The 57671-nt window shown below is 25.5% G+C and carries 48 protein-coding genes, 1 pseudogene and 1 riboswitch (2 of these 50 only partly in view); of the genes and pseudogenes, 5 read left to right on the forward strand and 44 right to left on the reverse strand.

What is annotated here, in order from left to right:
* The 6 genes from KQI36_RS10740 to KQI36_RS10765 form a co-directional block, all read right to left on the reverse strand.
* Positions 1-974 carry the 5' portion of an amidohydrolase family protein gene (locus KQI36_RS10740; RefSeq protein WP_216450862.1) on the reverse strand. The gene continues 238 nt to the left of window position 1, outside the view, so only the first 974 of its 1212 coding nucleotides appear in the window; the start codon lies at positions 972-974; the stop codon falls past the left edge of the window.
* Between the two features lie 284 nt (positions 975-1258).
* Positions 1259-2986 (reverse strand): tetratricopeptide repeat protein, encoded by a 1728-nt coding sequence (locus tag KQI36_RS10745; protein ID WP_216450863.1) that lies wholly within the window; start codon positions 2984-2986, stop codon positions 1259-1261.
* A 241-nt stretch (positions 2987-3227) separates the two neighbouring features.
* Complete coding sequence (locus KQI36_RS10750) at positions 3228-4142, reverse strand: hypothetical protein (protein ID WP_216450864.1); 915 nt, start codon at positions 4140-4142, stop codon at positions 3228-3230.
* Positions 4143-4223: 81 nt separating this feature from the next.
* Positions 4224-4835, reverse strand: a complete 612-nt coding sequence (locus KQI36_RS10755) for a DNA-3-methyladenine glycosylase (RefSeq protein ID WP_216450865.1) — start codon at positions 4833-4835, stop codon at positions 4224-4226.
* 54 nt (positions 4836-4889) lie between these two features.
* On the reverse strand, positions 4890-5762 hold the full coding sequence (locus tag KQI36_RS10760) for an SDR family oxidoreductase (protein ID WP_216450866.1): 873 nt from the start codon (positions 5760-5762) through the stop codon (positions 4890-4892).
* 88 nt (positions 5763-5850) lie between these two features.
* Positions 5851-6645, reverse strand: coding sequence for an SDR family NAD(P)-dependent oxidoreductase (locus KQI36_RS10765; RefSeq protein WP_216450867.1), 795 nt, complete (start codon positions 6643-6645; stop codon positions 5851-5853).
* 271 nt (positions 6646-6916) lie between these two features.
* Here KQI36_RS10765 and KQI36_RS10770 point away from each other — a divergent pair, with 271 nt between their 5' ends.
* A complete protein-coding gene (locus KQI36_RS10770; RefSeq protein WP_216450868.1) occupies positions 6917-8173 on the forward strand; it encodes a D-alanyl-D-alanine carboxypeptidase family protein in 1257 nt (418 codons plus the stop codon).
* 123 nt (positions 8174-8296) lie between these two features.
* Here the strand turns inward: KQI36_RS10770 and KQI36_RS10775 are convergent, their stop codons facing one another.
* The 15 genes from KQI36_RS10775 to KQI36_RS10845 form a co-directional block, all read right to left on the reverse strand.
* Positions 8297-9163 (reverse strand): hypothetical protein, encoded by an 867-nt coding sequence (locus KQI36_RS10775; protein WP_216450922.1) that lies wholly within the window; start codon positions 9161-9163, stop codon positions 8297-8299.
* Between the two features lie 340 nt (positions 9164-9503).
* Positions 9504-11366 carry a type IA DNA topoisomerase gene (locus KQI36_RS10780; RefSeq protein ID WP_216450869.1) on the reverse strand — a complete coding sequence of 621 codons (1863 nt, stop codon included), beginning with the start codon at positions 11364-11366 and terminating at the stop codon, positions 9504-9506.
* 371 nt (positions 11367-11737) lie between these two features.
* Positions 11738-12820: a hypothetical protein gene (locus tag KQI36_RS10785; RefSeq protein WP_216450870.1), complete on the reverse strand. Its 1083-nt coding sequence runs from the start codon at positions 12818-12820 to the stop codon at positions 11738-11740.
* Positions 12813-13592 (reverse strand): DUF1700 domain-containing protein, encoded by a 780-nt coding sequence (locus KQI36_RS10790; protein ID WP_216450871.1) that lies wholly within the window; start codon positions 13590-13592, stop codon positions 12813-12815. The genes KQI36_RS10785 and KQI36_RS10790 overlap by 8 nt, the downstream gene beginning before the upstream one ends.
* Positions 13585-13920 (reverse strand): PadR family transcriptional regulator, encoded by a 336-nt coding sequence (locus tag KQI36_RS10795; protein WP_216450872.1) that lies wholly within the window; start codon positions 13918-13920, stop codon positions 13585-13587. The genes KQI36_RS10790 and KQI36_RS10795 overlap by 8 nt, the downstream gene beginning before the upstream one ends.
* Positions 13921-14144: 224 nt before the next feature.
* Positions 14145-14792 carry an HAD family hydrolase gene (locus tag KQI36_RS10800; protein WP_010297006.1) on the reverse strand — a complete coding sequence of 216 codons (648 nt, stop codon included), beginning with the start codon at positions 14790-14792 and terminating at the stop codon, positions 14145-14147.
* Between the two features lie 260 nt (positions 14793-15052).
* Positions 15053-15964 (reverse strand): transposase, encoded by a 912-nt coding sequence (locus tag KQI36_RS10805; protein ID WP_216450873.1) that lies wholly within the window; start codon positions 15962-15964, stop codon positions 15053-15055.
* A gap of 273 nt (positions 15965-16237) precedes the next feature.
* Entirely contained in the window at positions 16238-16699 is a 462-nt protein-coding gene (ribH, locus tag KQI36_RS10810; protein ID WP_216450874.1) for a 6,7-dimethyl-8-ribityllumazine synthase, read from the reverse strand.
* A gap of 14 nt (positions 16700-16713) precedes the next feature.
* Positions 16714-17898, reverse strand: coding sequence for a bifunctional 3,4-dihydroxy-2-butanone-4-phosphate synthase/GTP cyclohydrolase II (locus KQI36_RS10815; protein ID WP_216450875.1), 1185 nt, complete (start codon positions 17896-17898; stop codon positions 16714-16716).
* Between the two features lie 12 nt (positions 17899-17910).
* Positions 17911-18570, reverse strand: a complete 660-nt coding sequence (locus tag KQI36_RS10820; RefSeq protein ID WP_216450876.1) for a riboflavin synthase — start codon at positions 18568-18570, stop codon at positions 17911-17913.
* A gap of 40 nt (positions 18571-18610) precedes the next feature.
* A complete protein-coding gene (ribD, locus tag KQI36_RS10825) occupies positions 18611-19687 on the reverse strand; it encodes a bifunctional diaminohydroxyphosphoribosylaminopyrimidine deaminase/5-amino-6-(5-phosphoribosylamino)uracil reductase RibD (protein ID WP_216450877.1) in 1077 nt (358 codons plus the stop codon).
* A gap of 219 nt (positions 19688-19906) precedes the next feature.
* Positions 19907-20022: riboswitch (FMN riboswitch) on the reverse strand.
* Between the two features lie 84 nt (positions 20023-20106).
* Entirely contained in the window at positions 20107-21042 is a 936-nt protein-coding gene (locus tag KQI36_RS10830) for a ribonuclease Z (RefSeq protein WP_216450878.1), read from the reverse strand.
* Between the two features lie 26 nt (positions 21043-21068).
* Positions 21069-21905: an alpha/beta hydrolase gene (locus KQI36_RS10835; protein WP_216450879.1), complete on the reverse strand. Its 837-nt coding sequence runs from the start codon at positions 21903-21905 to the stop codon at positions 21069-21071.
* A gap of 390 nt (positions 21906-22295) precedes the next feature.
* The gene (locus KQI36_RS10840; protein WP_216450880.1) at positions 22296-23000 is read right to left on the reverse strand and encodes a carbonic anhydrase; all 705 of its coding nucleotides are present in this window, start codon (positions 22998-23000) and stop codon (positions 22296-22298) included.
* Between the two features lie 363 nt (positions 23001-23363).
* A complete protein-coding gene (locus KQI36_RS10845) occupies positions 23364-24029 on the reverse strand; it encodes a DUF6483 family protein (RefSeq protein ID WP_010296967.1) in 666 nt (221 codons plus the stop codon).
* A 300-nt stretch (positions 24030-24329) separates the two neighbouring features.
* Here KQI36_RS10845 and KQI36_RS10850 point away from each other — a divergent pair, with 300 nt between their 5' ends.
* Entirely contained in the window at positions 24330-25088 is a 759-nt protein-coding gene (locus tag KQI36_RS10850; protein WP_216450923.1) for a MerR family transcriptional regulator, read from the forward strand.
* A 110-nt stretch (positions 25089-25198) separates the two neighbouring features.
* Here KQI36_RS10850 and KQI36_RS10855 read toward each other — a convergent pair whose 3' ends face one another.
* From KQI36_RS10855 to KQI36_RS10870, 4 genes are all read right to left on the reverse strand, one after another.
* Positions 25199-26899 (reverse strand): NADH-dependent [FeFe] hydrogenase, group A6, encoded by a 1701-nt coding sequence (locus KQI36_RS10855; RefSeq protein WP_216450881.1) that lies wholly within the window; start codon positions 26897-26899, stop codon positions 25199-25201.
* A gap of 12 nt (positions 26900-26911) precedes the next feature.
* Entirely contained in the window at positions 26912-28786 is a 1875-nt protein-coding gene (locus tag KQI36_RS10860) for an NADH-quinone oxidoreductase subunit NuoF (RefSeq protein ID WP_216450882.1), read from the reverse strand.
* A gap of 3 nt (positions 28787-28789) precedes the next feature.
* Complete coding sequence (gene nuoE, locus KQI36_RS10865) at positions 28790-29260, reverse strand: NADH-quinone oxidoreductase subunit NuoE (RefSeq protein ID WP_216450883.1); 471 nt, start codon at positions 29258-29260, stop codon at positions 28790-28792.
* 219 nt (positions 29261-29479) lie between these two features.
* Positions 29480-30952, reverse strand: a complete 1473-nt coding sequence (locus KQI36_RS10870; RefSeq protein ID WP_216450884.1) for a WD40/YVTN/BNR-like repeat-containing protein — start codon at positions 30950-30952, stop codon at positions 29480-29482.
* Between the two features lie 288 nt (positions 30953-31240).
* Between KQI36_RS10870 and KQI36_RS17990 the strand changes: the two are divergent.
* Positions 31241-31735 (forward strand): annotated as a pseudogene (locus tag KQI36_RS17990) (GNAT family N-acetyltransferase).
* A 125-nt stretch (positions 31736-31860) separates the two neighbouring features.
* On the opposite strand, the gene KQI36_RS10880 reads toward KQI36_RS17990, so the two are convergent.
* Genes KQI36_RS10880 through KQI36_RS10890 form a run of 3 tightly spaced genes read right to left on the reverse strand, consistent with a single transcriptional unit; the run spans position 31861 to position 34879 of the window.
* Positions 31861-32049: a hypothetical protein gene (locus tag KQI36_RS10880; protein ID WP_244991565.1), complete on the reverse strand. Its 189-nt coding sequence runs from the start codon at positions 32047-32049 to the stop codon at positions 31861-31863.
* A 17-nt stretch (positions 32050-32066) separates the two neighbouring features.
* A complete protein-coding gene (locus KQI36_RS10885; RefSeq protein ID WP_216450885.1) occupies positions 32067-34403 on the reverse strand; it encodes an ABC transporter permease in 2337 nt (778 codons plus the stop codon).
* Positions 34403-34879 carry an ABC transporter ATP-binding protein gene (locus KQI36_RS10890; protein ID WP_216450886.1) on the reverse strand — a complete coding sequence of 159 codons (477 nt, stop codon included), beginning with the start codon at positions 34877-34879 and terminating at the stop codon, positions 34403-34405. The genes KQI36_RS10885 and KQI36_RS10890 overlap by 1 nt, the downstream gene beginning before the upstream one ends.
* Before the next feature lie 412 nt (positions 34880-35291).
* Between KQI36_RS10890 and KQI36_RS10895 the strand changes: the two genes are divergently transcribed.
* Complete coding sequence (locus KQI36_RS10895) at positions 35292-35837, forward strand: NADH peroxidase (protein ID WP_216450887.1); 546 nt, start codon at positions 35292-35294, stop codon at positions 35835-35837.
* A gap of 71 nt (positions 35838-35908) precedes the next feature.
* Here KQI36_RS10895 and KQI36_RS10900 read toward each other — a convergent pair whose 3' ends face one another.
* From KQI36_RS10900 to KQI36_RS10925, 6 genes are all read right to left on the reverse strand, one after another.
* Positions 35909-37273 (reverse strand): sensor histidine kinase, encoded by a 1365-nt coding sequence (locus KQI36_RS10900; RefSeq protein WP_216450888.1) that lies wholly within the window; start codon positions 37271-37273, stop codon positions 35909-35911.
* Positions 37257-37946 carry a response regulator transcription factor gene (locus KQI36_RS10905; RefSeq protein WP_216450889.1) on the reverse strand — a complete coding sequence of 230 codons (690 nt, stop codon included), beginning with the start codon at positions 37944-37946 and terminating at the stop codon, positions 37257-37259. The genes KQI36_RS10900 and KQI36_RS10905 overlap by 17 nt, the downstream gene beginning before the upstream one ends.
* A gap of 81 nt (positions 37947-38027) precedes the next feature.
* Positions 38028-40367, reverse strand: coding sequence for an ABC transporter permease (locus KQI36_RS10910; RefSeq protein WP_216450890.1), 2340 nt, complete (start codon positions 40365-40367; stop codon positions 38028-38030).
* Entirely contained in the window at positions 40345-41022 is a 678-nt protein-coding gene (locus tag KQI36_RS10915) for an ABC transporter ATP-binding protein (protein ID WP_216450891.1), read from the reverse strand. The genes KQI36_RS10910 and KQI36_RS10915 overlap by 23 nt, the downstream gene beginning before the upstream one ends.
* Positions 41023-41291: 269 nt before the next feature.
* Positions 41292-43034, reverse strand: a complete 1743-nt coding sequence (locus KQI36_RS10920) for an ABC transporter ATP-binding protein (RefSeq protein WP_216450892.1) — start codon at positions 43032-43034, stop codon at positions 41292-41294.
* Positions 43035-43083: 49 nt separating this feature from the next.
* Entirely contained in the window at positions 43084-44592 is a 1509-nt protein-coding gene (locus tag KQI36_RS10925; protein WP_216450893.1) for a carboxypeptidase M32, read from the reverse strand.
* Positions 44593-44823: 231 nt separating this feature from the next.
* Here KQI36_RS10925 and KQI36_RS10930 point away from each other — a divergent pair, with 231 nt between their 5' ends.
* Complete coding sequence (locus KQI36_RS10930) at positions 44824-45369, forward strand: NADH peroxidase (protein ID WP_216450894.1); 546 nt, start codon at positions 44824-44826, stop codon at positions 45367-45369.
* A 48-nt stretch (positions 45370-45417) separates the two neighbouring features.
* On the opposite strand, the gene KQI36_RS10935 is transcribed toward KQI36_RS10930, so the two are convergent.
* From KQI36_RS10935 to KQI36_RS10980, 10 genes are all read right to left on the reverse strand, one after another.
* Complete coding sequence (locus KQI36_RS10935; RefSeq protein ID WP_216450895.1) at positions 45418-47310, reverse strand: FtsX-like permease family protein; 1893 nt, start codon at positions 47308-47310, stop codon at positions 45418-45420.
* Positions 47310-48062 carry an ABC transporter ATP-binding protein gene (locus KQI36_RS10940; RefSeq protein ID WP_216450896.1) on the reverse strand — a complete coding sequence of 251 codons (753 nt, stop codon included), beginning with the start codon at positions 48060-48062 and terminating at the stop codon, positions 47310-47312. The genes KQI36_RS10935 and KQI36_RS10940 overlap by 1 nt, the downstream gene beginning before the upstream one ends.
* 114 nt (positions 48063-48176) lie before the next feature.
* Positions 48177-49202 carry a sensor histidine kinase gene (locus KQI36_RS10945; RefSeq protein WP_216450897.1) on the reverse strand — a complete coding sequence of 342 codons (1026 nt, stop codon included), beginning with the start codon at positions 49200-49202 and terminating at the stop codon, positions 48177-48179.
* Complete coding sequence (locus tag KQI36_RS10950) at positions 49199-49873, reverse strand: response regulator transcription factor (RefSeq protein ID WP_216450925.1); 675 nt, start codon at positions 49871-49873, stop codon at positions 49199-49201. Before KQI36_RS10950 ends, KQI36_RS10945 begins: the two co-directional genes overlap by 4 nt.
* A 332-nt stretch (positions 49874-50205) precedes the next feature.
* Positions 50206-52614, reverse strand: coding sequence for a sensor histidine kinase (locus KQI36_RS10955; protein ID WP_216450898.1), 2409 nt, complete (start codon positions 52612-52614; stop codon positions 50206-50208).
* Positions 52615-53182: 568 nt separating this feature from the next.
* On the reverse strand, positions 53183-53701 hold the full coding sequence (locus tag KQI36_RS10960) for a putative ABC transporter permease (protein WP_216450899.1): 519 nt from the start codon (positions 53699-53701) through the stop codon (positions 53183-53185).
* A 153-nt stretch (positions 53702-53854) separates the two neighbouring features.
* On the reverse strand, positions 53855-54679 hold the full coding sequence (locus tag KQI36_RS10965; RefSeq protein WP_216450900.1) for an alpha/beta fold hydrolase: 825 nt from the start codon (positions 54677-54679) through the stop codon (positions 53855-53857).
* A 161-nt stretch (positions 54680-54840) separates the two neighbouring features.
* Complete coding sequence (locus KQI36_RS10970) at positions 54841-56040, reverse strand: alanyl-tRNA editing protein (RefSeq protein ID WP_216450901.1); 1200 nt, start codon at positions 56038-56040, stop codon at positions 54841-54843.
* Between the two features lie 640 nt (positions 56041-56680).
* A complete protein-coding gene (locus KQI36_RS10975; protein ID WP_216450902.1) occupies positions 56681-57490 on the reverse strand; it encodes an alpha/beta fold hydrolase in 810 nt (269 codons plus the stop codon).
* A 45-nt stretch (positions 57491-57535) separates the two neighbouring features.
* On the reverse strand, positions 57536-57671 hold the end of the coding sequence (locus KQI36_RS10980) for a hypothetical protein (protein WP_216450903.1). The gene runs 281 nt beyond the window's last position; the window shows 136 of its 417 coding nt (coding positions 282-417); its start codon lies beyond the right edge, outside the window; its stop codon occupies positions 57536-57538.

Genomic DNA, 57671 nt, shown 5'->3' on the forward strand with positions numbered 1-57671 from the left:
ATTTTATTTGCATATTCATAATTATTTTTTATAACTTTTACTAAATCATTTAATGTAAAACTATTAGAATTATTATATTTGCTTCTCATAGTATAAACTAGATTTGAAAAGTCTCTTGTAATGTTAGCACTTAATCCATCTGTTCCAATTATGCAAGGAATATTATATTTTTCAAACATAGAATAATTAAAAGATGCTAATCCTTTGTTCATATTAGATGTTGGAGTTACTGCTACATATATATTTTTTTCATTTAATAATTGAGCTTCTCTATCGCTAACATATACACAATGAGCAAGTAATGAATTATCTGTTAGTAAATCCCAATCATTTAATCGCTCAATTATTCTTTTTTCATATTTAGACATACAATCTGCTACATCATCTATAGTTTCAGCTATATGAATATGGATAGGTGTATGGTTTTTATAGCTCTCAATCTTTTTCAAAGTTTCATCACTTAGCTTCATAGATGAATTTAATCCAAACAATCCAGTATAGTTTTCACTAGAATTAGTTAAAAAATCTATATTTTCTTTTATACAGTTATCAATATTTAAATCTTCACTAGTACTAAAAGAGAATATACCTCTTAATGACAAACTATCACATATAGCTTTTTTTAATTCATTTAATGTTCCTAAACAATTATATTCCTCACTACTGTGATCTATAATTGTTGTAACACCATTTTTTATACACTCAATTCCAAACATTAATCCATTATAATAACAACCTTTATTTTTAAATTCATTCCATATGCTTAGTTCTTTTGAAATTTCTGGTAAAATATGTGTATGTCCATTTACCAATCCAGGCATTATTATAGAATTTTTACAATCTATAATTTCTATATCATCTCTATTAAAATTAGTCATATTCCCAACTTCAATTATTTTGTCATCAAAAATAACATATCCATTTTCTATAAAGTTATTAAAATCATATATTTTAGCATTAATAATTGCTTTCATTTCAATTCACCTCAATAAAAGTTTTACATATCCTATTTTAATTTTACATTTCTATTTATATGACTGAGTATTAATTAATATTTAATTAACTTTAAATTTAATAAGTAAAATTTAAACTTTTTCTTATATATAGCTATAAGTTAACTTTTTAAATTATCCATTTCAAAGTTTGGATGCCTAAAATAGTGAGACATGCTCCGAATCAATTAGAATTCAATACTGCATCTTGTATAAAATATTTTAAGGTTATTGAATAAATTTAAATTGGAGCTTGTTTCCCTATATTAATCATCATTATTTATTATATTAAATAAATTTATAGCTTTTTTAGTCATTTCATTTACTAATTGTTTATCATAAACATGTCTTTTTATATTAAGTATTTTAAAACTATTCAATATATGATTTATTACTTGTCTATATTCATCCTTAATATATGAATCTAAGGATATTTTTAAAAAATATATACTGTTTTCTCCTCTTATAATATATATTTCTCTTGTCTTTCCTATAGTATTTTCCTTTGTAAATGATAATGCATCGTTATCATTTATTTTAAATTTTTTTATATTATCTACTCCCATATCTTTCATATATTTTGCTAACTCTAATTTATTAGAGTATGGAAATTCAACAAAAGTAATCCATAATTTTATATCATTAATTTTATATTTATCATTTTTACCAATTATTCTTAAATCCTTTTTTTCATCGTCATTATATATAATATCAATATCCCATTCTATTGGTATTTCAATTTTATATTCATCTTTAACAATATAATTTTTATAAAATTTGGGTGTAAAAATTATGTTGTTACTTAACTTCTCTATTTTTCTTATATCTTTTAAATGATTTTCTGATAATTTACAGCCATTTTCAAAGCTATCAATAAAATAATTAGTTGCCATATTTAAATTTTTTTCTACACCTTTTCCATATTTATAGCACAATCCTAATTCATATTTAGCATCTTTGTCACCAGATTCAGCAGCCTTTAAAAACCACTTTACAGCTTCTTTGTCATTCTTCTCTACGCCTTTTCCATCTTGAAAATTACATGCCACATTAAATTGTGCTTCCATTTTTCCATCTTTTGCAGCACTAAGATAAAAATTAAATGCTTTTTCATAATCTTTTTTAACAGATAACCCTTTGCTATACATAACTCCTAAATTTAATTTTGCCTTTGGATTTCCAAGCGCTGCTGCTTTTTCATACCAATATCTAGATTTTTTATAATCTCTATCTATATTATCAAGCCCAACCCAGTATATAGAACCTAACATGTCATAAGCATCTTCATAACCTAATTCTGCTGCTTTATGAAAATATTCTACTGCTTTTTCATAATCTTTTGAAACGCCCAATCCATTTGCATACAATTGTCCCATTTCATAAAAGCTTTTACATTCACCTTTTTCTATTCCATTTTTTATAGATAATTTTTTGTTTTTTATGTCAATTATATTTCCATCTTCATCATACAAATTATATAAAAATTCATCTGCAAATTTATAACCATTTATACTAGCTTTTTTTAACCATTTTTCCGCTTCTATATAATCAACTTCTACACCTAATCCTTTATAATAAATTTGTCCTAGATTGCTTTGAGCCTTTACCTCACCACTTTGTGCAGATAATCTAAACCACTTTATTGCTTTTTCATAGTCTTTATATACATTTAAAAAAAGTGCACCTAAATTATTTTGTGCTGAACTATTACCTTTAATTGCAGAAATATAGAAATACTCTTTTGCCTTTTCATAATTAAAATATTCAAATCTATCATCTAAATGTATTAAACCTAAATAATATGATGCATCTAAAAACCCTAAATTTAAAGCAATTTCTAAAAATCTCTTTGCCTCTTTATAATCATTACTTTTATAATTTAAAATCCCTTTATTTAAAAATTCATTACCATCTTTTTTATTAATATTAATCTTTTTCATTAACATATCTATTTTTTTAAATATTAACTTTGTATTCTTAATATATCTTTTCAATTAAGCGACTCCTTTTATAGATTCCTATATACTATAGTTTAATTTTCAAATTAGTATTATATTACTTTTAATTATAATATTTTGTATTTTTTAGTTTACAATTTAAATTAAATACTTAATTTAAATTATGTAAACTTACTTAGTAAAAACTTTGTCAATTATTATTAAATAATAAAAAATAAGATTATATAAGATAAATGTAATTAAATCTTATATAATCTTATTTATGTTTTTTATAAATTTATTGATACATAGCTATCGGTATAATTTGTATACATGGACCATTTATCTTAGTAGCACATAATTTTTCATCTATTATTTCTGGTAAAACTATTCCTTGTTTTTCTAAAATTTCAAAATAAGGTTTCATATTTAATATAAGTTTTCTAAAAAAATCTCCATTACATGATTTTCTTAATAAATCTACATGTTGATTTTTATTGCAAACACATATTACTTTGCCCATAACTGTACAGTTACAATTACAAAAATCATAACTATGAGTGGTTTTAGATATAAAATTATCATTATGAGCATTTATTATAGCTTTACAACAACCTAAGTCCATTATCATATCAAAAGTATTGTTTAAAGTTAGATATTTTTTTATCATATTAAGTTGATTTATAATAGTATTATAATTTATTAAAGTATCTTTTGGTAAAAGTCCATTTAATAAAGCTATATCGTAACAACTTATTGTATCTATCATTTCATTTATATTTGAAAGAATAGACATACTACTTACCACCCCATAGAATTCTACATGATTTCCAGGTTTAACTTTGCCTAAAATTATATCTTTACTATTTATTACACTATACATATTATTATCATTCATAGATTCTCTAACTTGTCTGAAAAATGAAAATGTGGCATATGTTTTACTAATACTATATTCTTCACGATTAATTGCCCTACCATCCAATGTCCCTCTTGTTAACCCTTCGTTAGTACCATCAAGGCCTATTGGACTTTTATCTTTTTCTATTTTATTAGTATCTTTTAAGTACTTTTCAAGTCTTGCATTTCCCATGTCTTCTGTAATACATTTAAGTGTTTTAGTTTGTATATATCCATCAATTAAAAGCCCTGATAAATCTTGTATTAATCCCCCATTTAAATACAAAGGTACTGTAGTCAATAAATCATTCAATATTAATTCACCCTTTTGTCTTAATAATATATATATATGACTATTAATTACAGTAAATGATATAAAAAGCTTTAGTTAGATTCACTTTTTAGATATGTATTTATTATCTTTTATGTAATATCTCCATAAAAAGTCTACTGCTTCTTCTGCATAATCTATGCCTATTCTTTTAGTTTTTATTATTTCAAAATTATCTATTTTGCTATTTTCCACATAAATTTTATTACTCTTACTCATATCTTCATAATTATCATCTTTAGATATGTTCATAGCAATACATAGTTTTGCTGGACCATTAGTTAAAACCTTCATTTGATTTTTGTTAAGGTCAGAGTAATCTTTTCCAAACCTTAAGTTCGACATAATATTAATACCTTCTATAGGTTCTATGGCTCTTATAAGTACCCCTTCTGGAACATCTTTTTTATTGGTTATTATATTAAAACAATAATACATACCATATATAAAATATACATATGCAGTGCATGGCTCGCCATATAGTGGCTCAGTCCTTTTAGTTCTTTTTCTGCCATAAGCATGAGATGCTTTATCTATTTCACCTATATATGCTTCTGTTTCTACTATTTTTCCTTTTAAGATTTTACCATTATAATTGGAAACTAAAATTTTTCCTAAAAGCTCCTCTGCTACTACTCTAGCATCTCTATTAAAAAAATCTTTTCCTAATTTCATAAAATCCCCCCTAACTTAATTATAAATATAATCAATGTTATTTATTTTATATTTTTAGCTATTTACTATTTCACCACCATTTACATGTATTGTTTCTCCAGTTATATAGGAAGCACCTTTTGAAGCTAAAAATACATATGATTCTGCAAGTTCTACCGGTTGACCTGCCCTTTTCAATGCTGTTTGACTACCAAACTTAGAAACTTTTTGTTCATCAAAGGATGCTGGTATAAGTGGAGTCCAAATTGGTCCTGGTGCTACAGCGTTTACTCTTATTCCCTTTTTAGCTAAATTTAATGCCAAAGAACGAGTAAAAGATGTAAGTGCTCCTTTAGTGCAAGAATAATCTATTAAAGTTTCATGTCCATGATATGCAACAACTGATGTTGTATTTATTATAACTGAACCACTTTTCATATGTTTTACAGCTTCTTTAGTTAAATAAAATGCACCAAACATATTAGTTTTAAAAGTTCTTTCGAATTGTTCCTTTGTTATATCTTCTAAATTTTTACAAACATGTTGTTCAGCTGCATTATTGACTAGTATATCTATTTTTGAAAATTTATCCATAGTTTTTTTTACTACTTCATTAGAAAATTCTTCATCACCAATATCTCCATTTATAAGAAGACATTCACCATTATTTTCTGTAATAATTTTCTTTGTGAAATTTGCATCTTTTTCCTCATTTAAATAAACTATAACAACTTTAGCCCCTTCCATAGCATAAGCTATTGAAACAGCTCTACCAATTCCACTATCTCCTCCAGTTATTATTGCTACTTTATTTTTTAATCTATTTCCACAAAAACTATATTCATCTAGCTGAAATATTGGTAATGGAATCATCTCACACTCTTTACCTGGTTGAATTTTTTGATGTTGTGGTGGAAAGCACATGGAAAAATTTTTATCTAAACTCATAATAACACTTCCTTTTAAAATTATTAAAGCTTTTAAATTTTGCTATTATAAGTATTAACCATTTACTAGTTTTATATAGCCATAGTTGTTAATTATCTTTTTTATCTATATAATTTTTATAAGCCTTATACTGAATGTTTGCAACTACTTTGCTATTTACTATATTAGGAGACATTTTGGATAAAAACACTGCAATTTTATTCATTGCCCCAGGGATTACATTCCCTTTTCCTTTCATTAAACCTTTATATCCTTTATATGCTACATCATATGGATTCATTGCTATACTTAAATCTGATTTCCCTGCTCTTTTAGAAAAATTAGTCTTTGTAGCACCAGGACATAGAGCCGTAACTGTTATTTTATATGGTTTTAATTCTTCTTTTAGTGCATAAGAAAAAGATAATACATATGCTTTAGATGCATAATATGTAGCTATAAAGGATCCCGGCTGATATGCACCAGTAGAAGCTACATTTAAAATTTTACCTTCTCCTCTTATTTTCATATCTTTAATAATGAAGCTGGTTAATATAGTTAATCCTCTTATATTTACGTCTATAACTTGAAGATGTTTATCTATACTGATATCATTAAATTCTCCATTATATCCAAGACCAGCGTTATTTATCAAAATTTCTACTGTATAGTTATTTTTAATTATATAATTGTATAGATTTTCAATTTCTATTCTTTTGCTTAAATCTACAATTAAACCATCTACATTTATATTAAAATCTTTTATTAAACTCTTTTTTAAGTTTGAAAGCACTTTTTCATTCCTACCAACTAAAAATAGATTATATCCTTCTTTTGCAAAAATTTTAGCAAACTCCATCCCAATTCCACTAGTAGCTCCAGTAATCAGAACTATACTTTTCATAAAATCACCTTCTATAAATTTACTCTTTTTTAATCCTTTAATATTATTATTACAAAATCACAATGCTATTTTCAATATATTTCTATAAACATAAAATTATATTGAAAATAAATTAATATCTAAAATATAGCTTTAAAATTTAAAGTTATATTTAAATTTATAACAGAAATTGCCTTTAATAAAAGATAAAGTTTACTTATACAACTTGTTGAATATTAGTTTAAATGCTATACTTATGTAGAAATTTAAAATAGTGAAGGAGAAGAGAACGTTGAAGAAGCTTAAAAAAATCATTGCATCCACTTTGATATTTACTTCCATTTTTTCAACAACAGTTTTAGCAAAAGAAGCATCTGAAGAATTAAATTTAATAGGTACTTCTGCTATTTCTGTTGACTTAGAAACTAATGATATCATATACGCTAAAAATATAGATAATCAAATGTTTCCAGCTAGTGTAACTAAACTTATGACTGCATTATTATTAGCAGAGAATAAGCAGAAAAATGATTTACTTACTTATCCTAAAGAGGCATTAAATGAAGCACCTTTTTCATACGGATTAAATGTTCATCCAGTTACTCCTGGAGATACTTTTACCGCTGCTAATGCAATGGATATTTTACTTTTATATTCTGGAAATGACATAGCTTATATGATTGCTAAAAACATTGGTGGGACTGTAGATAATTTCGTTAAGATGATGAATGATAAAGCTAAAGAGTTGAAAATGACAAATACTCATTTTGTAACACCTAATGGATTAGATGATAACATAAATGATCATTTAACAACATCTTATGATTTATCAATACTTTTAAAAGCTGTTATGGACAACGAATGGACAAGTTCCATATTAGGTAAAAAAGAATCTGAAGTAAAATCTACAAATGGACCAACTGCTAAAGTTGAAAATAGAAATAAAATTCTTGGTGAAAATGGAAATATAGGTGGTAAAACTGGATATACTGAAAAAGCTGGTAGATGCTTAGCTGCAGTATATGAAAGAGATGGTCGTAAAATTGCAACAGTAGTTCTTAACTCTGAATATAATCTTCCAGAAGATAGCAAAGTCTTCGAAGATGTTGCCAAATTAGCTGATTATAGCTATAATGCAGAGAAAAAGTCACTACTAGCAAAGGATACTGAACTTGAGAGTAAAACTTTAAAGTATAAGGTTTTTCCTTTATTAGGGCCGGAGAGAACTATAAGAGTTCCAGTTACAGTAAAAGAAGATGTATTAGCTTATGAAACATCATTAGAACCTGAAATTAAATATGAACTTAATGATGGTAGCGCTTGGAAATTAAATAAAAATAAGCCTATAGGTAAAGTTACTGTAAAAATTAAAGATACTACAAATCAATATGATTTATATCCAACAATATCAAAGATGGATTTAGTTAAACAAAACATACTAATATACATAGTGGTACTTGCTATAATAACAGCTCTAATTGTTATTATATTAAAATTTATAAATAAAAGAAAAGATCGTAAAAGAAGATCTGTTAGATTTTATAGATAAAAATAGTATATTATATTTGAATAGCACTGATTAAAAATCAGTGCTGTTTTCAATAAAGCAAACTATATATAAAAAAGTGATACAGTACAACTATATCACTTTTTTTATATGTATATTTATTAATTATTTTTTACTTGCAGCTATAGATACACATCTTTGATGTTCTTCATCTACGCCTTCTGTGATTGATCCATCACTATGTCTCATACTATTTAAAAAGTGTAAATCACATACACCATCCATTCCATTATTTTTAACTACATCTAAATTCTGACCAGTTCCGTATCCTCCTGATAAATCCGGTGCTTCAGCTAAAGCTGGATAAGCATCATTTCCTGCATGAGGCATCGCTGCCATAGATGCTGCTATTCTTTTACCACTTACAGAAACTATAACCGGTCTTCTTTCCCAAGAGTAATTTCCACCCCATACATTTTTTATAACATCACTATCTTCTTTTGTCAATGCTTCAACATCTGCATGATTTGTTCCAAAAGTACGTTTTAATTTAAATGTTTTACCAGTATAAACATCTTCAACTTCAGCAATGGCACCTATTGGATAAACATATTGAGCCTTACTAAACCAATCTAAATTTTCAATCTGTGGCTTAGCTGATTTAACAATTTCCTTTTGGGAGCTTACTGCAACCCCTCTAACTATATCACTATTATCATCTAAAGATTTTTCTTTAGAAATTGCTTTTTCATCTATATCTCCACCTCTAGAAAGCTTAGAGTCATCTTTTTCTAAGTCATTTAAGGCTATATTTATTTCATCATTATTTTTTACAGTTTTAAGATTTTCTTTATTGTTAAATCCTGATAAACTCAAAGTTTTAGTATCATTTTTAGCTACCACTGTATCTTTCTGAAGGCTATTCCTAGAATCAGACATGCAAATTATTGTTAATAACCCTAAAGCTATACTAGCTAAAATTTTCCTATTTCTTTTATTTCTTATCTTTTTTCCCTTAGAACCAAAAATCATTCTCGACACATCAAAAACTCCTTTTAATCTAAATTTAATAGTTTTTATCAAATTAATCTTTTTCATAAATTATTTTGTATAAAAAGTTCTAATTTATTCATTAATTTATAAATTTCTGTAATTATTTTTTATAAATTATGGATATAAATTAATACTTTTAACTTATACCTTTTTTGAATAAATAGCAACAGCATAAATTATAATATATTTTTTAAATAAAAACAAGTTATAAAATCAAAGAGCTTATTTTTTACTCCTCTTATTTTTAAAAAAAATTAAATTTATCCAAATAAAAAATCTATCTCAAAGTAGATTTTAACACCACTTTGAGACAGATTCTTTATTTCAATTTTCTAGTATCACATATAAGCTCAGCTCTATGACGTTTTATTTTTATTACTCCTTCTTTAGTGAATTTATATATATAATTTAAAAAAGTATCCTTATTAAACTTACCTTTTTCCATATCTGCAAGAGCCTTCTCCATTCTTCCAGTATAATCAGTATCTAAAAGCTCTTTTATTGGGAAAGTTTCTATAAGTTTTTTACCTTTTTCAGTTATAAGAAGAGATTTACCTTTGGTTGTTATATACCCTGTATATTTTAACTTACTTATAGTCTCTGCTCTTGTAGCTGCAGTTCCTATAGAGTATCCAGCTAAAACCAAGGATGTATCCTTATCTTCATTTTCCTCACTATTATTATTGTTACTTTTACCACAGGTTTCCATAGCTTTAAGTAATGTTTTTTCAGTATGATGCGCCGGTGGTTTTGTTTTCTTTTCTTCAACCTTTATATCTACCATTTGTACAATTTCATCTTTTTCAATTTTAGGTAGTAACTCATCTTTTCCATTATATTTCTCAATTTTTAAATAGCCTTCTTTTCGTAAAATTTTACCTTTAGATATAAATAATCTATCATAATTTTCTCCTTTTACAGAGGTTATTATTTCAGTATGTTCAAATTCAGCACTTTCCATAAATTGAGCTATAAATCTATTTTTTATAGATTCATATACTTCCTTTTCTTCTTTATTTAAATCCTTAGGTTTTAAATAAGTTGGTATTATAGCACTATGGCTTTCAACCTTACTATTATTAAAAACTTTTTTGGTAACTACAAATTTAATTTCATCTTCAAAAGGTAATCCTTTTTTTAAAGTATCTAAAACTTTTTTTGCTTTATCTTTTAGACTTTCTTCTAAAGCAGTACTTGATGTTCTAGGATAAGTTATATATTTTTTTTCATATAAACTCTGACATACCTTTAAAACTTTATCAGCAGTATATCCTTTGTACTTACTAGTTACATATCCTTGAAGGTTAGTTAAATTGAATAATGGTCCTTGATTTTCTTTTTTTATTTCTATTTTTTTCTCTATGACCTTTCCTTCTTTACCTTCAATCTCCTTTTTAAGTTTTTCCATCATTTCTTTATTTTTAAACTTTTCTAATTTATTATGAAAAAACTTTCCTTTATAACTACCATTATCATTTTCAAACTCACAATAAAGCTCATAAAATTTTTCAGAGTTAAACTTTTCTATTTTCATTTCTCGATCATAAATCATCTTCAATGTAGGCATTAATACTCTTCCTATATTCAAAAGATTCCCTTTACCCCTACAATATTTCATTGTTGCAACAGAAGTAAAATTTATACCAATTACCCAATCAGTTAATTGTCTACTCAAGCCAGCGCTTTGAAGGCTTTCCATCTCTTCGTTAGTTTTTAAATTAGATAGACCTCTTTTAACTTCATCCTCTGTCCATTCATTTATGAGAATTCTATATATAGGTTTCTTAGCTTTAATATAATCAAAAATTAGTAAACCTATAAGTTCACCTTCCCTATCATAGTCTGTTGCACATATTATTTTTTCTACATCTTCTCTTTCAACTAAAGATTTTATTATAGAAAGTTGTTTTTTTGCACCGCTATCCTCTTTACCTCTATTCTTATCATCTGGTTTAACTTTATATTTAAACTTTTCTGGTATATATGGAAAGTTCTCAAAGCTCCATAATGCTAATGCCTTGTCATAATCTTTGCAATCATATAACGTTAGCAAATGACCAAAGGCCCAAGTTATTATATAGTTTTCTCCTTCTATATATCCGTCTTTCCTACTTTTACACTTTAATGCCTCAGCTATATTTCTAGCAACTGAAGGTTTTTCCGCTAATATAACACTTTTCATTTTATCACCACTTGCAATTTTTTTATAATACATAAAAAATAATAGTTACAATAAGATATATTTTGTAAAAATATGATTCACAAAATATACATTTTCCTCATTGTTTCTTTATTATTTCTATAATAACCATTTTAATTTTAACTTACTAAAAAATAAGCTATTTTAAAATTATATCATATATTGTAGATTTTATCCTGTTTTCATAAAATTAAAACGAACCTGCAAATTATAAAAAGCTATATTAAATTAGAACTAAAATTCCAAATTAATATAGCTTTAGAAAATAAGCTAAAATTAAATTTATAAATTAATTTTTAACACTTATTATAGTTTTAAATTTATCTTTGTCACAGGATTTGTAGACTTATACATTATCTATTTAACATCAATTTAGATTCTAAGCTTTCTTTTTGCTCATTTTTAAACTCACCATTTCCATTTGAAAACACATTTAATTTAATATTGCCTCTTTCTCCATTTGAAAATTCACCTTCTATAATATTATTTTTAATATTCAATTTAGATTTATCTATATTTTCTAATACTTCTATTTCATCTATATTATAATCTCCCAATTGAATTTTACCACTTACGTTATATTCATTCAAATCCATTGCTATACTAAAATAATTATTAGCATTAATTTTAATATCTTGTGCAATTGGAATATAAGATTCAATGGAAACACTATTTGCTTTTAAATCTATATTTTTAGGAAGTGTGCCTACTTTTTCATAATCACTAAATAATCCATTACTAGAAATATCAACATGTGAGCCTAAAATTTCAACACTATCAGCATTTATAAACTCTCTCACATCCATTGTTATATTTCCATTTGCTCTTATCTTTATTTGCTTTAAATTATTAAATTTAGGTAAAGAACAATAACCATAATAGCTATCAAAATTTATTGAATCAGAAAGCACCGAAGCTTTTTCAACATTTAAAGAAATACTTTCATCAGATTTTAAATTAATATTTACTCCTTTTGGAACTTCTATAATTATTTTTGATCCTGTGTAATCTCCTGACAATGAATATAACAATCCATTATACATTCTTTCAAATACATTTCCATCACCTTGTGGAATTGCCATAGATTCTATTATTTCACTATTTATTTTTAAAGTTTTACTATCCGTATCATAGCTTGGATTTACTTCTAATTTTTCCATTGGAAAATTGTAAGTTTTTATTTTAACTAGATTATCTTTACTTTGATTTATTTCAACGGAAGCTTTTCCATTTCCACTAGAGCTTATGTCAAGGTTCAAGACTTCATCTTCAGTTGAATATATTTCTTTAGCTATAGATTGCTTATTGTTATTTTTTACATCCTGCACATCAGCTACAAACTGAGGCACTGCCACAACGCCTGTTCCTATAGCACCAATAGTTCCTATTCCAACTAAAATAGCAGCAGTTATAAGTGCAATTTTTCCTTTATTCATTGTAGCTATCCTCCTTATCTTCATCATCTATTTCATGTTCAACTTCTTCATTTTCACTTAAACTTAAAGTATTATTGTTATAATTTTCATTGTAAGCATTGTTTTCTTTGACCCTTATATACATTTTTCTTGTTTTAACCCAGGATATATATCTGAAAATTATATCTTTAAAAAATTTAACAATGTATATATATATTGTCCAAAGAGCTAACATAACTCCAGTACCTGCTAACGCCATAAAAAATATAAATAAACCCATATACATATTAGCAGTCATCATAGGAAATGAAATTATATATCCTCCTATATCCATTATTGTAAATCCTATAAGAGTTAGTGTTGCTGAAATTATTCCTGTTATGATAAATATTGTTGGCATTATCAAAAGCAATGTTAAAATTATAAGGATTGCTTTAACTCCCCATATAGGAATTTTCTCATTTAAAATATCATTAGAGTTTAAAAATTCTTTACTTCTTTCAATACCTCTTTTTCCTAATCTTTTAGTTTTCCCCCAAATTTTTTTAGCTTCTCTTCCATAATCTTTTTTCTGTTTAGAACTTACATCACTTTTTTTCATTTCTCTTTTTAAATCATTTGCTATAGTTTTAGGGGAACCTAAAGAACTTATTATGGCATCATCACTTTTTCCTTCTAACTCTCCATTTAAGAAAAATTCTTCATAATCTCTTATTATATCTGAAACTTCATTTTCACTAAAACAGTCACTTAAATAATCTCTTAATATTTCTAAAAATTCTTTTCTATTCAAATTTAATACTCTCCTTTCGATATCTTTCAAGAATAAAATTTACATCTTCAACAAACCTATCCCACTCATTAACCATATCTTTAAGATTACTTTTTCCGTAATCTGTTATTTTATAATATTTTCTATCTGGTCCACCTTCTGATTTTTGAATATATGTCTCAAAATTACCTTCTGATGTCAATCTCCTCAATAACGGATAAATTGTGCTTTCTTTTACATCCATAACTTTAGATATGCTTTCTACAATTTCATATCCATACATATCTTTACTATTTATTAAAGTCAAAACACATATTTCAAGCACACCCTTTCTTAACTGGGTACTCATACTTTAACCTCCTATTCTATATAGCATACTATGTAATACATAGTAGATAGATTAAAAAATATGAAATCGTAATCTACAATTTCACTAATCATAATATTTTCAAAGCATACTATGTATTGCGCAGTACCTACTTTTTTAAATACGTACTATGTAGTACACAGTACGTATAATTTTATATTATCATACTACTGTGTATTACACAATACCCTTTTTAATTTCTATTGTTAACCTTCAACAATAGAAATTAAATCACTAAACTTATCTATTATATATTCAGGATTAGAACCCTTAATTTCTTCTAAAGTGTTATTTCCATAAGTTACAGCACAACTTTCACAACCTGCATTTTGCCCCATTCCAACATCATATATAGTATCTCCGATAACCAGTGCCTTATCCTTATTAACATTAATTTTTTCAAGCACTAAATTAACAACATCTGGAGCAGGCTTATGCTTAGTTACATCATCACAACATGCAACAAAAGAAAATAAATGTTCAATTTCTAATTCTTTTAGAAATAAAAGTAGCGTGTCTTTGCCCCTACTTGTTGCTATAGTAAGTTTCACACCCTTTTTATGTAAATTTTCCAAAGTTTCCTTTACACCTTCAAACATAGTAACAGTATTTTTACATATATTTTTATATCTTACACTATACTCTTTCACTGCTGATTCTATATTTTCCTCTTGAAACCCTTTAATACTTTTAAACATTTCAAATAGAGGAAGTCCTATTAACCTCTTAATATCTTCATCCTCAATATCCTCATTCTTAAAATATTTTAAAGTATCTTGCATAGTTAAAATTATACTTTCACTAGTATCTGCAATAGTCCCATCAAAATCTAATACCAATGCTTCAAACTTCATAAATTACCTCCAAACCATATTTTAACTCTTATTATAACATATATAGTGACACTTATTTATTTTTTTCATTATTTTTTAGTTATTTTTAAGTGATATTTTTAAACATTTATCTTAAATAAAATTTACTTTCAAAATCAATATATTAATATTTTTTGTAAGTTTTATAAAGCTTGTCCATTTATTTACTATTTTTCTATATTTCAATTTTAATTTACAATTTCCTTATAAATTTTAATTATTTTTTTATTTAATTTTTAATGCTAAGCTATAAACTTCTCAAACATCTTTTTGTAATGTTTATTTTTTAAAATTAAAGTTATTGCTTTATTACCTAATTGAGATATCCTACTGACACTTAAGTTTCCAAAGTTTATAGCTATATCCTTACACTTTTCACCACAAAAAGCCGTAGAAAGTATTGTTACCATTGCTCTAGCATTTTGATTATAACTTCTGTTTTTTATAAATATTTCATTAGAATGTATGTTTTCTTTTTCTGCTACAAAATTAATTACATCTTTTATAGTATAATTGGATTTTAATATACCTTTTTCATTAATAAATTTTTCTTCTTTAAATTCTATTTTGAAATCCATTTTTTTGAAATCTTCTATATGATTTTCCATAGTATATTCAAATAAATTTGCATATTCTTTTCTTGCTTCCCTCTTATTTTTATTTAAGAATTCTAATATTCTATCTATGTCTAAAACTCCAAATAGGTCTTTTTCCCCTAAATAAACAGACATGCTTGAAAATAAATAATCTTGTGGACATTCTCTAAATCCTGGCAAATCTTTTGCGTTTCTATGAATATATAAAGACACTGCTAATAAATATCTATCATTATTTATAATTTCACTTTTAAATCTACCTTTACATAAACGTGAATCTAATTCATACTTTTTATTATAAAATTTAACATATCTTAAGTTTAAACTTTTCATTACTACAGAAATATCTTGTTCCTGAGAATCTATAAGTAAATGAGCATGATTGTCCATTAGGCAATATGCATATAGTTTAAAGGGATATTTTATCTGACTTTCCTTTAATTTAGTCATAAAAGTTGCCTTATCCACATCTGATTTAAATAGCAACCTATCTTTAACACTTTTTATCATGATATGATATATTGCATGTTTCTCTTTTTTTCTTGGTTGAGTTGGCATTTCAATACACTCCTTAACTTTTATGCTTTATTTTAATCATTGACATTTTGTATTTTTATATTCAAAAAATTTAATACTAAGTTCATTTTTAAATATTTTACAAAATTAATAAATTTAAATATTGATATATATAATAAATAACTGTCACTTTTTATGCTTTTTATATATTTAATAACTGTCACTAAATATCACTAAATATCAAAATGAAAAAAGCTATTGGAAAACCAAATCTCTTAATTTAGTTTTCCAATAGCCTTATATATTAAAATTTAATTATATAACCTTCATAAGATTTGCCATTTCTATTGCTGTTACTGCAGCATCAAATCCCTTGTTTCCACTTTTGGTTCCAGCTCTTTCAATAGCTTCTTCTATAGAATTTGTTGTTAATACTCCAAATATTACTGGTTTTGATGTTTCTAACGATACTGTAGCAACTCCTTTGGATACTTCACTACAAACATAATCAAAATGTGGTGTCGATCCTTTTATAACTGCTCCTAAACATAGTACCCCATCATATTTTTCATTATTTGCTAGTTTTTTAGCTATTAATGGTATTTCAAACGCTCCTGGAACCCATGCAATATCTATGTCTTCTTCATTAACTCCATGTCTTTTTAATCCATCCACTGCTCCTGAAAGCAATTTAGAACCTATAAATTCATTAAATCTTCCAACTATAATTGCAAATTTTAGTCCTTGTCCTATTAAATCACCTTGTAAAATATTCACTTCTATCACTCCTTTTATAAAATATGTTGCATTTTCTCTTTTTTAGTTTTTAAGTAAAAATAATTTTCTTCATTATGATTCATCTTTATTGGAACTCTTTCTACAATTTCTATATCATGTCCACTTAATCCAGAAACCTTTTTAGGATTATTAGTCATAAGTCTTATTTTTTTTATGCCTAAATCACTTAGTATTTGTGCTCCTATTCCATAGTCCCTAAGATCAGCTTCAAATCCTAATGCAATATTTGCCTCCACTGTATCTAAACCTTCATCTTGAAGTTTGTAAGCCTTTAATTTATTTAAAAGACCTATCCCTCTACCTTCCTGTCTCATATATAATAAAACTCCAACACCTTCTTTATTTATTTTTTCCATAGCCATTGATAATTGCTCTCCACAATCACATCTTTTAGAACCAAAAGCATCACCTGTTAAACACTCTGAGTGGACTCTAACTAATACTGGTTCATCTTTTTTAATCTCACCTTTAACTAATGCAACATGATGCTCACCATTTAACTTATTAACATATCCTATGGCTCTAAAATCTCCATATTTAGTTGGCATTTTAGTTTCCACAACTGACTTTACTAATTTTTCTCTTTTCTTTCTGTAAGCTATTAAACTTTCTATTGTTATCATTTTCAAATCATGTTTCTTACTAAACTCTATTAATTGTTTTCCTTTTGCCATAGTTCCATCATCACTTATTATTTCACAAATAACACCAACTGGTTTAAATCCCGCTAAAGTAGCTAAATCTACAGCAGCTTCTGTATGTCCAGCTCTTTTTAAAACTCCACCTTTTTTAGCTTTTAGTGGAAATACGTGACCTGGCCTTCTAAAATCTTCTGGTTTTGAATTACAATCTAAAAGCTTTTTTATTGTTATTGCCCTCTCAAAAGCAGATATGCCTGTTGTTACATCATTACTATCTATTGATACAGTAAATGCTGTTTCGTGATTATCTGTATTTATCTCAACCATTTGGCCTATTTGAAGATTTTCAAGTATTTCTTCATTAATTGGTGTACAAATAAGACCTTTTCCATATGTAGCCATAAAATTTATGCTCTCACCAGTAACTTTTTCTGCTGCCATTAATAAGTCACCTTCATTTTCTCTATCCTCATCATCTAAAACAATTACCATTTTTCCTCTTTTTATATCCTCTATTGCCTCTTCAATTGTATTCATTTTAATCTCCTCCTATATAAACCCATTTTCTTTTAATAAATTTAAAGTTAGATTACTTTTATTACTTTCATTACTTTTATATGCACTAAAATCCATAAGTCTTTTTATATATTTTAAAAGCATATCACATTCTATATTTATAGCTTGTCCAATACTTTTTTTAAAAATAATACTTTCATCTTTGGTATGTGGTATTATAGAAACTTCAAAGTAATTTTCTTTTAAACTTGAAATAGTTAAGCTTGTCCCATCTAATGTAATTGACCCTTTACATACCATATATTGCAATAATTCACTGCTACATCCAACTTTTATTACAGTGCTATTTCCATGGTTTTCAGCACCTATTATTGTTCCCATACCGTCTATATGACCACTAACTATATGACCATTAAGTCTACCATTAACAGATAATGCTCTTTCTAAATTCACAATATCTCCTTCTTTTAGTTGAGATATATTAGAACGCTTTAAAGATTCCATCATAACATCTGCAATAAAATAATCTTTACCTAATTTTGTTGCAGTTAGACATACACCATTTGTACAAATACTATCCCCTATTTTTATATCTTCTATAACTTTATTACACTTTATTCTAATAACCCTAGATTTATCAACATCTTTAACTGATAAAACCAATCCTATTTCTTCTACTATTCCTGTAAACAACCTATCACCTTTTTCTAAATATTTTGAATTATTTTAATATTCAAACTTCTCCTACTATCAAAATATCATTATCAATTTTTCTTATATTCCATTTTTTGATTTCAAAACATTCTGATATTTTTTCCTTTCCAATACCTTCTACAGCAGTAACACTCTCCCTTCCTCCTATAATTTTAGGACATATAAAAGCATATATCTTATTTGCTATTTTTTCTTCTAATATGCTATAAATTAAGTTTCCACCACCTTCTACTAAAATACTATCAATTCCTCTTTTATATAAATTTAAGGTTAAATCAATTAAGTCCACTTTATTTTTATTTTCTTTTGTAACTATAACTTCCACTCCAAGTTCCTTTAATTTTAAAATCTTTTCTTTATCCTTGCATATAGTAGCTATTATAGTTTTACTTTCTTTTGTTTTAACTAAATTACACTCTAATGGAATTTTTAAATTACTATCTACAATTATCTTTATTGGGTTAACCCCACCATCTAATCTACATGTAAGCATAGGATTGTCTTTCAAAACAGTATTTATTCCCACCATCACAGCTGTAAATCTATTTCTTAACTTATGAGCATAAATTCTTGATTTTTTTGAACTTATCCATTTTGAATCATAATTTTTAGTAGCAATTTTTCCATCCAAGGTCATTGCCCATTTTATTGCAACAAAAGATTTATTTTTTATCATGTTATAATTAAAAATTTCATTTATCTCTTTACATTTTTCTTCTAAAACTCCCACTAATACTTCAATCCCATTTTCTCTAAGTTTTTTTACTCCCTTCCCTGAAACTAATGGATTAGGATCTAATGTTCCCACAACCACTCTCTTAAATTTATTCTCTATAATTTTATCTACACAAGGCGGAGTTTTACCATAATGACAACATGGCTCTAATGTCACATATATGGTAGCATCTTTTAGGCTTTCTCTTGATGACTCTATAGCATTAATTTCAGCATGAGGTTGTCCAAATTTCTCATGATAACCTTGTGATATTATTCTATTTTCTTTTACAATTATGGCTCCAACAAGTGGATTCGGATTTACTTTTCCTTCTCCAATTTTAGCAAGTCTTATTGCCTTCTCCATAAAGAATTCATCCATTTTATCACTCCTTATAAATCAATTTATTTAAAATATAAATAAGAAATGCCCCAGGCAAACTTTACCCAGGGCATATATTAATTGTACAAATTAGAATTAGCATTCCAAATAATTTATTTTCAAACAAAATTATTTAAATTATATTTAAAATTTAAAGCTCCAAGCCATTGGCTCAGAGCATTGAAATTCAAAAAATATAAAATCTAATCAATTCTAATATTCTCTCTTCTTTCATCCAGACTTTACTGTCGGCCTTGGAATTTCACCAAATCATGCTAAAATAGCTCGCGGGCTTTACCGCCGGTAAGGAATTTCACCTTGCCCTGAAGATAATTTATTCAACTTTTGAAATTATTATAACATTTAGATATAAGCTTGTCAATAAAATCCTATACTTTTTCTATAGACTTCCAAAATTATTATTTAAAAGTTAAGTTTTCTTCCATTCTATCTGATCCTAATATAGTATTTTTAAAAACTTCTTTTCCATTTTCAATATATTCATTTGGTTCTATAAGTGACGGTGAAAAATGAGTTAATATAAGTTTTTTAACTTTACCCTCCTTAGCTAATGATGCTGCTTCTCTAAAAGTCATATGTTTATTTTTTATAGCTTTTTCTATATCATCATCACTGCCATAAGTGCCTTCACAAATAAATAAGTCGCTACCTTTTATAAATTCTTTTATTGAATCTATTGGACGGCTGTCTGTTATATAACTTAATTTCAAGCCCTTTCTTTCATCTCCTAAAACCATATCACTAAAATATAATTTCCCTTCAAATTCATAACTATTGTACTTTTGAAGTTTGCTCCAAAGTATTTTAGGTACATTATTATTAATCGCTTTATCCACATCAAATTTTCTTTTTCTATTTATGTAAAAACCATAGCCTAAACAAGGTGATGAATGTTCTAAATCTATCATGCTTATTTCTACATCAGAATAATCATTAGTAAGTTCAAATTTATCTTTTAATTCAAACTTTAAATTTTTCTTAGGTGCCTCTATCACTTTGATTTCATAAGGCAAATATGGACAAATAACACTTAATCCTTCAATTGTATCCTTTATTCCTTCTGGTCCTATTATAATAAGTTCTTCTTCTCTACCACTATTACCAATAGTGGATAAAAGCCCTGGTAATCCTACTATATGATCTCCATGTATATGTGTTATGCATATAATATCAATGGATTTAAATCCAGATTTAGCAAGTCTCATTGATACCTGTGTGCCTTCACCACAATCTATTAGTATTTTTCTTCCTTTATAATTTATCAGTAATGAAGCTAAATTTCTAAAGGGCATTGGCATTCCACCTCCACAACCTAATAAAGTAACATTTATCATATATATTCTCCTTCAACATATGGTTTTTAATTTTTATTATCACATTCTTTTAATAAGTCAAAAAATATATTTGTATCTTCCTCTCCATGTCCAATCCATAAATTTAATATATTAGAATGATATTTTTCTTTTATAAGGGTAATATCTGCATTTCCACCAAACCCACGTACTCTCTCTACAAAATTATATGCACATTCCTTAGGAACTAGCTCATCTAAATCACCATGAAGACAGAACACTGGAAACTCAGGTTTTTCAGTAACTAAATTTAATGGATTAACTTTACCTTCATATTTAGTTCCACCTAAATATCCATTCAAATATTTTTGAGCTCGTTTAGATGTAAACTTAGAAAAGTCCAACACACCACTTATTGCAAAAAATGCCTTAAATATAGATGGATCTATTTCATATCTTTCTTGAAGTTTTTTGTTGAAAACTAAATTTGCTCCAAGTTCTGAACCTGCGGAAAAACCTATAACTATAACATCATCACAATCTGACATATGCCAATATTTTTCTAAAAAATCTTGAAAACCTAAAAATACGTCTTCTATTTGGCAGGGATATTTATATTTAGGTGCTAATCTATATGCTGGAAGTACTACTGTATATCCCTTTTTAGCAAAAAACTTCGCTATAGCTTTAAAGGAAAATGGATTTCCAGACATCCATCCTCCACCATGTATAAAATATATTAAAGTACGTTTTTTAGGCTTATGTCCTTCTAATATTAAGGTATATTTTCTATGATTATGACCATACTTCACTTTATGAATTTCATATTCATTATCTTTATATTTATTCCATATCATCATTCTTACTCCTAAAGCAAGAACTGTTAATTTCTCATCAAAAGTCATCTCAAATTACACCCCTTATTTAGGTCTTAGTCAACTAAAAATAAATTTTCTATAATTATAATACTACTTTAATCGACAGTTTTATATAGTTTTTTCATTTTTAGAAAGTATATTGTTTACTAATTATTAAGCCTATGCATTTTAAAGAAATTTAGTTACTAATTTTCAAAAAATTAATACATCTATGTGTTTTTTAAACAGTTCTATATATTAATATTATTTTAGTTTCTATTAAAGTTATATTTTATATACCATTTATTAATTTATTCATTATCTAAAGTAAAAAATTGAATTTTTTTATATTTAAATCATATTACAATATATATTATTATAACGCTTAATAATAAAAGGTGTCTAAGTCATATGCTTTTAGACACCTTTTTATATATTTTATTCAAAAAAATTCACTTTTCCATCTAAAGAGTAATAGCCCTTAACTATTTTTACACTGCCATTAGCTAACTTTTCATTAATTATAGAATCTTTTTTTACTATTGAAGCTGAATTTTCTATATTTAGCTTAATAGCTTCTTCAATAGAATTACTATTCTTTATACTAGATTCTATCTTTTTTAAAAGTCCTGTTAAATTATGAGAATATACAGTTCTATTATTTAACATATCATAAGCTGATATAACAGCTCCACAATCTTCATGGCCCATTACAACAATAAGAGGTGTTTCAAGATACTTTACTGCATATTCAATAGATGCTAAGGCATCTTCATTCACTACATTACCTGCCAATCTTACCTCAAAAATTTCTCCAAGTCCTACATTAAAAATTAATGATGGGCTTATTCTAGAATCAGAACAAGTTAATATTACTGCATATGGGTGTTGTCCGTTTTTCAATTCATCTCGTCGTTTTTTATGTACATTATTTAAATTAGATATATCATTAACAAATCTTTCATTTCCTTCTTTAAGCATTTTTATGGCTTTTTCTGGTGTATTAACATCTACTATTGAATCTGTCGTCTGGCTAACATCTGTCATAACATCTTTTGCTCCTTCTCTTATGTAAAATAATATAAATGTTGTACTTAGAAATACTATTAGACTTATTAATACTATATCAAATCTTTTCTTCATTGGATATAATCTCCTTATAATATTTTTTTAATTTTATTTGAATTTTATTTGAATTTTTTATGTATTTTTTTTATTTAATTATATTTTATGCTGTTAACTTTAAACTATTCAATATTGAGCCTTATCTTATATAGTTATATATGCTACGAATCACTTGAAATTTAATGCTATATTTTTATGAAAACATTTTAAAGCTATTAAATAAATTTAAATTGTAGCGGGTCTCCCTATATATTTAACAGCTTCATATATATTAATAATTTTCAATGTGTAAATTATTTTTTAAATACAAAAGAATCATCTAAACAAGTAATATTAAATACTTTTTAGATGATTCTTTTAATAAAATGTTTTTATTTACATTTAGTTTTTCTTCTTCAGCTGATTTAAATCTTCCAACCCAAAATCCACTTCTTCTAAAGAAAAATTTCCAAGTTCTAGCTCTTCACTACTTTTTTTCTTTAATGTATCATAAAACTCATAACCTAGACTAAATATTTCTTCACTTTTTTCCTTTTTAATCATTGAAAATAATAAATCTTCACCATTTGAATATTTACCTTTTTTCAAATAATACTTTAAAACCATTTTTTCTGTTTCTATGGGAAGCTCATATTGAGAAAGTTTTGAAACTATAACATCTACTTTTTCATTTCCATTGAAAATATTCATTTCACAATCATTATTCACTAAATATAAGTATAAGTTCAAGCTTTTAACAAAACAATCATATCCTTCATTGCCATTATTACCACTTAAATAAATATATCCTTTTACACTTAAAAGTTCTGCAACTACCTCACATCTAATATCAAAAGTAGATTTATTTAATAGTAATAATTCTATAATACTGTCATAAGACATTCTTTCTACCTTATCAAGATCAAATCCAAATATTTCTTTACATGCCTTATTTATTTCATCTATTGCCTCTTCGCTTTTATTTTCTTTTTTTAAAAATTCTACCTTTTTTATAAGTTCTGTCATTCTTTCAACTACTTTTAATATATAATCATTTTTTAAGGCCATAAAAATTCTCCTCTCATATTTTTAAATATATATTATTAAACCTTAAATATATTTATATTTTACTCCTTTCATACAGAGATTTACAAGCTTTAAAGCTAATCTATATTAAATATTACTTGAATATTAGGTAATTGAATACGCTAAAATATAAATTAGAACTAATATATTTGTAGATTTATTTCACTATATTAATTTTAAAACTTATTTTTATAAAATACTTGACTCTAACACTATGTTATAGCTTAACATTAGTTTTGTAATGAAAATATATTTTCTATAAAAAATTTAAAAGGAATGATTATTTTGTACAAAGTAAAAGAAGTTCAATCAATCACTGGTGTTACCATACGTATGCTTCATCACTATGATAAGATAAATCTTTTAAATCCTAATAGTAAAAGCGACGCTGGATATAGACTTTACAATGATAATGATCTTGAAAAATTACAACAAATAATGTTTTTTAGAGAACTTGATTTTTCTCTTGAAGAAATAAAAGAAATACTTTCAAGCCCTAAATTTAATAAAAATACAGCTCTTGAAAATCATAAAAAAATTCTTGCAGAAAGAAAAACAAGATTAGAAAATTTAATAAAAATAATTGATAACACATTAGAAAAAGGAGTAGATAATATGAGTAATAACGAAAACTTTAAAGCTTTTGATACAACTGAAATAGAAAATTATAAAAATAAATATAAAAAAGAGGTGGAAGCTAAATACAGCACTACTGATGCTTATAAAGAATATAAGAAAAAAGCTTCAAAATATGAAAAAAATGATTGGCAAAATATAATGGAAAAAGGTGATATAATCTTTAAAAATCTTGCTAGTCTTATGGATAAATCTCCTAGTGATATAGAAGTTCAAACTGAAATTCAAAACTGGAGAAATCATATAACAAATAGCTTTTATAATTGTACTATAGAAATCTTTCAATCTTTAGGTGAAATGTATGTAAATGATACTCGATTTACTGAAAATATAGATAAACACAAAAGCGGCCTATCAAATTTTATAAATGAAGCAATAAAAATTTACTGTAAAAATAATAAGTAACTAAAATTTAAATCTTTTTCCTATGATTAAGACTATATAAGAAATAGCTATTGCAAAACTAGTTAAATATTAGTAAAGCAATAGCTCTTTTACATGAATTTATACTATTATTAATTATATGTTACATGTAATAGCTGTTTTATATTATCTTCATTTAAAAACTCCTTATAAAGTTCTTTTATAATTGGATTTTCATGAGATTTCCTTATCTTACTTTCCTTATCTTTTTCATATATTATTTTCATACGTTCTTCTAATTTTTCTTTACAAGATTTAATATATGGCTGTCCACCACCATCAATACATCCTCCTGGGCATGCCATAATCTCTATAAAGTCATATTTACATATACCATTTTTTACTTCTTCCATAATTTTTTTAGCATTTTTTAATGAACTAACCACTGCTACCTCTATTTTATTATTACCTAACTCTATAGTAGCTTCTTTAATTCCATCAAGTCCTCTTATATCTTTAAAGTCCAATTCATTTAATGTTTTATTACAACTCCATTCATAGGCAGTTCTCAAAGCGGCTTCCATAACCCCTCCACTTGTCCCAAATAACATACCTGCTCCAGTTGATACACCTAATGGATTATCAAATTCTTCTTCTTTAATGTTTATTATGTCAATAGAGCTTTCTCTAATTAACTTTGCTAATTCTCTTGTGGTAATTACAATATCCACATCATCTTTTAGTTCTTTTCTTTTTGCTTCATATTTTTTTGCTATACATGGCATTATAGATACTACTACCATATTCTCTTTTTTTATTTTATATTTATCTACTAAATAATTTTTTGCAATAGCACCAAACATTTGTTGTGGAGATTTACATGATGATATATACTTTAACTCATCTTTATAATTCATTTCTGCAAATCTAATCCACGCTGGACAACAACTTGTTATTAATGGTAGTTTGTTTTTTTCTTTAAATCTATTTATAAATTCTTTAGCTTCTTCCATTATTGTTAAGTCAGCAGAAAAATTTGTATCAAAAACTTTGTTAAAATTCAACATTTTAAGTGCAGCAACTATTTTTCCTGTTGTTATAATATCACTGCTAACTCCAAATTCTTCACATAATGCTACTCTTACCGCAGGTGCTATTTGTGCTACAACAAATTTTTCCTTATCTTCTGCAACTCTAGGTATTTTTTCATAATCCATAACCTCAGTTAAAGCACCTGTTGGACATACTGCTACACATTGACCACAATAAGTACACTTTGTTTCATTTATGGGATTATCAAAAAATGTTCCTATTTTTGTGTTAAAACCTCTATTTATAGGTGTTAATATATTAATATTTTGCACTTTATCACAAGCTGTAACACACCTTCTACACAAGACACATTTATTCATATCTCTTATTAATGCTGGAGAACTACAATCTTTTTTATATTCACTTTTTTTGCCTTTATATAGATTTTTACTTATTCCTAATTCCCCAGCTAATTTTCTTAATTCACAATTCTCATTCCTATTACAAACCAAACATTCATTAGGATGATTTGATAATAATAACTCTACTATTGTTTTTCTCACTTTTAAGACTTTTGTACTATTAGTTGCAATATCCATTCCATCTCTTGCTAATTCTGAACATGCAGGTACTAATTTGCCTTTTTCTTTTAATTCAACCATACACACCCTACATGTGCCCTTACAATTTTGTGATGTATTATCAATCATTTTCATGTTACACAAAGTTGGAACTTTAATATTTGCTTTTTGACAAGCATCTAAAATTGTCTTACCATTTTCTATACTTACATCTATATTGTTTATTTTTAAATTAATCATAAACTCACTCCCCTAACCCTTTATAATGGCCTTAATAGGACAAATATCTATACAAGTTCCACACTTAATGCATTTTGTTGTATCTATTTCATGTTTAACTTTTGGTTTACCACTAATACAGGATTGAGGACATACTCTTGAACATTTTGTGCATCCAATACACTTATCTGTAATCTTGTAATCAATTAGATTCTTACACTGTCCGCTTCTACATTTTTTATCATATATATGCTCCTTATATTCCTCTTCAAAAAAATTCAAGGTGCTTAATACTGGGTTTGGTGCTGACTCACCAAGACCACATAAAGATGCAGATTTTATAACATCACATAAATTTTTTAAGTTGTCAATATCTTCTTCTTCACCTTTTCCTTCAATTATTTTATTAAGAAGTTCTAACAACCTTCTATTTCCTATTCTACAAGGGGTACATTTACCACAAGACTCCTCTACAGTGAATTCTAAATAAAATTTAGCTATATCAACCATACAATTATCTTCATCCATTACAATAAATCCACCGGAACCCATCATTGAACCAATTTCTGTTAAAGTATCATATTCAATAGGTAAATCTAAATACTTAGCTGGTATACATCCTCCAGAAGGACCTCCAGTTTGAACTCCTTTAAACTTTTTATTATCTTTAATTCCTCCTCCAATATCATAAATTAATTCCCTTATAGTTAATCCCATAGGAACTTCAACCAATCCAACATTTTTAATTTTTCCTGCTAATGCAAAAACCTTAGTTCCTGTACTTTTTAATGTGCCAATTGATGAATACCACTTAGAACCATTAATTATTATTTTATTTATATTAGCAAAGGTTTCTACATTATTTACACAAGTAGGCTTTTGCCATAACCCACTTTCAGAAGTTCTAGGTGGTTTCATTGTTGGCTCGCCTCTAGTACCTTCTATAGAATGAATTAACGCAGTTGCTTCTCCACAAACGAAAGCACCAGCACCATATCTTATTTCTATATCAAAATCAAATCCAGTTCCTAAAATATTTTTTCCTAAAAGACCATATTCTTTTGCTTGACCAATGGCTATTTGCAACCTATTTATTGCTAGGGGATATTCTGCTCTAATATAGATATATCCCTTTGAAGCTCCTATAGCATACCCACATATAGACATAGCTTCTAAAATACAATGAGGATCACCTTCTAATATAGACCTGTCCATAAAAGCTCCTGGATCACCTTCATCTGCATTACAAATTACATATTTTATGTTATTTTTAGATTTTCTAGTAGCCTCCCACTTTTTCCCTGTAGGAAAGCCACCACCACCTCTACCTCTTAATCCTGATTTTGTGACCATATCAATAACTTGATCTTCAGTCATTTCTGTAAGTACTTTTCCTAAAGCTAAGTACTCATTAGCAGCTATAGCTTCTAATATATTTTCTGGATCTATAGTTCCACAATTTTTTAGAGCTATTCTCCTTTGTTTTTTGTAAAATGGTATATCCTCCATTTTAGCTATCTTTTGTTTAGTTGATGGATTTTCATATAATAACCTTTCTACAATAATTCCATCTATAATATGACTTTTTATAATATCTTTAGCATCCTCCTCTGATACCTTAATATAAAAAATATTTTGGGGAGTTATTTTAATAATAGGTCCTTGTGCACAAAATCCAAAACATCCTGTTTTTATAACTTTAACTTTATCATTTAAATTATTATATCCTATTTCTTTTTCTAAATTTTCAATTATTTTATCTGAATTTGATGCCTTACACCCAGTTCCACCACATACTAATATCTCAATTTTGTCACTTAAATTTTTATCTGCGTTCCTAAATTTAATTAAATTATTATACTGATTATTTAACTGTATCAATTCTTTATAATTTTTTATTTTCTTCATAGTCTACTCCCTATATTCTTTCAATATATTTTTTACATCTTCAGGCTTTACTTTTCCATAAATTTTATTATTTATTGTAACTACAGGAGCTAAACCACATGCTCCAATGCATCTTAATGTATCCAATGTAAATAAATTATCTTTAGTAGTTTCTCCCTCATGAATATTTAATTCTTTTTTAAACTGATTTAATACATCTCCTGCGCCTCTTACAAAACAAGCTGTTCCTGTACATACATTTATTATGTTTTTACCTTTAGGCTCTGTTGTAAAATAAGAATAAAAACTTACAACTCCATATACTTTAGACTCAGGTATTTCTAATTTTTCTGCAATAAATCTTTGCACATCCCTATTTATATATCCAAACTGATTTTGTGCATAGTGCAATACTGAAATTAATGCACTTTCTTTATCATTTTGTTTTAATATAAAATCCTCTAGGTTGCTTAACTTGTTTTTACATCCTTCCATCCTATACAACTCCTATTAGCATATTTGCTTTATGTTGATTTTAAGTAATATTTTGTAAATTGAATTTAATAATATTATTTTATTGCTTATTCTATAAAAAGAAAACAATTTTTATAATACTTTTTTCTACAATAAATTCTTTTTACTTTTAATTTGACAAAAATAAAAATGCTTATTTTAAACTATAAGCATTTTTTTAATAACTATCATTTTTAACTCTTATTTGTGTAGTTCTTTTACAAACTTCCAAGTTGCACCATTATCTTTAGATTGATACAATGCCTGACTATCACCATTATAATCTCCATCTTGACCTTGTCCAACCAACATATTTAAAATATCATTTTCCTCATAAGGAACAGTTGGAAAGTCAAAAGGATTTATAATTATATTATTATCTAATTTTACTTCTTTTATTGGGAATTCTACTTTTCTATAAGATAGCCCTCCATCTTCTGTACGATATAATTCTCCATTTGATCCACCACTATGGGATAAACATAAAAACCCAAGTTTATCATTTATAAAAATTATTCCTGATGCAACACCGGTTTTTCCCAAGAAAGGATCTTCATTTATCACTTTCCATGTTTGTCCACAATCAACAGTATTCTTTAATGAATAAAATCTGCTTCCTGCTGCAGCATCTTCAATATTTAAACGATATCCAATTTCTTTTGTTAAATAAAATTCTTCATTATCATTGTTCGAATTTTGCAAACTATTTTTCTTATCATCTTTTTTAGGAGGAATTGTTGATTGGCTCCATGCTTCTTCACATTTTAAGTTATACCTAATAGGAGTATATTTATCTTCCTTTTCAGGTACAAACACTGATACAGTATATCCTATTATTTCAGAGCTAATATCTATATATGATTTATTACCTTTTTCATCAATATTAACTATTCCCTCTGTATTAAATCCCCAATTTCTTTTTCCATAATAAACTATTCCATAATCACTTTCATTCCAATTACTTACTGTATCTTCTATTGAAATAGCTTTAATTGTACTTATTAATGGTTTTAATAGTTTATCATCATTATAATCAGCATTCGTATTGTTATTTGAAATTACTGTAATTTTATCTGACTTCTTATTATCATAATAAATTAGATAAGTTTTCTCTTTTTCTTTTGAATCTTTTCCATAAACAAAAGTTTCAAAAGATGTAATCTTTCCTTCTTTATTAAAATTAAGTTTAAAACTATCTAATATATATAATTTATCTGGCAAATCGTATTTTTTACCAATATCATTAAAAATACCTTCAACTCCATTTACATATATATTATCGCTTTCGAATTTTATTGACCTTTTATTTTTTAAATCGTATATAACTAATGAAAGTTTATCACCATAATTTACAGCACTATTATAAATTCTCAATCCATAAACTGATGTTATTCCAACAAACATAACAATAGAAACACATATCCATATATTCATATAAGATGATTTTTTACTCTTTATTTCTTCTTTTTCTACCTTTTTTATAGTTATAATTGTAGTAAATATGATTATAACTATAAATAATAGAACACAAATTGATAAAATTAATATATTATGATTCATCCTTCCGAACTTACACAATAAAGCTAATTCATAAAAAAATGTCCAATATATAATTATAAGTATTGGATTTGTCACTAATGCTATACTTAATTTTTTTATAATTTCTTTCCCCATTACATCACCATACCTTTTTGTTAATTTTATTAACTTAATAATATACTTTATAAGAAATATTCTTTTATATCTAAATTCTCATCATTTACCTTTTCCTATATTGTATCAATAATAAATTTATAATAACAGTCTTATACACTTTGCTTATCCATTTCATGTTATAATTTTAATATAAAATTATATATTAAAACTTTATTCATAATAAATATAATTTAAATTTCAAGTTTTTAATTACTAAAGTAAGGATTTTAACCTTATTATTATATCAATATGTAAGGATGTTGAAATATGAATGATAATATTTATTTTAAAAAATATCTTTTTCAAAAAGACTTTTTAGATTATTGGAAGTTAGTTTCAAACGAAAAAGCAATGGTAATGAACTATGGTAGAGTGTTTACACTTAGAGAAGCAAAACAATTATTTGATTGTATATTAGGAATGAACCTCAAAAGTCAATATTTAGGATATTTTAAGGTTTTTGAGTCAAATTCAAATACTTTTATTGGAATAGCTGGAATAAGTGCAAATGATAGCTCTAATGAATTAGAAATTGAATATATGTTGCTTCCTTAGTATTGGGGTAAAGGATATGGTACTAAAATTGTAGGTAGATTAATAGATATGGCTAGGCAAAGAAAAAACATTAAGCGGGTCATAGCAATAACAGATCCTAATAATGTAATATCTAAAAAACTCTTAGTAAAGTATGGATTCAACTCACTAAAAATATATAAAATAAACGATGGTTCTTTGGCAGAAATGTTTGTAAAACAATTATAACTCTTTGTATATGTTTAAAAATAAATATTATTTATTTTTAAGAATTATGAAATAAGTATTTTTCTAAATAAGTTATATATGTTAAATTGAAAAAGACAGGCTTTTAAAACCTGTCTTTTAAAATATTATTCTATACTTTTTATTGAGTCTACTATGCTTTCTTTAAATAAATTTCTTGCTGGTATCAATGATGCAACTATACATATAATAATTGTAGATACTAGAACTATAAGAATATTAATTAAAGGAAAACTCCAATATATTTGGTACCCTATATTTGATTTTGTTAATAAATATATAAAAAAACTTATCATTGTACCTAAAGCACATCCTAATCCCCCAGAAAAAATCCCATAGAAAAAATCCCATAGAAAAACCCTTCTGAAAGTATCATATTTCTGACTTGTTTATTACTAAATCCAATTGCCCTTAACATACTTATATCCTTTTTCCTTAAAAGAATACTCATATTCATAACGTTTATAAGGTTAATTATACTAACTAAAGAAATAATGCCTATAAAGCCATATAAATTTATAATTAAATTCTTACTCATCTTTTTATTTAGTTCTAATTCACTTTTATAATCTTTTAATACTATATCTTTATAATCCTTTATTACTAATTTTATATCATTCTTTATTTTTTCATAATCCGCATTATTATCAATCTTTATGCAGACCTTTGAATAATTAGGTATATTTAAAAACTTTTCAAAACACTTATTACTCATTATAGGGACTATATCTTTATTTCCCTCTTTGTTACTTAAAAATTTACCTTTTACTGTAGCTACTACTTCAAAAGTTTTACTATCTTCCCCTATTAATTCACCATTATTATTATATTTAGCTATGTTTAAATCTACTAGATCTCCTTCTTCAATTATTGTATATTTATTCCCATTTACATTTTGAGCTATAACAATTGAAGGATTTTCTTTCATATCCTTTATATCTATTTTTTTACTTTCTATTATTGAAGTAAGATTTTCTAATTCTTTATCATCATATGATATTGGATATGTTGGAAAACTGTAATTGCCTTCTTCTAATTTTTTTAATTCTAATTCATTATTATTACACTGGGATTTTAAATATTTAAATCCTTTAGTAGTAACAGCATCTTTGGACACTTTTAAGTGTGAAGATATATCTTTACTTTTATTAATTTCTTTTATACCTTCAATTTCAGAAAGACTATTTATTATATTATCATCTATTCCATTTGTAGGTTTTTCTATTTCAAATGAACTTAAAACAAAGTCGTATTTAAAATTTCTTTTAAATAGAGTAATAGGATTCATAGTATCTATTAAGAAATTGGCTGAAAATAACATTATAATTATAATGTTCAAAGAAATAACTGTAGTTATAAATCTTTTTTTATTTCTTATAATATTTAAATACGCCATATTCATTTCAAATGAGAAATTTTTTCTTATAGATTTATCCTTTTCAGATTGAAGAGAAGCTTTTAACTTATGTCCTTTAAGACTTAAGTTATTATTAGATGAAATTGCTTCCATTGGAGATATTTTTGCTGCCTTTCTTGCTGGGAAATATGCACCTAATATTATTGTTAAAAATCTAATTATTAAATCTACTTTTATACCTTTAAGTGGAATGTACAATATATTTTTTATACTATATATTTCATTTATAAAAATCTTAGAAAAAGTAGATCCTATAATCATTCCTATAGGTATAAATATAATTCCTATAAATATACTTTCCAAAACTACTAAGGATTTAATTTGCTGTGGAGAAGATCCTAAGGCTCTAAAAATGCCAAATTCTTTTGTTCTTTCTGTAACCATTATATTAAAAATGTTATAAATAACTATACCTGCTACTATTGCTATAAATATAAACAATATATTAAAAATTTTATTCAATAAACTTATAGTTTTTATCATATCCACTTTACTATAATTAGGTTCATACATAATATCTTTATATGATGTTGTTAATCCTAAGATAATTAGCGCATCATCTATAGTATATTTATCTTTTAAACTTACATATGATACCTTTTGTAAATCATATCTTTTTAAATTTTTCAAAAAATATTCTTCATTAACATAAGCTTTACCTATTTTGCTTGTGTCTTTTCCTAATATATCAAAACTAAATATACCTGATAAAATAAATTCTTTTTCAATTTTTTCAATTTTTAATGTTCTACCATTTACATAATTAACTTCATATTCAAATTTAATTTTATCCCCTACGTTATATTTTTTAGGAAGCTTTTCTAAAATCCAATCTTCAAGTGCTACTTCATTCTCATTTTTAGGATATTCACCCTTTATAAGATTAAAGTTTAAAATATCCTTTGAATTATCATCATAAGCTTTTATATCTATTTTATATTTAGAATTAGGGATATTATATATTCCTACATCACTTACTATTGTGACCTTATTAAATAAATCATCACTTCTAGTTTGCTTAATATTAGAGTAATCATTACTATACAGTCTTATATCATAATTTCCGCCACCATCTTTTATAGCATTCTTAAAATTATTTTTAATCATCCCATCGCTTACTAAACTTAAAGAAGTTATAAGTGCAATAGCTAAAACAATACTCACTCCCATAAGAAAAGTTCTCTTTTTATATTTAAGTATATTACGTGGAATAAGCCCCCAAAAACTTTTCATTAATGAGTCCTCCTATCTCCACTTATTTCACCATCAGATATAGTTATTATTCTATCTGCTCTTTCTGCGATTTTAGGATCATGAGTTATCATAACTAAAGTTTGATTATATTTCTTAATTGACATTGTAAGTAGATCCATTACTTCTTTACTATTTTTACTATCTAAATTTCCAGTAGGTTCATCGGCAAATATTATTGAAGGTTTTGTAATTAATGCTCGTGCTATTGATGCTCTTTGTTGTTGCCTTCCTGATACTTCCCCAGGGAGGTGTCTTTTTCTATCGGTAAGTCCTAAGGTTTTCATTATTTCCTTAAAATAATCTTCATTAACTTTTTTTCCATCCATTAAAATTGGTAATTTAATATTTTCTTCTATAGAAAGTATAGGAATACAATTCATAGGTTTTAAGGCTTTAACTTCCGTTTCTTTAAATCCATAACTTTTAGTTAAATATTCAGTTTTTAAAAGCTCCAAAAACTCATCCCCTCAAAGTATATTTTTCCTATAATATACTTATATTGTAAATTAAAAATAATGTTTATTCAACTTAGATCCTTAGTATTATCTAAGATTTATATATTAATCCTCAAAATATAATTAATAATAATTATTTGTTGACAATTAATATTTAATGTTTTATAATAAACACATAAGATAAATGAAATTAAAATTATATAGAACAAGCTCAATAAATTTAAACTGTTTTTATACAAAATTTAATATTAAATTTTAAATATATTCGAGCATGTTTCACTATTTTGAGTATCCAAATTTCAAATCCAATAACTTTTAGATATAAATTGGAAACTCTATAATAAAACTGTTATATATTATGTAAATATTGATTATACTATTTTGTATGGTAATTTTAAGGAGGATGTTATTTATGAAAAAATTTGTTTGTACAGTATGTGGATATATTCATGAGGGAGATAGCGCACCAGAAGTTTGTCCTGTTTGCGGAGTAGGTGCTGATAAGTTTGTAGAAAAAAGCGATAGCTTATCTTTCGCTGATGAGCATAGAATTGGAATTGCTAAAGATATAGATCCTGAAGTTATAGAAGGTTTAAGAGCTAACTTTATAGGTGAATGTACTGAAGTTGGAATGTATATTGCTATGAGTCGTCAAGCTGATAGAGAAGGTTACCCTGAAGTTGCTGAAGCTTACAGACGAATCGCTTTTGAAGAAGCTGAACATGCTGCTAAATTTGCAGAAATTCTAGGTGAAGTTGTTGTAGCTGATACTAAAGCTAACTTACAAGCTAGAGTTGACGCTGAACAAGGTGCTTGCCAAGGCAAAAAAGATTTAGCTACTCTTGCTAAAAAATTAAACTTAGATGCAATACATGATACTGTTCATGAGATGTGTAAAGATGAAGCTAGACACGGAGCCGCTTTTAATGGCTTATTAAATAGATACTTCAATAAATAATAAATTTCTCACCTAAAAATGGTATCATGATTGTGATACCATTTTTTACATTTAAATATTTTAACTATACATTACTCATATACTGTTAGTCCTATAATAAATTTTATTCTTCCTTCAACTAATTTAACTTCTATAAATCCATTATGTGATTTTATTATCTCTTGTGTTATCACTAAACCCAGTCCACTACCTTCTTCATTTCTTGATTTATCTACTTTATATAACCTCTTAAATAAATTATCAACTACCTCTTCTGAAATATTATTGTTAGGAATGTTTTCTATTGAAAATACACCATAGTTAATTCCATTTATATTTTCTTCTTTTAAACAAGTAGTTACTACTGTATCATTTTTTGAATATTTTAATGCATTATTAATTAAGTTACCTAAAGCTCTTGCTATAAATATAGAATCGCCATAAGTATATATTGATTTATTTAGTAATAAAACATCTAATTTAAGATCATTTTTTTTAAAGTTAATCTCTTCACCATCTAATAATTGCATAACAAGTTCATTAAGATTTATTGTAACCTTTTCAAGCTCCATATCGCTTGAAGAAAGCTTTGCATAGTGAAAAAAGTCATCCATCATAGTATTTAAGTAATTACATTTTTTAGTTATTATTGATATATATCTTTCTAAATCCTCTTCATTTGAATATACCTTTTGCTCTATCATTTTAGAGTAACCTAAAATTGTTGTTAGTGGTGTTCTTAAATCATGAGATATATTTGTTATAAATTCTTTTTGATTTAATTCCTTATGCTGAATTTCTTGTGCCATGTAATTAATATCTTCTGCTAAACCAGTTAATTCATTTTTATATTTTAATTTTACTCTATTAGAAAGATTTCCTATAGTTATTGTCCTTACATCCTTAGCCATATCGCTTATATATTTAACCCTTCCGCTAATTAAAATTAAGAAAATAATCATTATAGCAATAAATGAAACTTCAAATATTATCATGTCATTATATATATAATTTTCATTTAAATACACTATGTAACTTTGCTCGTTTAACTTAATAATATTAGTTGCAATAAACTCATTATCATTAACAATTAATGTAACACCCTCACCTTTACTCAAATCAAACTGTTTTATTCCTATTTCTCCTATTGATAGTTTTACATATCCATTATTATCCACAACAAATACTCTATTTATATAAGAGGGTTTTAAAATATTCTCTATTCTTTTTATATTTGCATATACAATAGACTCATTCTTGAGATCTATTTTTAACTGTTTTTTAATCATTTCAATTTCTTTATTATTTCTTTCATTAGCTAAAGCCTTTAGTTTGTCATCATTTAGAGTTATTTGTCTATATATACTACTAACAATAAATGCAATAATTATCCCTGAAATTGCAGAAATACATACAGCTAAAATTAATTCTCCTTTTAACTTAACTATCTTTTTCAACTTTATATCCAACTCCCCATATTGTTTTGATATAATTAGGGTTCTTAACAGTATCCTCTAGTTTTTCTCTTAAATTTCTAATATGAGTTATTACAGAATTATCATTTTTAAAATACTGTTCTTTCCAAATTTTGTTATAAATAATTTCTGAAGTATATACTTTTCCTTTATTGCTCACTAATAATGCTAAAATTTCAAATTCTTTTTTTGTTAGTTTTATTTCTTTTTCTGATTTTATTACGCTGTACTCTTCTTTATTTATAATCAAATCTTTATACTGAATTATTGAATTATCATTACTTTTTTTTGTAATTCTCCTTCTTAAAATAGCCATTATTCTTAAACTTAGCTCTAACAAATCAAAAGGCTTGACCATATAATCGTCACAACCCTTTTTAAAACCAATAACCTTATCCATTTGATGACCTTTTGCAGTTAACATAATAACTGGAACATTTGATATACTCCTAATTTTTTCTAAAGTTGTATATCCATCTATTCCTGGCATCATCACATCTAACATAATAAGTTCAATACTATTTTCTTTAAAAGACTTAAATCCGTCTTCACCATCATTGGAAACAAATACATTATATCCTTCCTTACTTAAATACTCCTTAACCATTAATGCTATATCCATATCATCTTCAATTATTAAAAGATTACCTTTCATAACTTCACCATCCCATATAAAAATAGGCATATTCAAGGTTTACTGTACCTACTATGAATATACCTAAATTTTATTATAATCTTAAATGCCTTCTCTTAGCAAATTTAACGCCTCTTTTTTTAATATTTTTCTCAATGGGATAGCAAAACTTATTATTGATATAATTATTGATATTACAAGGTTTATAACTATTGCTCTTATTAATAATTCACTACTACTATTAAGCATTACCTTAAAAAATAACTTAACTATTAAAGTATAAATTTCTAATGATAATATTGAACTTAAAAGTATTAAAAATATCATTTTTACTATTTGTACCTTTATTACAAACACTTTTCCAAGCCCTAATGCCATTAATATTTCTTCATCCTTTTCATCCTTGATACAATTCATATAAACTATATTAATATTAAATAATACAGTTCCCAAAATACATATTATAGAAAGCATTTTAAATACTTTTAAAAAGCTATCTATATTTGCTGCAATTCCATCACCAATATCTTCAATACTTCCAACAGCACTGTTATTTAACTTATCTATAAACTTATCACTATTAGATTTAACTAAATAACTCACTTCATCTCCTAATTGAACATTTTCCTTTAAAATTGATCCTGAATTTATTCCTCCACACTGATAAATACCTTTTATTTTGCTTTCGATTATACCTTTCTTTGTTTCAATCTCTAATGTATCTCCAATATTTAATCTATTTCTTTCCCTCATTTCATCTGATATAATAAATCCCTCTTCTCCTTGAAAAAGATCTTTTCCCTGTATTATCTTATAGTTTAATCCATAATCCTCTTTATTTACCTCGCTTATAACTGTATACTTATATATGCTTTTAAAATTTTCATTTATTATCTTTCCCTCTATATACGAAAATTTAATATAACCTTCTATATCTTTATCATTTTTCAATACACTTTCTAATGATTCATAATCATTACCTTCTACATAATAATTATAAGGTAATATTTTTTCTAATGATGCTGCAAAGTTAGTTTTAATAGCTGTTTTTAAATTAAAACCAATTAATATAAACCATAGGGTAAGAGTTAAACTTAGTAATACAAGTACAAATGAAAAAAATCTCTTATTTATAGATTTTATACTGTACATTATAAGTGTGCTTTTAATCTTAACAAATGACAATATTTTTACTATCAATGTTACTAAACATAAGAAGATTCCTATAAAAAGTATCACTAAAAAACTGCTTCCTAAATTTTCTATACTACCTGTATATAATGCATAAATTACTAAAAATAGAGGTATTAAAAATATAGTTGAACAGACTACTTTTTTACTTTGCTTTTTTATGTATTTTTCATCTTCTCTTATTACTCCCATTGCATTAATTCCCTGTACAATAATTAGTGCTATATTTATCAATATAAAAAATATTATTCCATTAAATAACACACCTTTTAGTATTAATAATAAACTTTCTTTATTGACTCCTTTTATTACTATTCCTGAATATTTTAATATTATCTTTGCTCCATAATAACTAAAAAATCCACTTAATATAATTGGAACGAATAGCCAAAGTGATATCTCTGCTCTTAAAGCTTTTTTTATTTCTTTTACATCTATAGACAATAATCTTAATATTGCTATATCTTTTTTTCTTTTTAATATAAGCATTATAGTTGTACTTATTATAGCTAAAATTGAAAATATATACCCTATTGCACTTAATATACCTAAAGTTCCTTTTTGAATAGATAATTCCTTATCTAGTTCATTTTTCTTATCATCTATAGTTGTATAAAGATTAGTATTGTCCACCTTTAATAATTCCTCTTTCAGTAGCTCACCATCATTTCCCTTTATATGAATAATTTCTCTTCCGCTTATTCCCTTTAAGATTTCTTTTTTTTGTACTTTTCCATAACTAAGTAATTCTGCATCTCTATCTACACCACTGGAAAGTACTTCAATTTCTTTAACCCTATATTTAAACTTACCATTTCCTTGAGTATCTAATTCTACAAAATCGCCAACTTTAACATTCAAACTATTAGCTAAAATACTTTGAAGTATTATTTCATCTTCCTTTAGTGAATAATCTCCAATAACAATAGATCCTATTATATTATTTGAACTTTTTTTATAATAGCAATTACTAATACTTGATAAGGTTACTTTAAATCCCTTATTTTTGAATTCATTTAACTTTTCATTTAATTCTTTTGACATACCTCCCATTAAATTTATACTTAAATCTCCACCATTTATTTGTTCTATATTCTTCTCAATATGCCTTTTATTTTCTAAACTCACTTGAGGTATTATTGATGAAATACTTGTAGCTATTAAAATAGATATAGCAGTAAAAATAAATAATATTTTTTCTTTTTTTATCTGCTTTAAACTATATATTTTAAATATCTCTACCCATTTCATGTATTTCACCATCCTTCAAATAAATTCTTCTATCCCCAAGCTTACCAATGTCTTTATCATGGGTAACTATAATAAGAGTACATTTTTTCTCTTTTCTTATACTTAGTAGTAACTCTATTACATTATTTCCATTATTGGAATCTAGAGAACCTGTTGGCTCATCACATAATATTACCTTTGGATTATTTGACAAAGCTCTAACTACTGCAACCCTTTGAGCTTCTCCTCCTGATAAGGATGTAACCTTACTATTATATTTTTTTGAAAGTCCAACCTTATCTAACAAATTCTTTGCCTTTTTTGTTTTTTCCTTATAACTCTCCGTCGTATTCATAGCTATTATTAAGTTTTCTAAAGGTGACAAACAACTTATTAAATTTGCATTTTGAAATATTAATCCTATACTTTCCCTTCTGTGGATATTTAATTGCTTGTCCTTTTTAAAATTTATCTTATTATTGCTATAATAAATATCTCCCTCTGTTGGTTCAGTAAGTAATGCCATTATTTGCAATAATGTTGACTTTCCCCCACCGGATGGACCCATTATTGTTATAAAATCATTATCACCTATTTCCAAGTTAATATTTTTTAATACATATTGACTTTCATTTTCATTATAAAATTTTTTACTTAAATTTTTTAAACTTATCATTTCTTCACATCCTACCCTTATTTTCATTTATAAGTGTAACAACTAAAAGTTTAGAATAAATATGTTAAAAATAAAGAAAAAATAAAGTTTTTAATTTATCACCTAAAAAAATACACGATATTTTCTATCGTGTATTTTTAGCAAAGGTTAAACCTTTCATTACTTTTATAAAAAACATAATTATTTATAAGTTAAATATTCAACTTATGTTATATTGGTAGTATGAACTTCTACTTATAAAGGGCTATTTTCAATATAATGTTTTATACTTATTCATATGCATTATACATCTTTTTATATAATCCATCCTTCTTAATAAGCTTATCATGATCTCCATACTCTACTATACTTCCCTTGTCAAACACATAAATTTTATTACATACATTAGCTATGTTACTAAGCTTATGTGCTGTAAAGATTACAGTTTTATCTTTAAACAGTTCAAGCAAGTTTTTCATCACTATAGAAGTAGTTATTGCATCTAATGCAGAAGTGCTCTCATCTAATATTATTATTTGTGGATCTTTTAAAATAGTTCTACATATAGAAACTCTTTGCTTTTCTCCACCAGAAAGGTTAAAACCATTTTCTCCAACTATAGTATTTAATCCATTAGGTAAATTTTCTAAAAATAAACTAACTCCGGACATCTCAAGCGCATTTTTAAGTTCTTCTTCTGAAACATTAGGTTTTGCAAATTTTAAGTTATCCTGTAATGTACCTGAGAATAAGAACGTATCTTGAAAAACTATTCCTATTATATTTCTTATATTTTCATTGTTTATATCTTTTAAAGAAATTCCATCTATACTTGCATTTCCTTCAAAATCATCGTAAAGTTTTACTAGTATTTTGCACAAAGTACTTTTTCCACTACCACTATACCCTACTAGCGCAACTTTATCACCTTTATTAATTTGAAGGGATATACTGTTTAAATTATAAAATCCACTGTCATCATTTATATATTTAAAGTATAATCTATCAATTTCTATATTCTCATTAAAACTATCTTTTAAAGTTTTAAAATTTATTGGTTCTTCACTATGATTTAAAACTAAAAATATCTTATCACAACTTACAAAAACCTTTTGCATTTGTTGAAAAAGATTAAAGAAGTCAACAATTGGATCTATAAGTAATCCATTGTACATCATAATAGCCGTAAGTCCACCTATAGAGAGAGTCCCCTGTATAACTTTGTATCCACCTAGAATCATAATAAGAGCAATAATGCTCATAACTATAGCACTATTTATATTTCCAACCTTTATAGTATACTTTTTCAAGTTCATTATAACTTTTCTTGTATTATCACTGCTTCTTTCTACATCCTTTAGTATTCTTTTCTCTTGACAGTTAACTTTTATCTCTCTTATTCCATTTAAAGCCTCTGAAAATCCATTCCAAAGTTTAGAATTTGATTCTCTTTCATCATAAGATAACTTTGATATTTTAGGTCCAGTTCTTAAAACAAATATTGAAATAATAAGGCCTATGGGAATCATAATTAAGGTTAAAGTCTTATCTATTGAATACATATAAATAAACCCTAACGCAAAGATAAGAATGTTTTTTATAATAAAAGTTAGCGGTTGTAAAATACCATCAACAGTTACGCTACTATCTTGTACTAAACGCATTATAATGTCACTTTTATTATTACTTTCATAAAACTTAAAAGGCATTTTCTCAAGTTTTTCAAATAACATTATCCTTATTTTATGACCTAATTTTGATTCTAAATCTGCATTGAGATATTCAAATAAAGCTCTAAATATAACATTTAAAATCTGAAGTATAAGATATATTAAACCACCTTTTATAAACACTTCCATATTACCATTTTTACTACTACAAATATTAATAATTTTTTCTATATACTTAATAGGATAAGATGATAAAAAACTAGTTCCGATTAATGCTATTGATAAAAATATTGCTCTAATTTTAAATTCACTACAAAGTTTTAACATATTTAAATAATTATTTTTTGTTTTTTCATTTTTCATATATTCCCCCAATTGACTTGGGAAAATTGAGATTAATATTAAAGATTAATTAAAACTCATATACATCTTTGAATTTATTTTTTAAATATTCTACAAAGTATTTACTATCTAATTCTTCACCAGTTACTTTTTTAAGCAACTCTGCAGGCTTATAAATCTTGCCATATTGATGTATATTTTCTTTTAACCATACCTTTATACCATTTAAATTTCCTTTTTCTATTTCACTATAAAGATTTGGCATATCTTTTAATGCAGAATTTAAAAATTGTGCACCATAAATATTACCTAAAGCATAACTTGGGAAGTATCCAAATCCACCATCAGACCAATGCATATCCTGAAGTATCCCTTCACTATCGTTTTGTGGTCTAACCCCTAAATATTCTTCATATTTGTTATTCCAAATCTCTTTTAAATCTTTAACCTCAATCTCCCCTTTTATAAGCTCTTTTTCTATTTCATATCTTATAATTACATGAAGGCTATAAGTTAATTCATCTGCTTCTGTTCTTATTAATGATGGACAAGCTATATTGCATACCTTATAAAAATTTTCAAAAGGTACACTTCTAAATTCTTCAAAAATTTGTTGGACTTTTGGATAAATTAATTTTAAAAATGACTTACTTTTTCCTATAATATTTTCATAAAATCTTGATTGAGATTCATGTATACCCATTGATACTCCACTTTGAAGTCCATACTTTTCTAAATCATCACTAATTTGTTGTTCATAAATAGCATGTCCACCTTCATGTATAGCACTGTACATTGCACTATAAAAATTATTTTCATGATAATGGTTAGTTATTCTTACATCTTTGTTTCCAAAATTAGTTGTAAATGGATGTTCTGAACTATCTATTCTACCTCTATACTTATAATCATATCCAATTAAATCTAACACATATTTCTCAAGTTCTTTTTGTTTTTCTATGCTAAATTTTCCTTCTAATATATTTTCATCTATACTAACTTTAGACTCTCTAACCTTTGATAAAATATTTACTATTTCATCTCTTAAAGATGCAAATACTTTATCTAATTTTTCAACAGTCATGCCCATCTCATATTCATTTAATAATGCATCATATGGATGTTTTTCATAACCATAGAAATTTGCAAATTTCCTTTTATAATCAACCATTTTTTCAAGATGTGGCATAAAAATTGAAAAATCATTTTTAGACTTTGCTTCTTCCCATGCCATTCCTGATTCAGCTGCATCTATTGAAAAATTTCTATAAATATCTTCTGGTATTTTTTTAGTTTTATCGCTTTCTTCTTTTAAATTTTTAATCATTGCTGCCTCTTCTAAAGTTAAATCAGAAATATCTTCAAGTTCACATAATAAATTATAAGTTCTATCATTAGTAATTAACTTGTATAATTCTGATGATAAAAATCCTAAAGTTTCTCCTCTAGATTTTCCTGCTTCTTTTGGCATATTAACAGCCATATCCCAGTAAGCTAATCCACTAATATAACTAAAATAATTAATTTTCTCAACTATACTTTCAATTTCATTTAATTGTTTTTCATAGTATTTTTTCATAAATGTCCTCCTAAATATTTTCTAAATATTCTAAATTTTGTATACTTAATTATATCATTATACATATATAAAATAAACTTTATATTTACTTTATAATTAATAATAATTATCCGTTGACAATTATTATTTTATATTGTATAATAAAAACATAGAGAAGGACATTAAAAATATTAAAATATATAAATAAAAATTTTATTAATATTATTATTAAAATTTAGGAGGATGTTATTTATGAAAAAATTTGTTTGTACAGTATGTGGATATATTCATGAGGGAGATAGCGCACCAGAGGTTTGCCCTGTTTGTGGAGTAGGTGCTGATAAATTTGTAGAAAAAAGCGATAGTTTATCTTTCGCTGATGAGCATAGAATTGGAATTGCTAAAGATGTAGATCCTGAGGTTGTAGAAGGTTTAAGAGCTAACTTTATAGGTGAATGTACTGAAGTTGGAATGTATCTTGCTATGAGTCGTCAAGCTGATAGAGAAGGTTATCCTGAAGTTGCTGAAGCTTACAGACGAATCGCATTTGAAGAAGCTGAGCACGCTGCTAAATTTGCAGAAATTTTAGGTGAAGTTGTTGTAGCTGATACTAAAGCTAACTTACAAGCTAGAGTTGATGCTGAGCACGGTGCTTGCCAAGGTAAAAAAGATTTAGCTACTCTTGCTAAAAAATTAAACTTAGATGCAATACATGATACTGTTCATGAAATGTGTAAAGATGAAGCTAGACATGGAGCTGCTTTTAATGGCTTACTAAATAGATATTTTAACAAATAATTCTTTTTAAAAAGTTGCTTATCAATTTTTAGATAAGCAACTTTTAGTTTATATATTAATTGTTTTTTTAAATGATTTTATAGATAAAGTACATAATAATGAAAATAATATAGCTGATATAACTATACTTATTATATAAATATCAGTAAGATTTATTTGCTTTAACATTTTACTTAACATTTTTATTGCAAAATAGCTATGAATTGAAGCTAATATTAAAGGCATAGTATATGTTATGATAACTTCTTTTGATATAGCTTTTTTTATAAGATTTTTCTCTGTACCTATTTTAAGTAATATATCATACTTTTCCTTATCTTCAGTAGCATCATTATATACTTTCATATATAATATGCTTCCTGTTGCTAAAATAAATACTAAAAAAAGTAATCCACCTATTCCATAAACAAAATTTAACCATCTTAAACTTTTCATAGTTTTTAAATAAGTATAACCTATTATATTTCTATCTATATTAGAAATTAATTTACCATATAAAACTTCTGCATTTGATTCATCTTTAAGTTTTGCTCCATAAAAATTGACGTTAGTTCCCTTTTCTTTTAATGCATCATACTGTTCATTACCAACTATAAAAAATATTATATCTAAACTTACAAACTTACAATTAAAAGTTTTTATAATATTATATTCTTTATTGTCTATATTAATTTTATTATCTTCATATTTTTTAACTGACCCAAGTATATTTCTCTGTATTTTTATAAATTCATTATTTTTAAGGTTATTTTCTTTAAGTTCTTCAACTAATGTTTCTTCTTTTGCTTTATTTAATATCTTTATAGCCTCATCGTATTTAACAATAACAGCATCATTACCAATAGAACTATCATTACTACTTACGCCTTTATCTATATGAACCATATTAGCTGTTAAATCATAGTCTATGTTTTTATTTTCTATCATATCTCTTATTCTATTTTCATTTATATTGTTTTGAGATATAAATGAAAAAGTATATACATTGGATTTATTTTCTACAGATTTATAAGTTAATTTCATAGAAACTGCTGTAGCTAATGATATAATCGTTGACGCTAATATTATAGTTACTATAGCATATACTTTATAATTTTTCCTTAATCTATAGCTTATATTATTTATTGTTATTATATTTTCACCATTATATAATACAGATTTTCGTTTTATTAAAAAATTTAAAAATACTACTACAAAAGTTTTAAAAAATCCATAAGTTCCAATTATAATTAAAATCAAACTTATAACCATATAAAATATATTTTGTGACATATCCTTAGTTGATAAATAATATCCTATACCTATAATGGTTATATACATAATCCCTAATATATAAGATAAAATTCCTACTTTCGGTATAAAGTCTTGCTTCTTATTGGCTTTCAATAAATCTACAATTTTACTCATGCTAATATTAATAAAACCAATCACTGTAACTGTTAAAAATATAATGCTAAATATTAAAATACTAACTAAAAAAGCTTTTGGATTAATTTCAAAGGAGCTCTTTATACCATAATCTGAAATTTTTAAAATTATTGTCTGAAAAAGCTTTGAAAAAATTATACCCATTCCACTTCCAATACAAGCTGAAAATATACCTATTAATATATTTTCTAGAAAATACATCTTGCCTATAGTTGGCAAATCCAACCCCATAAATACATATATTCCAATTTCCTTTTTTCTTTTTATTAAAAAAGTATTACTTGAATACCAAATATAAAAACACATAAAAACTATTAAAATTATAGTTATTACTCTTATTATTCCACTACAATATTCTGCATTCATATCATCCAATTTATTTATAAGGTCTCCATATATTAGATTTTCAAAATTGAACAAAATAACCATAGAAAAAATCATAGATACAAAATACATAGTATATACTTTTAAATTATTTTTAAAATTACTAAAAGCTATAGCCAATATACCCATTATACTTGTCCTCCTACAGAAGCTAACATATCTATTATTTTTCCATAGAAGTTTTTTCTATTTCCATCACTACTTAACCTACAACTTACTTTTCCATCATTAAGCATATATATTTCTTTTGCATAACTTGCAGTTAATGGATCATGGGTTACCATTATAATAGTTGATTTTTCTTTAATATTTATTTCACTTAAACACTGTAATAAATCTGATGAAGCTCTAGAATCTAATGCACCTGTAGGTTCATCAGCAAATACAACTGATGGATTTTTAATTAATGCCCTAGCTGCTGAGCCCCTTTGTTTTTGACCTCCTGAAAGTTCACAAGGATATTTTTTCAAATGATCTTCAATACCAAATATAGAAGCCATTTTTAAAACTCTTTTTTCTATCTCTAAAGAATTAACCCTTTCTAAAGCTAAAGGTAGTGCTATATTATCCATTAAGCTCATATTATCAAGAAGATTATAATCTTGAAATATAAAACCTATCTTATCACGTCTTATTTTGGATAAGTCTTTATTTTTTGTTTTTGTTATTTTTATACCATCTAATAATATTTCCCCTTTACTTGGATTATCCAAAGTTGACATAAGATTTAAAAGCGTTGTTTTTCCTGCACCAGAAGGACCCATTATTGCAATAAATTCTCCTTTTTTAACATTTAAATTAATATTTTCTAAAACTTTCGTTCTAAACCCTCTAATACCATATTCTTTGCTTACATTTTTCACTTGTAATATTTCATCCATATTTATACCTCCAAAATTATCTTAAGTATATTAAATAAACATACCCTGTAATAATATGTTAACGCTTTTCTCCTTTGAGTTCGCTCTCTTAACATTACTTTTCATAAGTTAATATTACTTTTTTGTAACATTAAGATAATCTGATATTTTTGGAAAGTAAATTTTAAAATCACAATATTCATTTTTTATAGAATCTGCCTGTATATCATGCCCTAAACTATTCAACACTTTTTTAGAAAAATAAAGCCCCATACCTGTAGATTTATATAATTTATTTCTTCCATTGCATCCAGTAAACCCTTTATTAAAAATTCTTTCTAAATCTTGTTTTTCTATTCCAATACCATTGTCCTTAATATGTAAAACTACCATTTTCTCAGTTTCTATAGCATAAAACTCTATGGTACTATTATCCTTTGAATACTTTATGCTATTGCTTATAATTTGATCTAAAACATAACATATCCACTTACTATCTGTATTTATCATATAGTTTAAATCTTTTAAATCTACGCTAATATTATTTTCTATAAGAAAGAATGAATTGTTTTTTATAGATTTTTTTATTAACTTATCTAAATTTTCTTCTTTTATAAATAAGTCTTCAAAAAGACAGGTAGACCTACTACCATATAACATTGAATTTGTTAAAAGTCTAATTTTTTCTACTTGACTTTTAAGTTCATTACTAAATTCAAAATCCTCCACTCTATCCACCATCATATTTAAAGTAGCTATAGGTATTTTAAGTTCATGTACAGACCTACAAATGTATTCATCTATTTCTACCAACTTTTCCATTAACATTTCATATTCCAAAGTTGCCTCATTTTCCTTATTTATTATAGTTTCTTTAATTAATCTATCATAAAAATTGTTATCTTTAACTAAGTCTACATATATTTTTTCATCTTTTAAAAGTTTCTCATAAATTTTTAAAAACTTATCTTTCCACTTTATATATTGTATATATAAATATACACAATATATAAAAATTATAATAAAATTTAAATAAATAACATCATAAATCTCTTTTAAAAAAGTTCCTTCACATATTAAATATACATTTACAACAATTATCATAAGAATTGATAATACTAGTTCATGATAATTTTCTTTTAAAAATACTTTTATATTCACTGAATTATATATCCTATACCTTTCTTAGTTTTTATAAAATCTTCTATGCCTATTTCTTTAAACCTATTTCTTATTCTGTTAATGTTTACAGTTAAAGCATTATCATTTACAAACTCATCATCTTCCCATAAAGTAATCATAAGTTTATTTCTTGGTACAATTTTCCCTTTGTTTTTCATGAGAACAGCTAGTATTTTAATCTCATTCTTAGTTAAATCAAGTTTATTACCCTTATATATAAGTTGTCCTTTTTCCACATCTAAAAAAATTTCTCCACAACATATAATGTTGATACCTATATTACTATAATCATAACTTCTTCTCATAACTGCATGTATTTTAGATATTAAGACATCTGTTGAAAAAGGCTTTTGTATATAATCATCTCCACCATTATTTATTCCCATCATTAAATCCATATTAGAATCTCTAGATGATAGAAATATTATAGGAACCTTAGATATATCTCTTATCTTTTTACACCAATAAAAGCCATCATAAAAAGGCAAATTAATATCCATAATTATAAGTTTCGGTCTCATGTTAACAAACCCCTGTAAAATATTTTCAAAATCTTTAATATCTTCTACATTATAGCCCCATTTTTCTAAAAGCATTTTTAATTCTTTGCATAATATACTATCATCTTCAATTAACAAAATATCTAACATATATTCTATTATCTCCTTCATTTTTTAACTCTTATATTAATTATATATTGAACCTGTGTTAGTGTAAATTTCTTTACAAATCAATACTATATATTTGTTGACAATCATTATCCTTTATTTTATAATAAAAATATAGCTTATTTAAGTTATGTAATAATTTTTTTTAGTAAGCTATGGATTAAATCTCATTAATAGTCTAATTTGTATCTCCCATATAAATTATATACTATATAAAACATTTTAAGTTTCATAAAACATTGTATACATGATTAAATTAGATCATCTATGCATAAAAAAAACAACTTGCTACTGAGTAGCAAGTTGTTTTCTTTTTATGAATATATATCTGAAAATTCGATATTACATTTTTCTATTTTAGAATTTAATAAATTATTGTCCTCTTTCTCTATAAATTCTCCTTCTATTAACCTTATTGGAATATCAAATATAAATTCAGCTCCTTTATTAATTTCACTAAATGCAAATATATCCCCACCATGCATGTTTACTAGGGATTTTACTAAAGAAAGTCCTATCCCACTTCCTTCACACCTTTTTTTAAATGCATTGTCATCTTGCTTAAACCTTTCAAAAATTATGTTAAGATTTTCTTTTGAAATTCCTACACCATTATCTTTTACTGAAACTAATATTTTATCTTCTTTAGCTGTGAAATTAACTTGAATTCTTCCATTTTCATCAGTATATTTTATTGCATTGGATAATAGATTAAGCATTATTCTTTCAATTTTTTCAGGATCACAAGCAATTATTTGCTCCTCTACATTTGTATCAAAAATAAGTTCTATACCCTTATTTTCAACATATTCAGCTACAGATAAAGTTATATCTTCTATAACAGATACTATGTTGTAATTTCCAAGATGTAATTTATAATAACCTGCATCTATTTTAGTTATATCTATAAAATTATTTACAAGTCTTAGCAATCTATATGAATTTTGTCTTATAGACTTCATATATCTATTTAAATCTAAATCATTAAAACCTTCACAACTATTTTTTTTACTTTCTAATAATAATTGAGTTGTAGTTAAAATTATATTAAGTGGCGTTTTAAACTCATGTGATATATTTGCAAAAAGTTCATTTTTAAGACTTTCAAGTGCCACAGTTTTTTCTAATGTTTTCTTTTCTTCTTCTAATTCTCTTTCTTCTGTTATGTCTATAGCTGTAGCAATAGCAACATTTCTTTCTGGTATAACATTACTACTTACTTGTAACCATCTATAACCACCATTTTTACACTTATATCTATTTATAAACCTTTTTACATCACCCATTAACTGAGATAATCCACTGACTTTAACAATTCCATCAACATCATCAGGATGAACAAGCGTTCTAAAGTCCATTGATAATAACTCTTCCTGGCTCCATCCAAGTGTTTTTACGCATTGAAATGTTACACTTTTAAAATATCCATCAGCTCCAACAATGCACACAATGTCTACTGCTGTTTCTAAGAAAAGTTCTAATTCTCTTTCTGTTTTTAGCCTTTTATCAAATTCCTTTTTCAACGCTTCGGACAACATATAATTTTTTATAATTACACCAAGTTCATCACAAGTTGAATTAATAAAATCATCCTGTTTCAGTTTAGGTTCATTGTCCTCTTTATATGACATTGTCAAAATTCCTATAAGCTCTTTATTAAAAGCAATTGGATAACACTCTTTATAATTTATATTTTCAAGCTGTATATTACAATTTTTAAACACTTTTTCATATCTATCTTCTAGATAATCACCACTATTTTCTTTTACTTTAACTAATTTTTCTTCTAACTCTTTAGTTATTTTTACTTTTTCACAATTTTTAAAAATTTTTTCTGCCATTCCAAATTGTATTGCTTTAAAAAGGGTTGTATTTTCCTCATCATATATAAATATACTTATTCCATCTGCACTTAAATAATTTAGAAGTTCTTCTCCTATATTTTTTAAAAGCTCATATGGCGCTGTATAATTTTTAATTTTATCAATCATATTATGTAGTGAATCAATATTAGTTTTATTTCTTACAAGTTCTTCTTGCATTTTTTTGCTTATTGTTATGTCCCTTGTTATTCCTATAGTACATTTAACATTACCTTCTTCATCAAAAATTGGTGCCTTGTAAGTTTCTAACCATTGATCATATCCATTATGTTTAACTTTTTCCTCTAACAATTTAGGTGTCTTACTTTTTACAACTTCATTATCGTCACGTCTAAACCCTATGCTTAATTCTTCACCCCAAAAATCTTCATCAAATTCTCCTAAAATTTCATATCTAGTTCTACCAAATCTACTTGCATAAGCATCATTGGCATATATATATACTCCATCTACATTTTTCATCCAAGCTCCATAGGGTATAGTATCTAATAAATACTCCAAATCTTCCATCATGTATGGTCTTTTACTTTTTTCTTTTAAAACTAAAACCTTACAATCTTCACCTTTCCATTTATCTAAAATAATTTTACTTCTAAAAAACAATACACTTTTACTTTTACAATATAATTCTATATCTAAATCAGTTATATTTTCTCCATTTTTAATTATATCTAATATACTTTTTTCGTCTTTACATATAATTTCTTGTAATTTTAAACCTTCTAACTCATTTTCATTATACCCTAGCTTTTTTAGTAAAGATTTATTTATAAAATTTATTTTCTCATATTTATCAATAATTAAAATACCCTCATCTAAGGTATTATAAACTAATTTCATATTAACTCATCCCCCAACCATATTTTTCTCCATTTATCACAAGTTCCAAAACTATTATCATAGCAAAACAAGATTAATGGCAAATTATAAGTTTAGTTTTGCACAATTTTAAATTTTACATAGAGATATTTTTCCCTTTTAAAATATACATTTTAATATAATATTTATAAAATCCCAAGTTAACTTTTAAAATGTTTTCCCTATATAAATTAATTTAATATTATAATAATAAATGTTATTATACTTCCATATATTATTATAATATCCTTTAAAGATTTTAAATTTTTGAAAATTAAATGATTTTCTACAATTTTATATAAAATGTAATTTAAAATTATTTACATTTTATTATTTACTTTACATATAATACATATTATATATTGTAAATTATCACATTGTAAACATTTAAATAGTATTTACATTAAAATTTGTATAATTTTAAAAATCTTATTAAATTAAATTTATTATACTTTTTATACAAAAAAAGAACTATTTTTATATAAATATTAAAAATAGTTCTTTTCTATATGGTTTTAAAATATTATTTTAATTCATAGGTTTTATAAAATTATTTCAAAACTTCTCTCTTTTCTATTGATTTTAAAGTAAATAAAAAATCTATTGTTATACACATTATTATTATTGGTATAAATACTGACCAAAATATAAAACTTTTTTCAAATATTATTTCTAGTAAAGGTTGTATGCAGTACATTGTAAAAAAACTAAGTATAATCCAGTAAAGTGAAAATTTGAAGCTTATTATTCCATCTAAATTATACTTTAATTTGGAATAATCCCAATAGCTTTTATTAAACCATTCTTTTAGCATATATCCAGTTAAATATTCTACTGCAGTAGGAATAACAAATGCTAACATTACCATAACTAATAAATTGAATTCCATATATTCATTCAAAAACACTAATATAGCCGCAGCGAATCCATACATTGGCTTAAATGGTCCATTTAAGAAACCATCTTTTTTTAAACTTTTAATAGTAATTAAAGAATACATATTTTCTACTATCCATCCTAAAAAAGAATAAATTACAAAATTAAAAACCATAAATATAAGTAAATCCATAAAAATCTGCTCCTTCTAATAGTTTTTTATCTTAAATATAAAAAAGCAATTACTATCTTCTTTTACAAATGCTTTTTTATAGTATTAGCAGTTTTTATGGATTTTATTATTTATTTTCTATTTTATTTAGCAAATCACATATAAATTTATAGCTTACAGTTTTTCATTTTCTATTGTATTTAACCATTGATTGCTGAAAATATTAAATAACTTTTCCTGTTCTATTTGTAAATTGTGTCCTGCTCCATCTAATATGGTAAATGTAGCCCTTGTAAAGTTATCTAAAATACTAAAACTATCTTTGTACCCAACAACGGAATCTTGCCTTCCAAGTAAAAACATTGTTGGTTTTTCAAATTTCTCATCCATATCCTTTATTGAAAATGAGTATTGATAACTTTTTTCTTTAATTGATTGTAAAGCTTCTCTATTATATAGTTCTACCCCTGATAATACTTCATTCTTATATCTTGACCACATATGTTCATCTTGAACAACCATATTGCATTCTATATTTTTAAATTCACTTGGACTTAATTTTGCAAGCAACTTAAAGTTTCTCTTTAATACTATATGTGTAGGAACTTTTCTTTTTTCTAATATTGGTTCGATACATGGACATATTAATAACATACCATCTATATTTTTTCTTAATTTATGTACAAGTCCAAGTGAAATATACCCACCATAGGATTCCCCTACAAGCAAAAATTTTTCATCTTTTATTATATTTTTTATAAATCCTATTACAACATCTAACATAACATCAGAACTGTCTACAAAATTTAAAAAGCCACTACTTCCCATACCTGGAAGATCAAAATAAATCCTTTTATACCCACTTTTCTTTTCAAATATAGGCTCCATACAACCTTTCATAAGTCTAAGGTCTGCATAATATCCATGAATCATTAAAACTGGTATTCCCTCACCTATGATTTCATAATTTATATCTATATTTTTAATTTTACACTTCAAGTTGTCATCACCTCTATATAATTAAAATGTCACTGTTAACCTAAGTCATTTTGGAATTTTTATAACAAAACAAGCTCGAATTTTAATTTATATAACATTTTTAAAGTTTTAAATTAAAGTAAATTATTAAATATAAAAAATCTTCGAGCATGTTTTAATATCTATATATTATTTTTTATCTTTCCTAAAGCATAATCAAGTGAAGATTGTAAATTCATATTGTTTTTTCCGCCACCTTGAGCTAAAAATTGACTTCCGCCACCTTTACCATCTATAAGAGTTATACTATCTTTTAATAGTTCATTCATATTTACATTTTTCAAATTTTTTGAACATGCAAATATTAAATTTACCCTATCTTTGTTTTTAATAGCTAAAAGTGATACTATATTTTTCTGTTCTACTAATTTTGATGCTATTTTATTCACATACTTAGCATTTTCATTTTCATATATCTTTTTAACAACAGAAATATCTCCTATCTTTATAGCTTTATCTATCATTTCTTTTATTTCATATCCAGCTATTATATCTCTTATTTTCTTATTTTCATCTACTAGACCTTTTATTTCTTCATTTAAATTTTTTATACTATTTATCGATTCTTCTTCGCTACTACTTAAATATCTACATATTTCAGATGAAAATCTATCTTTTTTTAAAGAATCATCCACCGCTCTTTTACCTGCTAAAAATTCTATACGGGTATTTCCTTTATTTTTTTCATATTTTATTATTTTTATCATTCTAATTTCCATAGTATTATTTGGATGTACACCACAACAAGCATTTATATCTAAATCTCCAACTTTTAAAACCCTAATTTCTTCATCAGTTTTTGGAAGAGCTCTTCTTAATTTAATTTTTTTTAGTTCCTTTTTTAAAGGTACAAAAGATTCTACTATTAAATTTTTTCCTATAACATCATTAGCTAGTTTCTCTCCTTCTCTTATCTTTTCTTCTTCTAAAATACCTTTTATATCTACAGTACTAAATTCACTGCCTAAATGAAAACTAACAGTGTTAGCATTAAATAATGTAAAAAAGCATCCTGAAAGAACATGCTGTGCTAAGTGTTGATGCATACCATCTTGTCTTCTTTCCCAATCTATCTCACACTTTACTTTATGTTTTTTTATAAGGTTTTTTTCAAGAACATGATATACTGTACCATCTTTTTCATAAACATCTATAACATTAATTTTTTCTATTGTTCCATTATCACAAAATTGACCGCCTCCCCCAGGGAAAAAAGCAGTCTTATCCAAAACTACATGAAACCTTTCATCTACTTCTTTTATCTCAACAACTTCCGCTGTAAAACTTCTAACATATTGATCTTCATAATAAATTTTTTCCATTACTATACCACTCCATTTCTAAAAAATTTATATATAAAATAAACTCTGAATTCATTAAATAATTTCTGAATTTATATTCCTATAGCATTACAAGCCAATTTTAAATTTAAATGTAAGCTTGTTTCCCTATATAGGGTTCCAAACTGAATTTTTGATTTATTCACTTACCTACGATATTTTTTAATGGTACATAGAACTTTAAGTTAGTTATGATTTTTAGTTGTGACTTAGAAATTCTTATAAGATTTTTTACATTATTAGAGTTTCTCGAAATAACTAACTGAATGACGGTTTAAAGTTATATTTACCATTTTTCTAACAATAAATTCCTTACATAATTTTAGCTATCAACTTGGAACCCTATATATTACTAAAAGTATTATACCATACTTTAATATTATTAAATTTAATATAATAAGCTATATAAAATTCAACAAAAAGTTTTTTTTAAAAAATAATCTTTAATTATTATAGCTACATTAAAATATATTCTCAAAACCTTTTTACATATATTTTTTTCCTATAAAAAAGCGGTATCATAAATAAGATACCGCTTTTACTATAGAGGTCCGGATAAAAATATTTTAAGATTATTGAATAAATTTAAATTGGACCTTATTTCTATATATGTATTAACTATTTAAAATTTTGCTAACCAATCTTTAACCATTGTATTAAATATTTCTTCCTGTTCAAATTGAAGATTATGTCCCGCTTTATCTATAACAGCAAAGGTTGCTCTTGGAAAATTATCTAACATTTCAAAAGCATCTTTATATCCAACTATAGAATCTTGGCGACCTAGAAGCATAGTAGTTGGGTTTGTATATTTTTCTTTTAAATTCATAGCATCAAAAGAAAATTCATATCCATTTTCTTTTATATTTTTTAATAATTCTCTATTACAGATTTTAATACCATATAACACTTCATTTTTAAATCTTTCCCATGTTTTACTGGTTTGTACTACAACCCTCTCATTAAATTTATGTAAATCTCTTTCACTTAGCTTGCTAATCAAACTTTTATCACATTCTAATATCACATGTTGTGGTAAATCGCGTTTTTCCATTGGAGCAATAACACATGGACATATTAAAAGCAATCCTTTAACTTTTGAAGCTATTTTATGTAATAATCCCAATGATATATACCCACCATAGGATTCTCCTACTAATAAGATTTCTTCATTTGGAATAATTTTTTCTATAAATTCTAGTACAATTTCTAAAATTTCATCAGAATTTTTAATCCATTCTCCACCTATTGATTCTCCCATACCTGGTAAATCTAAATAAATTCTTTTATAGTTTTTATTATCTATTAAAATAGGTTCCATACATCCACTCATAAGATTACTATCTGCAAAAAAACCGTGCAACATAAGGATTGGTATACCATCGCCAATAATTTCATAATTTAAATTCAAATCTTTAATATTACATATCATTTTAAAACCACCTTATTATAAATACAAGCCATTTAAATCTTATATCTATATTGAACTATATAAACATTGTTCCTCTCTAAATATAACAACATTTAAATTATAATTTGTTATATTATAATATATTTTTATTTCATCTAAATCTAACATATCTGTAAATAAAATATCTTTATAAGTAAAATTT

The organism is Clostridium senegalense, assembly GCF_018916625.1.
Lineage (GTDB): Bacteria > Bacillota > Clostridia > Clostridiales > Clostridiaceae > Clostridium_J > Clostridium_J senegalense.

Bases quoted from the DNA above. Each gene is read 5' to 3' on its own strand.
- KQI36_RS10755 (WP_216450865.1), bottom strand. From the start codon at position 4,835: ATGAAATTAGGAAAAGATTTTTTTAATAGAGATGCTAGAGTAGTAGCA.
- KQI36_RS10760 (WP_216450866.1), bottom strand. From the start codon at position 5,762: ATGAGTTTAGATAAAAATTTTTCCATGTGCTTTCCACCACAACATCAA.
- KQI36_RS10765 (WP_216450867.1), bottom strand. From the start codon at position 6,645: ATGAAAAGTATAGTTCTGATTACTGGAGCTACTAGTGGAATTGGGATG.
- KQI36_RS10775 (WP_216450922.1), bottom strand. From the start codon at position 9,163: ATGATTTTTGGTTCTAAGGGAAAAAAGATAAGAAATAAAAGAAATAGG.
- KQI36_RS10780 (WP_216450869.1), bottom strand. From the start codon at position 11,366: ATGAAAAGTGTTATATTAGCGGAAAAACCTTCAGTTGCTAGAAATATA.
- KQI36_RS10785 (WP_216450870.1), bottom strand. From the start codon at position 12,820: ATGAATAAAGGAAAAATTGCACTTATAACTGCTGCTATTTTAGTTGGA.
- KQI36_RS10795 (WP_216450872.1), bottom strand. From the start codon at position 13,920: ATGAGTACCCAGTTAAGAAAGGGTGTGCTTGAAATATGTGTTTTGACT.
- KQI36_RS10800 (WP_010297006.1), bottom strand. From the start codon at position 14,792: ATGAAGTTTGAAGCATTGGTATTAGATTTTGATGGGACTATTGCAGAT.
- KQI36_RS10805 (WP_216450873.1), bottom strand. From the start codon at position 15,964: ATGCCAACTCAACCAAGAAAAAAAGAGAAACATGCAATATATCATATC.
- KQI36_RS10815 (WP_216450875.1), bottom strand. From the start codon at position 17,898: ATGAATACAATTGAAGAGGCAATAGAGGATATAAAAAGAGGAAAAATG.
- ribD (WP_216450877.1), bottom strand. From the start codon at position 19,687: ATGGATGAATTCTTTATGGAGAAGGCAATAAGACTTGCTAAAATTGGA.
- KQI36_RS10830 (WP_216450878.1), bottom strand. From the start codon at position 21,042: ATGATAAATGTTACTTTATTAGGTTGTGGAGGTGGAATGCCAATGCCC.
- KQI36_RS10835 (WP_216450879.1), bottom strand. From the start codon at position 21,905: ATGACTTTTGATGAGAAATTAACAGTTCTTGCTTTAGGAGTAAGAATG.
- KQI36_RS10840 (WP_216450880.1), bottom strand. From the start codon at position 23,000: ATGAAGAAAAGATTTGATATAGTATTAATAAGTCTAATAGTATTTCTA.
- KQI36_RS10845 (WP_010296967.1), bottom strand. From the start codon at position 24,029: ATGGCCTTAAAAAATGATTATATATTAAAAGTAGTTGAAAGAATGACA.
- KQI36_RS10855 (WP_216450881.1), bottom strand. From the start codon at position 26,899: ATGATTAATTTAAAAATAAACAATATAGATGTAAGTATAGAAAATGGT.
- KQI36_RS10860 (WP_216450882.1), bottom strand. From the start codon at position 28,786: ATGAAGAAAATAAAAAATTATAAAGAATTGATACAGTTAAATAATCAG.
- nuoE (WP_216450883.1), bottom strand. From the start codon at position 29,260: ATGGAAGGATGTAAAAACAAGTTAAGCAACCTAGAGGATTTTATATTA.
- KQI36_RS10870 (WP_216450884.1), bottom strand. From the start codon at position 30,952: ATGGGGAAAGAAATTATAAAAAAATTAAGTATAGCATTAGTGACAAAT.
- KQI36_RS10880 (WP_244991565.1), bottom strand. From the start codon at position 32,049: ATGATAAGTTTTTTTATATATTTATTAACAAAATCAAATATAGGGTAC.
- KQI36_RS10885 (WP_216450885.1), bottom strand. From the start codon at position 34,403: ATGAAAAGTTTTTGGGGGCTTATTCCACGTAATATACTTAAATATAAA.
- KQI36_RS10895 (WP_216450887.1), top strand. From the start codon at position 35,292: ATGAAAAAATTTGTTTGTACAGTATGTGGATATATTCATGAGGGAGAT.
- KQI36_RS10905 (WP_216450889.1), bottom strand. From the start codon at position 37,946: ATGAAAGGTAATCTTTTAATAATTGAAGATGATATGGATATAGCATTA.
- KQI36_RS10910 (WP_216450890.1), bottom strand. From the start codon at position 40,367: ATGAAATGGGTAGAGATATTTAAAATATATAGTTTAAAGCAGATAAAA.
- KQI36_RS10915 (WP_216450891.1), bottom strand. From the start codon at position 41,022: ATGATAAGTTTAAAAAATTTAAGTAAAAAATTTTATAATGAAAATGAA.
- KQI36_RS10920 (WP_216450892.1), bottom strand. From the start codon at position 43,034: ATGAAAAATGAAAAAACAAAAAATAATTATTTAAATATGTTAAAACTT.
- KQI36_RS10925 (WP_216450893.1), bottom strand. From the start codon at position 44,592: ATGAAAAAATACTATGAAAAACAATTAAATGAAATTGAAAGTATAGTT.
- KQI36_RS10930 (WP_216450894.1), top strand. From the start codon at position 44,824: ATGAAAAAATTTGTTTGTACAGTATGTGGATATATTCATGAGGGAGAT.
- KQI36_RS10935 (WP_216450895.1), bottom strand. From the start codon at position 47,310: ATGGGTATATTGGCTATAGCTTTTAGTAATTTTAAAAATAATTTAAAA.
- KQI36_RS10940 (WP_216450896.1), bottom strand. From the start codon at position 48,062: ATGGATGAAATATTACAAGTGAAAAATGTAAGCAAAGAATATGGTATT.
- KQI36_RS10950 (WP_216450925.1), bottom strand. From the start codon at position 49,873: ATGTTAGATATTTTGTTAATTGAAGATGATAGTATATTATGCAAAGAA.
- KQI36_RS10955 (WP_216450898.1), bottom strand. From the start codon at position 52,614: ATGAAATTAGTTTATAATACCTTAGATGAGGGTATTTTAATTATTGAT.
- KQI36_RS10960 (WP_216450899.1), bottom strand. From the start codon at position 53,701: ATGGATTTACTTATATTTATGGTTTTTAATTTTGTAATTTATTCTTTT.
- KQI36_RS10970 (WP_216450901.1), bottom strand. From the start codon at position 56,040: ATGGAAAAAATTTATTATGAAGATCAATATGTTAGAAGTTTTACAGCG.
- KQI36_RS10975 (WP_216450902.1), bottom strand. From the start codon at position 57,490: ATGATATGTAATATTAAAGATTTGAATTTAAATTATGAAATTATTGGC.